The sequence below is a fragment of the Sphingobium nicotianae genome, from assembly GCF_018603885.1.
GTDB classification, from domain to species: Bacteria; Pseudomonadota; Alphaproteobacteria; order Sphingomonadales; family Sphingomonadaceae; genus Sphingobium; species Sphingobium nicotianae.
The window spans coordinates 1-55,078 of the sequence record NZ_JAHGAW010000018.1; the positions used below are offsets into that span (position 1 = coordinate 1).

A 55,078-nucleotide genomic window follows, 5' to 3' on the forward strand; every position below is an offset into this window, starting at 1 on the left:
TATGCGTGGTCTTGTCGCTAACATCCAATCCTGCATAGATCGACATCGGTCACCCTCCTGCATTGAAGCGTTCACACGACTTCGTACCATCCAGGAGGGTGGCTAGATCAATTACGCGGTGTCCGACATATCGAACACTCACTCTCGGTAGCGACCCCGCAACCGAAGAGCCCTGAGACTCGGATCTCAGGCGGAGAGCACGGCTCAAAAATTGAGCGCGTCCGTTCGGCACAGTCCTATTTAATCGAGCTTTCCTCAGTGGCTCGCTACTTCCATCCTGTCGGCCTCGAAATAAGCACAATATATTTTATATGAAATAGAAATAATATGCATTTGCCTATCGTATCATGATGCGCAAATGTGGGTGCTCAGTGAAATTAGCTTCGCGGCGTCGGTGCTTTTGGAGAACCCCTCTCTCCGTGGTGTCAACGTGAAAGGAAGGAGCTGCCGTAGAGGTCAACGCTCAAATGAGGATCATGGACCCGCCGGAGACAGCCCTGACTCTGGAACAGCGGCAGCTTTTGGAGGACCTGTCGCGGTCACTTCATCCTCGGCAAGCGCGCTGGTTGAGTGGCTATTTCGCTGGATTCGACGCTGGTCTGCGAACGACCTCCGCGCAGACTGCGTCGTTTCAAACCCTCAAAGCACGTAGTCTGACCATTCTCTATGGGACCGAGACGGGCAATGCAGCCGAGCTCGCACGTGCGCTGGATAAGGCGGCAAAGGCGAAAGGCTTGGAGCCGCGGCTCGTCGACATGGCGGATTACAAGCAGCGCGAACTGAGCCAGGAACAGGATTTGCTGATCATTGTGAGTACGGGCGGCGACGGAGACCCTCCCCAGCCAGCCATGGGCTTTTTCGAGCATATTGAAGGACGCAAGGTTCCGCAGCTGGAGCACGCGCGCTTTGCCGTATTGGCGCTGGGCGACACAACTTATGAACATTTCTGCGAGGCGGGAAAGCGCCTTGACCGCCGCTTCGAGGAGCTCGGTGCGAGCCGCCTGACATCGCGTGTCGACTGTGACGTCGACTATGAAGAACTGGCGGAACCCTGGATCGAGCAGGTGGTGGCGCTTTTGGCGCAGGAGGCGCGGCCCGTCGTGGTGTCGCCACCGGAGCCGGTCGCAGGAGATTTGCCGGTCCGAGCCTATGACAAACGTCATCCATTTCCCGCACCGATCATGGAAAACATGATCATTGTCGGGCGCGGTTCGAGCAAAGAAACGCACCATGTCGAACTCTCGCTGGCGGGATCAGGCCTGACTTATCAGCCCGGCGATGCCCTCGGCATCGCCGTTTCCAACGATCCGACTGTCGTTGCGGCACTGCTCGATGCACTGGTGCTTTCGCCGGAAGTTGAATTCGAGGTGAAGGGCCATGCGCTGACTCTGGGCGAAGCTCTCACGCATCGTTATGAGATCACCACCGCGACGCCGCGCTTTCTGGACTATTGGGCGCTCCTCAGTAATGCAGCCAAGCTTAGGCAGCTACAGCAGGAAGATCGTGGGGGCGAGCGGGCGGCGTTCCTGAGCACGCACCATATTATCGACATTGTCCGCCGTTTTCCCGTGACCGACGTGATGCCGAATGACTTGGTCTCAGCGTTGCGGCCCTTGCAGCCGCGCCTCTATTCCCTGGCATCGAGCCAGTTAGCGATTGGCGATGAAGCCCATCTCACCGTCGCACCAGTTCGGTACGAACTTCACGGCGAGCCCCGCAACGGCGTTGCCTCGAGCCTGATCGCGGACCGAGCCGGACCCGACACAGCGCTACCCGTTTACATTCAGAGCAATCCCCATTTTCGGCTGCCGGACGGCGGCGCGCCGATCATCATGATCGGCGCGGGCACCGGCGTCGCGCCCTATCGCGCTTTCATGCAGGAGCGCGAGGTGCTCGGCGCCGGAGGCCAAAGCTGGCTTTTCTTCGGAGACCGCAACTTCCGCACCGACTTTCTCTATCAGACGGAGTGGCAGGACTGGCTCAAGGACGGCACCCTGAACCGCATGGACGTCGCCTTCTCCCGCGATGGTCGGGAGAAGATCTACGTCCAGCATCGCATGAAAGAGCGCTCGCGTGATCTCTACGACTGGCTTGAGAATGGCGCCCACATTTACGTCTGCGGCGACGCCGCGCACCTGGCGCCAGATGTCAATGAAGCACTGACCGACATCATCGCGGCTGAAGCCCATATCGGACGGGACGCGGCGGAGGACTATGTTCGCACCCTGCAATCCGACCATCGTTACCAACGCGACGTTTATTGAGAAACTACCTATGACTGCTCCCACGAATATCGACCGCAGCCGCGATCTTTCACAGCCTCTCGACCGGCTGGGTTTGGATGAGCGGATGAAGGATGCCAGCGATTATCTACGCGGCACGATTGCACTCGGTTTGCTCGATCAGATCACGGGTTCCGTGCCGTCCCCCGACGATGTTAAGCTCATGAAGTTTCACGGCATCTATCAGCAGGACGATCGGGACCTGCGCGAAGAGCGGCGGCGACAAAAGCTGGAACCCGCCTTTCAGTTCATGATCCGCGTGCGCTTGCCCGGCGGCGTCTGCACGCCAGAGCAGTGGCTCAAGCTCGACGAACAGGCGCGTGCCCATGGCAGTGAGACACTTCGCATCACGACCCGCCAGACTTTTCAGTTCCACTGGGTTTTGAAGGACAGTCTGCGCCCCGTCATTCAGGGCCTGCACGAAACGCTGCTCGACACGATCGCGGCGTGCGGTGACGACAGCCGCGGGGTCATGTGCACAGTGGATCCGCAAAGCTCGGCCTTTCACGCCGAAGTTGCGGCGCTCGCCAAGCGGGTGAGCGATCATGTTATCCCGAAGACCCGCGCATATCATGAGATCTGGTACGGCGACGAACGCGTCGCGGTGTCGGAGGACAAGGAGGAGCCTTTCTACGGTTCCACCTATTTGCCTCGCAAGTTCAAGATTGGCTTCGCGCTCCCACCTTCCAACGACATCGATGTCTATGCGCAAGATTTGGGCTTCATCGCCATTGGCGGACCGGGCGGCCTGGAGGGTTTCAATGTCGTGATCGGCGGCGGCATGGGACGCACGGATCAGGCGCCGCAAACCTATCCTCGTCTTGCCAGTCTCATCGGATTCATCCCGGCTGATAGGGTGCTGGCCTGCTCGGACGCGGTCATGACCGTGCAGCGCGATTATGGCGATCGTAAGGACCGCCAGCATGCCCGTTTCAAATATACGATCGACGATAAGGGGCTGGAATGGATCAAGGCCGAGATCGAGCTCAACATGGGTGAGGCCTTCGAGGAATCGCGGCCCTTCAGCTTCACCTCCAATGGGGACAGCTATGGCTGGAGCGAGACAGCGGACGGGCGACATCACCGCACATTGTTCATCGAGAACGGCCGGCTGAATCTCCCAACGCTTGACGCCCTGCGTGATATTGCCCGCATCCATCGCGGAACGTTTCGGCTGACGCCAAATCAGAACGTCATCATAGCCGGCGTGGCCGCCGAGCATCGCGCCGACATAGATGCCGTGCTGATCAACCATGGGCTGGAAAGCATGCAGACTTCCATGCTGCGCCGCAATTCCATCGCTTGCGTGGCGTTCCCGACGTGCGGCCTCGCGATGGCGGAGAGCGAGCGTTACCTGCCGAGCCTTATTGGCAAGATCGAGTTGATCCTCGCCGAGAACGGTCTTTCGAGAGAGCCGATCACGCTGCGGATGAGTGGCTGCCCCAACGGTTGCTCACGGCCCTATATCGCCGAAATCGGTCTGACCGGCCGGGCGCCCGGCAAATATAATCTCTATCTGGGTGGTGGCTTTCATGGGGAGCGGCTCAACTGCATGATGCGCGAGAATGTTGGTGAATCCGTAATCCTCGAGACTTTGAGGGATGCGCTGGGCCGCTACGCCCGCGAGCGCAAGCAGGGCGAGCGTTTCGGTGACTTCGCCGTTCGCGCGGGGATTGTGCGCGAAGTGACGGAAGGACGTTTCTTCAATGACCCGCAAACCTGACTTCGACTTCCTGGCAGAGACGATTGCGGCAGCGCACGGTGTCGCGTCCGACGTGCCTTTTGGTGCCGTGTCGCCGCCCATTTATATGTCCAGCACCTACGAGTTCCCAGGCTTCGATCAGCCTGGCCGCTACGACTATGGACGTTCGGGCAATCCCACGCGCGATTTGCTGGCGGACGTGCTCGCCAGGCTCGAGGGCGGGGCGGGCGCGATCATCACCTCAAGCGGCATGGCGGCGATAGATTTGCTGGTCGGTCAGCTGCGGCAGGGCGATCTCGTGATAGCCCCCCATGATTGCTATGGGGGAACGATGCGCCTGCTGAACGCGCGCGCCGAGCGGGGGCATATTCGGCTCCTGTTCGTCGACCAGAACGACCTGGCCGCCGTGAGTGAGGCATTGCAGGACGAGCCCACGCTGATGCTCATCGAAACACCCAGCAATCCACTGATGCGCGTGGTGGATATTTCAGCGCTGGCGGCTCTGGCCAAGGACGCCGGTGCGGAGGTGGCCGTCGACAACACCTTCCTCTCGCCGGCATTGCAGCGGCCGATCATATTGGGCGCGGACTATGTGATCCATTCCACCACCAAGTTCCTCAATGGCCATTCGGATGTCATTGCTGGCGCCGTCGTTGCGGAGCACCCCGATCAGGTCGAGCGACTTCGGCATTGGGCAAATGTTGTCGGCTGCATCGGGACGCCCTTTGATGCCTGGTTGACGCTCCGCGGCGTGCGGACCCTGTTCGCGCGAATGGAGCGCCAACAGCTAAACGCGATGGCAATCGCCAACTATCTAGATCAGCATCCGGCCGTTGTCCGTGTCTACTATCCCGGTCTGCCATCGGACCCGGGTCATGCAACGGCCCTTCGCCAGCAGAGTGGATTCGGAGCGATGCTGAGTTTCGAACTGGCTGGCAGCACAGAGGCCGTGAGACACTTCGTCAGGAACGTGCGAGCCTTCACTCTGGCGGAATCTCTTGGCGGCGTCGAAAGCCTCGTTGCTCACCCTGCGACCATGACCCATGCCGACATGGGTGTCACCGCACGTCAGGTCGCCGGGATCAGTGACGGCCTTTTGCGACTCTCGATCGGACTTGAGCATGAGCGGGATTTGTTGTCCGGCTTGGAATGCGGCTTCGCGGCCTGCTGACGGATTTGCTCAGGAAAGGAGCGGCGCATGTCCCATGAATATGACGATCCCATCCCCCCGAAGGCTATCGAGGAGGCTGCGCTCATTGTGGTCGAGCGCCAACTCCTTGCAGGGCGACCGGTCATCGACATCACGCATGAGGTGGTCGCCGAGCGGTTTTGCGCTTGCGTCTCGGCGGCCGACATGGCCGACAATGCCTCGATCCTGGCGGCGCTGGAGCGAAATGTCGCGGAACGTGCCGAAGGCATGCTCGCGGCGCGTCAACTGCTCAACCGCATTGACCGGGCCTCGCAGGATTCCTTTCCCGCAAGCGATCCGCCGGCCTGGATCAGTTCAGGACAGACCCGGACATGACCGAAACCGAGATTCGAACGAAGCGCATCTATGAACGGGCGAGCGCGAGCGACGGTACGCGCGTTCTCGTTGACCGGCTATGGCCGCGCGGCGTCAGTCGTGCATCTGCTGCGGTCGATGTCTGGCTTGCTGATATCGCACCTAGCGCGGCGTTGCGCACTTGGTTCCATCACGATCCGGCCCGGTTTTCGTCCTTCAGGACGTGCTATCAGCAAGAGCTCGACGACAATCCTGCGGCCGTCGATAGCATGCTTGCTCTTATGAAGCCGGGCCGGCTCACGCTGCTCTACGCGGCGCATGATCTGCAACATAACCACGCCATCGTGCTAGCGGATTATCTTCAGCGGCGTTTGCAGGCGGAGGGGGAGGGCGGCGTCGCGAAGAAACGCCCCGTGCCCGCCGAGACTGAAGTTGTGGGCCATGAGCGCTGAGCCTGAGCGTCATGGCTTGCTGATGGCGCTGCCGCCCATTCTGCGCGCGGGTTTCCGTCCATTCTTCCTTGGGGGCAGTGCGTGGGCCATCATCGCGCTCGCGCTGTGGATTTCAACGTTGAGGGGGCTCGTGAACCTACCCACCGGTTTCGAGCCGGTGGCCTGGCACAGGCATGAGATGCTGTTCGGCTACCTCGGCGCGGTCATCACCGGCTTCCTCCTGACGGCCGTGCCCAACTGGACTGGCCGTATTCCAATTTCAGGGACACGGCTTGCGCTGCTGGCGGCCCTCTGGCTTGCCGCGCGCCTCGCGCTGCTGGGCTCAGCGTATGTCGGCGCCGTCACGGCGGCGCTGCTGGACGTGGGGTTCTTCGCCGTCCTGACGGTCCTGATCGGTCGCGAAATTCTTGCCGCGCGAAATCGCAATGTGCCGGTTGTCGTCGCGCTGGCCGTGTTCACGCTGGCTTGTGCGCTGGATCACGGCGAGGCGCTTGGCGCGAACATTCTTGGCGGCCTAGGGTGGCGGCTCGGCTTCGGCATCGTCCTGGTCCTGATTGCGTTTATCGGCGGGCGCATCATTCCGTCCTTCACGCGCAACTGGCTGGCTGGTCGGCCGGGAGCCGACCGTCTGCCTCGACAGCCCGACAGGTTCGATCTGGCGGCGTTGGCGTTTCTCGTGCCCGCCCTGTTGAGCTGGGTGGCCCTGCCGGAGAGCCGGGTTGCCGGGGAGCTGCTTGTCGTCGCCGGGTTGCTTCAATTCGTCCGGTTGACGCGCTGGTCGGGCATCCGCTCGCTTGGCGAGCCGCTCGTCGCCATTCTGCATGTCTCGTTTCTATGGCTGCCGGCGGGGCTCGTGCTTCTCGGAACGGCCGCGTTCACCGACCGCATCGTCCCCTCCGCTGCCCTGCATCTGCTGAGCGCCGGGGCCATGGCGTCCATGACGCTGGCCGTCATGACCCGTGCAACGCTGGGACATACGGGACGCCCACTCCATGCTGACCGCCTCACGATCGCCATTTTCGCTCTCGTGACGACAGGCGCGCTGCTGCGCTTCGCCGCCCCGTTTCTTCCTGTCGGCTACATGGCCGCCATCGAAGTTGCCGCGCTCATCTGGGGCGGCGCCTTCCTCCTGTTCCTGGTCGGCTATGGCCCGAAACTGCTCGGGTCGCGGCCGGACGGACGCCCTTGATGGGCGCGTCAGGCCAGCCAGGCAGCGGGGGAAAACAGGTCGTGATCGAGTTCGAGCCGACGCCAAATCCAGATGCGATCAATGTGCGGCCAGGTCGGGTTCTGTCGGCAGGATCGCCTCAGGAATATAAAGGTGCCCCGGCGAACGCCGGCGATCCGCTCGCCGCTGCGCTCTTGAAGATTGACGGCGTAGCGCGCGTCATGATCGGCCGGGACTGGTTCTCGGTGATCAGGGAGAGCGCCGATTTTCCATGGGCCGACTTAAAAGCGGATATCGCCTTCGCGCTCGCCGATGTTTCGGAGCAAACGTCGCAGCTTGAAACAACCGATCAAGCCGGAAAGACGACGGACGACCGGCACGCGCATTTCAGCGATCTGGAACTGGAAATCGACCAAGTGCTTGAGCGGTGGGTGCGACCGCTGCTCGAAGCCGATGGTGGCCGCGCGGTGCTGGAGCGCTTTGATCCCGAAGAGGGAGCGGCATGGGTTCGCATGGAAGGTGCCTGTGGCGGATGTCCGTCCTCGAGCCTCACGCTTAATCGCCTTATCGAGCAGACTGTCCGCAAGTGGGTGCCCGAAGTGAGACGCGTTCGCGCCGTGACAGGTGAAGTACGTCCCGTCGGCGACGCAAAGGCACGGTTTCGCGATTGGATTGCCGGGAAGTGGGGCACAGTTTGAACCCAATTCAGGCGACATCGGCGGTTCGTCCGATCGCATAGCGACACGATGAGCGCGGCCTAAGGTTTTACCGTCTCCTGGCGGGAAGGACTGAGAGCCCGTGGATCGCCCTCAAATAGCTTTTTTGGGCGTTCGACGTGTGTTGGACGCAAAAGACGCTCGGCGCCTCGCGGGCAAGATTTTGTCGGTAGCGCGCTCGAAGAGTCTGCATGGCTACCGGCTCATGGGTCCTTCGCGGGGGTCGCCTTCCCTCCGCAGATATCGGCGACGGCGCGCGCAGTCAGCGCTGCGCAATATGCGCCAGCGAACGGGAACGCTCCAGCCAAACTGTCTTTGACATCTGCCTCGAGCGTCTGCTGCAGGCGCCGACGCGCGCGCAGCAAGCGGGTTTTTACCGTGGCTGGGAGGATTTCCAAGGCCTGGGCCACCTCTTCGATGCTCAATCCCTCGACATGTCGCAAGATGAACACCAATCTGAATTCCACAGGCAGGCCGGCGATGGCGAATTCCAACAGTCTTCTTACCTGCTTGACGGCAAGTGCCGATTCCGGACCGCCACGGTCATTCGATCCCTGCATGAGCTTTTCCCGGTATTCATCAAGATCGGTGACGGAATGGGCATCGAGCCGCGCGCGTCGGCGCCGGGTGGCGCGAGTCCGGCCGAGCGCTTCATTGATCGCAATGCGAGTCAGCCAGGTGGAAAGCGATGAGTGCCCCCTGAAACTTTCGATTGCGGCAAATGCCCGGCTATAAGTTGTTTGCACCACATCCTCGGCATCGGCGTGATTGCGCAAAATCCCCCACGCGACCTGGAACAATCGCTGGTTGTGGCGCTCGGTGAGGACGTGAACGGCCATCGGATCTCGGGCACCGAAGCGGGCAGCCAATTCCATATCGCTAAATGCCGCATAGTCGGATTTGAGAAGAGCCGTCATGTCAGTGACACCGGACTGAAGTCGGCAGCGAAGCCACGAATTCGTGGCTTGGACCAGGTTCGTCCGCGAAGGTGCCTTGGGCAGCGCTGCATAATCATCGACACTCCGTCTTGCACGACGTCTCGACCCTACATGGCTGCATTCGACGCATCAATTTACCGCCACCGCACGGCTTTAGGCCATTTATTGGCGCATCGGCCAGTCGATTGGACGGCGGCGCAACATCCGCTGCTTGGGATGTGACTCCCGATCGAAAGTCTTCATGGAAATTCACCGCCGCCTCCCGCTCGTTCGCGCATTGGATGCCTGAAACATCGAAAGGTGCCCGCGAATAGTCGGGAACCTCTCAACTCATCCGGCATCAAAGGGGCATGCGTCGATGCTGGATCGGTGCGGACAGGAGTAAAACGACATGTCGAGAATCTTGATCGCGGCATTGGCCCTGGGAGCGTTCACTGCAAGTGCAGCAGTCTCGCAAAACGGCGCGACGCTCAACGACGCCAAGATCGCGCATATTGCTTATACCGCCGGCGCGATTGATATTGCCGCTGGCAAGCAGGCGTTGGCGAAATCCAACAATAAGACCGTGCGGGACTTTGCTTCCGAGATGGTTCGCGACCATGCTGCGGTCAATGATCAGGCGGTCGCATTACTCAAGAAGCTTGGCGTTACGCCGGAATCCAATCCGACCAGTGATGCGCTATCGAAACAGGCTTCGGCGGAGACGGCAAAGCTGTCCAAGCTGAAGGGTGCAGAATTCGATCGCGCCTATCTCGCCAACGAGATTGCCTACCATCGCACCGTCAACAGTGCGCTTCACGACACGCTGATTCCCGGTGCAAGCAACGGCGAACTCAAGTCGTTGCTTTCCACTGGACTTACCCTTTTTACCGAACATCAGGTCCATGCCGAGCATTTGGCGAAGGCCCTTCGTTGATGGCATGGAGCCGCGCGATTGCTCACGTCAGCGTGGCGGCGGTGCTTTTCGCGGTGACGGGCGAGGCAGCAGGTGAGTCAGTTTCGGGCCGACAATCCAGGACGTTTACAATCGTCATCGACAAGATGGCGTTCGGCTCGGCGTCGCCTGATCTCCGTGTCGGAGATGCAGTTGTGTGGATTAATCGCGACCTTTTCCGGCATACGGCAACGGCATTGGACAAGAGTTTCGACGTCGATCTGGAGCCCGGGAAAAGCGCCCGGATCACTTTAACGCGGCCCGGCGTCATAGCGTTCGTTTGTCGATATCATCCCGGGATGAAAGGCAAACTCCAAGTGCATGAAAGGCGATAGGGCGGCAGGACGTCGCTGCGGTCATCCGAATGATCTGGCCGATGTCGGGTCATTCGGATCCACCGCCTGATTCAGCGGCAACTGCGTCGCAAGATGCTGCGCTGCCGGGAACCATTGGCCGCCGATCCAGCAAACTGGTACAGTCGACAAAGAAGATGGCGCTGCTCGCGAAGTCGCCTCCGACGGCAACACGCGGCAGGGGAAGCCCTGGGCCCGCTTTCACATGCCCCAATAGGGCTCGCAGGCAATGCCGTCGCTGTCGCCGTCGAGCGTGTCGCGATAGCCGGGCGAGCCGGCATAGATTGGCGCGACCCCTGCGGCCCGTGCCGCATCGCAATTGCGGTAATAGACAGACCGCTCGACCGCTGCGATTTCCTCGGGAGATCGCGACATGTTGTCCACGATCCCTTTCACCCTGGGCACGGCGTTCCAGCCAACCACTGCGCCAAAGACGGCCAAGGCTGCGACTTGTCCGGTGAAGGACTTCCACCCCGACCGCGATTGGCGTGCGCCGCGCCATGCGTGGCGACGCTTCTCAGTTCGGAGAAAGTTCCGGTAATTCTGCCGCATGATCGCAGCTTCGCATGATGAAGTTGTCCTGAGGTTAACTTGCCGCGAGGTGGCAACCTGATGCAGATGGATGTTCGTTCCTAGCAAAATGCCGGCGCGCCGGCCGCGTCATGGAGCAGCCGTCGACCGTAATACGCTCAACTGTTGGGCCCGGTCCGCCCATCTCTATTTCGCGATAGTAACTCTCGCGCGTGTCCGTCCAAAAGTGCCGCTCGTGCTTTGCAAGGCCGAGCCCGTCCGAAGTGAGCGACGAGGGGGAGGCGAACAAAATCCGGGTTCAGCGCCTCTTTTTATCTGCGACCCGTCATCCGGGCGCGGGATGAGCTTAACGAAAATCATGGCTTCGGATCGGAACAATCTCCTCCGACCCGTCAATCGTGCGGAACAGCGGCGGCGCCAGGGTTCGCGCCTTGGGAAAAGCCGGATCGCGCGGGTCCGGGCCGCCGCCGCTTGTCGCTCCGTCGCCTCGGCCGGGGGCGACTGCAAAATCGGTCCGGCCGATCGAGCGGAGCATCTCGTCATGATTGGTGATCCGGTCGCAGATGACGTGGATGACCTCGCCTTCCTTCTGCAAGCGTCCGCGCATGGCGATCATCGAGCTCGACATGATCTGGCGGCGGTAGATCTCGAACCGGTCCGGCCACAAGATGCCATTGGCGATGCCAGTCTCATCCTCGATCGTGACGAACAGGACGCCCTTGGCCGACCCTGGTCGCTGGCGCACCAGAATAACCCCGGCGACCTCGATGTTCCGGCCGTTCGGGATGTGAGCCAGATCCGCACAGCGCACGATGCGCATTTGTTCGAGCTCCGGGCGCAGGAAGCTGACCGGGTGGCCGCGCAGCGAGAGCTGCAGGGATCGATAGTCCTCGACCACTTCGCGCCCCGCTGTCAGCGATCGCAGCGCGACCGCCGGCTCTGTGCCTTCCGCGCTGAACCTCCCCTCGCGCTCGTCGGCTGTTGCGAACAGGGGGAGGGGCGCCTCACCCAGGCCCTTGACCTTCCAGAGGCCTTGGCGGCGATCGTCTGCGATCACATGGAACGCGTCGGCCTCCGCGAGGCGCTCGATGGCCGCGCGCGGCACACCGGCGCGACGCCAGACTTCCTCGATGCTGTCATAAGGCGAGGGTCCGCGCGCTGCGACGATGGCGGCGCCATGGATGTTGGCGAGCCCCTTGATCTCCTTGAAGCCGAGCCGGACCGCGAGATAGGGACCCTTGCCCGGCTCGAGCGTACAATCCCAATGGCTGTCATTGACCGAGACGGGGCGGACCTCGACGCCATGATCGCGCGCATTCTGGACGATCTGCGCGGGCGCATAAAAGCCCATCGGTTGGGCGTTGAGCAAGGCGGCGCAAAATACGTCGGGGTGATGATGCTTCATCCAGCATGAGGCATAAGCGATCTTCGCGAACGAGGCCGCGTGGCTCTCAGGAAAGCCATAGGAGCCGAACCCCTCGATCTGCTTGAATGTCCGCTCGGCGAAGTCCCTCGGATAGCCGCGCTCGACCATGCCGCCGACGAGCTTGTCGTAGAAATGGCTGACCCCGCCTGTGAGCTTGAAGGTCGCCATGGCGCGGCGCAGCTGATCGGCCTCGACCGGCGTGAAACCGGCGCCCACGATCGCCACCTTCATCGCCTGCTCCTGGAACAGCGGCACGCCCAGCGTCTTCTCGAGCACGGCGCGCAGCTCGGGCCTTGGATATTCCGGCTTCTCCTTGCCTTCGCGGCGCCGCAGATAGGGGTGGACCATGTCGCCCTGGATCGGGCCGGGACGCACGATCGCGACCTCGATCACAAGGTCATAGAATTTGGTCGGCTTCATGCGCGGCAGCATCGACATCTGAGCGCGGCTCTCGATCTGGAAGACGCCCAGCGTGTCGGCCTTCTGGATCATCGCATAGACGTCGGGATCATCATCCTGCAGATCGGCCATGCCGACGCGGATCCCCTTGTCCTGCTCCAACATGTTGAAAGCACGATTCATGCAGCCGAGCATGCCGAGACCCAGCACATCGACCTTCATGAATTTGAGCGCGTCGATATCGTCCTTGTCCCATTCGATGATCTGCCGATCCTCCATGCGCGCCGGCTCGATGGGCACGAGATCGTCGAGCCGGTCCTGGGTCAGCACGAAGCCGCCCGGATGCTGGGAGAGATGGCGCGGTGTGCCGATAAGCTGACGCGCGAGATCGATCGCCAGGCGAAGGCGATGATCACGGGCATTGAGGTTGAGGCTCTCGATCTGCTCGTCGGAGATGCCGTCCATCGACCAGCCCCAGACGAGGCCGGTCAGCATCTTAGTCAGATCGCGGGGGAGGCCGAGCGCCTTGCCGACCTCGGAGACGGCGCCGCGCGTGCGATAGCGTGTGACGACCGCGGTCAGCGCCGAGCGGTGCCGTCCATAGGTCTCATAGATCCATTGGATGATCTCTTCGCGCCGCTCGTGCTCGAAGTCGACATCGATATCGGGCGGCTCCTTGCGCTCGCCGCTGACGAACCGCTCGAACAGCAGCTCGTGCTGGATCGGATCGATCGAGGTGATGCCCAGCATATAACAAACGCAGCTATTGGCGGCGCTTCCGCGGCCCTGGCAAAGGATGCCGCGTCGCCGGCTCTCGGCGACGATCGAATTGACCGTGAGGAAATAGGGCGCATAGCCGAGTTGCTCGATGAGCCGCAGCTCATGATCGATCTGGTCGCGATAGGCCCGCGGCAACCCATCGGGAAACATGCGCATCGCCGCTTCCTGTGTCATGGCCGCCAGTGCTTCCTGCGCCGTTCGACCCTCCATCACCTGCTCATAGGGATATTGATACTGGATCTCGCCGAGATCGAAGGTGCATTGCGCCGCGATATCGGCGCTGGCCTGGATCGCATCCGGGAAGGCCTCGAACCTTCGCTCCATCTCCTGGGGAGACTTGAGGTTGCGGTCCATGAACTGCTCGCGCTTGAAGCCGAGCGCATCGACCACGGTCTTCTCGCGGATCGCGGTCATGACGTCCTGCAACGGCCGCCGTTCCGGTGCATGATAGAGAATGTCGCCCGTCGCGACGCTGCGCACGCCAACGGTGCGGGCAAGGCGATTGAGCGCATGGAGCCGTGTCGCATCCTGCGGGCGGCGGCGCAGCGTCAGCGCGAGATAGCCCCGCTTGCCGAAGGCCGATCGAAGGTCCGTGAGATGAGATCGCAGAATCTCGTCCGCTTCGTCCGGAACGAGCACGGCAATCAGGCCCTCGCCGAACGCGACGACATCGCTCCAGTCGAGAAGGCAATGACCCTTGCCGCCTCGGGCCTTTCCCAGGGAGAGCAATCGGGTCAGCTGCGACCATGCCTGCCGATCTGTGGGATAGAGAAGCAGCGCGCGGCCGCAACTCAGGTTCACCCGCGTGCCGGCAAGCATGCGCACCCCGGTGGTCTTCTGCCCGTCCCATCCGCGCACGACGCCGGCGACGCTTCCCCAGTCGGTCAGGCCTAGCGCCCGATGACCAAGTCGCGCGGCGGTCGCGAACAGTTCTTCCGGTGAGGAGACGCCGCGCAGGAACGAGAAATGGCTCGTGACCTGCAGCTCGACATAGGTTGCCATCAACCGAACAGGCCGTGGATATACCAGCTCAGGTCCCCGGTCGGCACATCGACGCCATCGCCGCGGCGGAACAGCCAGAAGCGTGCGCCGCCTTCGACCTCGACCTGGAAATAGTCGCGCACCGCCCAGAGCTCGCGGTTGTTGCGCCACCATTCGCCATGGATCCGCTCGGGCCCGTCGCCCGCGACGACACGGTAGAACTGCCGACGCCACATGAAGCGGCGCGGTGGTTGGTCGGGCAGCAGCGCCATCACCTGCCCGAGCGCTTCGGGGCGCTCGAGCAGCCGGACGGGACGGCGCCATTTCGGCCAGCCTTGCGGTTCGTCAAGAGGCGGCGCGCGATGAACCGCGCGTTCGGGCACGTCGCTTTCGCGCGACCCGATCCGGAACAGGGCGCCTTCGCCGACGCGCCCGCTCAGCCGGTCCACCAGCGGCGCGATGTCGGGCGGGCGCTGCTCATCACCAAGGCCGGCGCTCAATGCGACGGGGTTCAGCATTTCGACCCGCGGTGCGCGCAGGACCAGCGCCTCGATCCCTAAGCCTGGCTCGATGCGTTCGATCCGCATGGTCAACATGCGCTTGAGATGCCTGGCGTCGCGCGTCGCCCGGGCTGTTCCAAGACCAATGCGCTGCTCCTCGCCGTCGACACGCGCACAGCTCAGCGCCAGCGCGCGGGCGCCAAGGCCGCGCGCCTGCAGCGTCGCGACGAGATCATCGACCAGATCGCCGATGACCTGGCCAAGCGCTTCGGCTGTTCCAATCGGTTCCATGAGACGGCGCTCCGCGCGCGGTTCGTCGAACGGGACGACCGGGACAATCGGCTCGGCAGCGATGCCCCTGGCCTGGTCGAGCCGCGCGACCGTCGCGAGGCCAAGCCGGCGCGCCAGGGGGCCGCGCGGCATCTTGTAGAGATCGACGATCCGCTCGAGCCCGAAACGACTGGCGGCGGTGAGCGCGCCGGGCGCCAGGCGCAAGGCGCGCAAGGGCAACGGCGCGATCGCTTCGCTTTCCTTGCCCGGCGGCAGGACGATAATGGCCTCACGTGAATAGCGCGCCAGCGCATGGGCCGCGCCGGGCGACCCGGCGATGGCGATTGTCGCCGTGAAGCCGAGCCGATGCATGTAGCGAAGCAGGCGCCGGCAGAAGCGCTCTTCGCCGCCGAACAAATGGGTCGCGCCAGTCAGGTCGAGCCACAGGCCGTCCACGCCCGAGGGGCAAGCGGTCGGCGTCCAGTGTCCGACCGCATGGAGCGTCAGGCGATCAAGGAAGGCGCGGTCTGCCTCGGGCTCCGCATCGCGCACATCGAGATCGGCAATGAGCGCGCGCGCCTGCGCCGCCGGCATGCCCGGGGCGAGGCCCAGATCGAGCGCGATCGGGCAGGCGCACGTGACCATCTCCTTCTGGCCGACACGCTCTATGAGGATGAGCGGTTTGCCCCAGGGGTTGTGGCGAAGCGAGAACGCGGACGATCCGGACGCGGGCGCGCCATCGTCACCGCTCATGGCCTTGAAGGGATGCTCGGCCTGCTCGCTCCGCCGACCCAATTCGTGCGCTGCCGGGCGCTGATGGGCAGGCAGTGTGTCGATCGACGCCGGCGCCGGCGCCGGCGTCGCGCCGAGCGCGCCGTCACGCGCCCATCGTGCGCCGGGCCGCCAGCCTCCGCCGCGCGGCACCGAGCATGCGCCCGGATCGTCGTCGATCGGCGCGAGCGGGAGAGCGTGACGAGGCCGGTGCGGCTCAGGCGGCGTGGCTGGCCGCTCCGCCTGACGCAGTCGCTCGATCGGCAATTGCGGCAGGTAGAGCGAGGCGACCCTGGTCATCGCAGGCCTCCACGTCGAGAGAGAAGGGATTGCCGCCGCGCTGGCGAACGAGTTCGATCGACCAGCATGCCCGGCCGATACCCGCATGGGGCAGGGGCGTCGAGGCCACCGATCCGACCAGCCAGCGCGTCATTGCCGACGATGGCTGGTCGAGCGGCGAGCGGTCGCGCGATTTGTGCCGACGGTAAAGCAGGATCGGCGTCGATCCGTCCGCCGCTGCAAGCTGGAGCCGCCGTGTCGCGGTCTGATCCGCGACCTTCACCTCGGCGATCACGCAGGCGAGCGATCCATCGCGCAGGCCATCCTCCGCAAGTGCGAGCACGTCGCTATCATTGCGCCCTTGAGCATAAAGAAGCTTGCGCGGGCCAAGGCCGACCTGCTCGATACCCGGCGCATAGAGATCGAACTTCGTAAGAGCCCACAGCACGGTCAGTCCGGGGGCTGCCGCGAAGCGCGCCGCGATGCCGGCCGCGAACAGGGCAGCGGCGGCGTCGTCGCTGAGCTCGGCGGAGCGACCCGCTATTTCGTGCAGAGCCGCGCCTGAAAGACCATGATCAACCAGACGATCGTCGATCGCGTCCACGCCGAACGGCAGCGCGGGGCCCCGCGTCAGACGAGCGTGCACCACTGCGGCACGAAGCGCCGACAGTTGTTCGGCCCGAGAAGGATCGGGGAGGGGGGCGGCCATTTTCATGTTGGGACTATCGACTCATGTGTTCCCTTTATGTTCCTCTTGATCCGACGTCTCGTCAAGGCGAAGCGGTGGCGCTTCACACCTGCTCGTCGCTAAAAGGCGCAAGGTCAGGAGAAACCATGATTCGTAAGATCTTGAAGATGGGCGATCCAGGGCTGCTTCGCGTCGCCAAGCCGGTCGCGGATGCCCTGGCCGCTGAGTTGAAGCCGATCATCGCCGACATGTATGAGACGATGGAGGCGTCGAAAGGCGTCGGCCTTGCAGCCCCGCAGATCGGGATCGATCTGCGCATCATGATCTTCGGCTTCAACGAAAATCCACGCTATCCGGACGAAAAGCCGGTCCTGGTGACCACGCTCATCAATCCCTGGCTCGAAACCCTGACGGACGAGACCGAGGATGGCTGGGAGGGGTGCCTCTCAGTGCCCGGCATGCGCGGCCTCGTCCCGCGCGCCACCCACATCCGCTATGGCGGCACGCTGGAAAATGGCGAGACGATCACGCGCGAGGCGCGCGGATTTCATGCGCGGGTGTTCCAGCATGAATATGATCATCTGGACGGCATTCTCTATCCGCAGCGCATTATGGACATGACGAAATTCGGGTACATCGAAGCTTTGTTTCCGGACGGTCCGCTCGCCGCCCTGGAAGCGGACTGAGCGAAGGGCGAACGCATCAGCCGGGCGAGAGAGACGGAGCGAGAAGCCAGTGCCGAGACCCATTCCGCTAATCTGCCAAAACCATGCAGGAACAGGGTTCCTCCTGACCGACGGCACGTCCCTGTGGCTGACGACCTGCGTACATCTGATCACGGGTCTCGCCGACACGCCCAACGACGCGGCAGGATTTGTGAACGCTGTCGTGAAAGTGGTGGGACCCGGCATGACCCTCCCACTGTTCTCGGCTGGCCAAAAGCGATTCAGAGTCATCGTGAACAACGTCGATGGCCTGTTAGTCGACGCGATTGCGATAAAGCTGACGCCGGTCGAAGCCGCCGGACTGATTGACTTCGGTATATACGAGCTTGGGTCGATCGTGGTTCCGCAGGTGGGCGACAAGGTGACGGCACGCGGATTTCCGGGGCTCGGCGCCACCCTCGTGGAGGAGCAGACCTTTGAGGCGGATGTCGAAGAGATTCACGGCGTCAGCATCAGATTGTCGAAGCCGAGTGCCCCGGGTTTCTCGGGAAGCGCCGTTGTGAACGAGGCGGGACTCATCGGCATTCTGTATGGCGATGTCGGGGCGCTCTCAAACATGAGCAATGCGCTCGTCGTTTCTCTCGACGTGATTAGAGACAGCCTCTTTCAAAGCGGGAGCTGACATGGGTGAAGGCTGGAACGACGATCAACCATCAAAAGATGAACAGCCTGTGCTGGCCCTAGCGCTGAGGACTGCAACAGTTGATGACATGGCAGTGATGCGGGACGTGATGGCGCCATTTCGGAACCGTCATTTTCCTCCCAATTTTCAGACAGACCAAGTCCGGATCGCGCAGCTGGGTGATGATGTGGTCGGCTTCGTTGGCTGGAAAGGCGACGAGGTGCTTGCGCTCTACGTGGCGGACGCCTGGAGAGGCCAACGTATCGTAGGTTCCGGGCTGCTCGCCGCGGCGGAAGCGGCCATAAGGGAGCGCGGCCATGCAAGAATTCGCATCATGATCGACGCCGACGAAGACCGCGCACGCCGCTTCTATGTCGAACACGGTTATGAGTCGCGCTGGCAACACAGCGAAGACGACATCATATGGATGTACAAAGCCACGTAGTTCCGTTCGATCTTGGCGCCGCCACTTTCAAAGCAGCGCCATTTGCTCGCTGCGGGGCGGGTACACCTGCGTGACGGGAAGGCTTCCCATGGGCAGATATTTGAGCACATCGATCGCCGGCACTTCGAGGTCGAGCCAGGCCGCCCATTGGTCGCGTGTGAGCGGTATGATCTGGCGGCTATGATAGGGCGCGATCTCTTCGCCCGCGTCCAGGGTAAGCATCGAGAAACATTCACCGACCGGGCTCTCCCGCCAGATACCAGCGATGCAGAACCAGTCATGGTCCTTCATCGTGAAGAGCCACTTGTCGAGCCGCTTGTCCCTCGGGCGCGGTACGACCGGATCGGTGAACTCGTAGAAGCCGTCGGCAAGGATGAGGCAGCGATGCGAGCTCAGGTCAGGGGCTTTGCCGCCAAAACCATCTGCGCGGAAATTATAGACCGGTCCCTTCGTCCCGGGCCAGCCCCATCGTCGACTGACCAGCTCTCCGGCCCGTCGTCGCCCATCGGCCGGGCTGCGCACGATCGGGGCTACGTCGGTCATTTTGATATCGGCGCGCGCCTCAACGTTCGGAATGCCTTCGGGCATGTCGATATTGATTTCGAGGTCGTCAAAATCCTCCAGGATGGATGCGATCTCAAGTTCGAGGCGATAGTCATTGCACATCCGGCCACCCTAACGCCTCGCCCTTGCGACTCAAAATCGTTCCTGATATGTTCCACCTCATGAGCGCGACCGCAACTCCATTCGATGCAGATGCGCCGGAGGGCAGCCTCCGTCCGATCATCCGCTACAAGTCAGACGAGCCGAGCAAGAAGGAAGTAGTCAATGCGCATTGGGGTTCCAATCCGCGCTTTTCCGACGGGATCGAGTATCGGTTCGTGCGCTCGGAGGGCAAGACCTTCCCGAGCCACCGGTGCCTGATCCCGGCGTCTGAATTTCAAATGAAGGTCGGTAAGAAGCGCTATCGGGTCACGCGCGATGATGGGAATTTCTTCTATCTTGCCGGCGTTTGGGAGCCGCCGATGGGCGACTGGCCGCTCTCGTTCAAGATCGTCACCGTCGCCGCCAATCCCGAGGTGTCACGCTATCAGGAGCGCCATGGCGCTATCATCCAGCGCAGCCAGGTGATGCAGTGGCTCGACCGGACCGTTCGCGAAGCCGACCTTCTGGTCACGCCACCTGCGCACAGTTTCGTCATCGAGGAAATTGGCGGCAAAACTGGGAAGCCAAAGCCCTTGCAAGGTGCGCTTTCGGCATAGGGAGATCGGGCGGTGAATTCAGAAGCCATCAGTGCAGGCGGAGCGATCGAGGAAGGCTCGGCCGTGCTCGACAGCCTGAATCTTGCCAAGTTTAGCGCTCCGCAGATCGACACCGCGCTACGCCTTGTCGAGCAACTGTCCGCCCCTGAGCGGGGTGATCCGGTTTCGTGTCGTTCGGCGCTGCAAGCCTATGCGCGCGGTGCCGGATTCGACGATGCCATTCTCGCGGCCGAGGCACTCCGCGTGCGTGTCGCGGCGCTTGCCAAATGGAGAGCGGGCCACGATCCGCTGCGGCAGAGCAATGCCCAGTCCGTGGTCGAGGCCGCTGCGGTCTCGCGGCTAAGCGAGCTCGCGGACGGAATTGGGTTCGAGCCGGCGGCGTTTCAGGAGTTCATCCTCTTCATCGAGGAAATCCCTTGGTAGCGCGAGCTGTGGTGACCTTGGTCCCGATCCTGATTGCCGCGATATGGTCAGCACCCGCACTGGCAGATCCCTGCGAAGGCGCTTTGCCAGCCAAAGACATGATCTTCTCTGGTATCGTTCGCTACGTCGGCGACGGCGACGGCCTGTGTGTCGGCCCAGCAGGTCGGCCAGATCAATGGATCGAAGTGCGGCTCGGGGATTTCTACGCGCCTGAACTCCATGAGGCGGGCGGCACGGACGCCAAGGTCCGGCTCGAGCGTCTGGTTATGGGCAAGCCGCTCGTCTGTCGGGCCGGCAAGCACAGCTATGATCGTGTCGTCGCGAATTGCACGCTGAACGGGCGCCCGGTCGGGCAATTGTTGCGAGCGCGAGGCGGTGTCGAAGGCGGTCGGGGCTGGAAGCGATGAATGCCATGCTCGACCTTTTTGAGACGCCGGTCGTGTCGGGCCTTTCGAGCTGTTCGGATATCATCAGCCCGGCCGAGGAAGCGGAGCTGATCGAACGGATCGATGCTGACAGCCTCAGTCCGTTTCGCTTCCAGCAGTGGACTGGCAAGCGGCTGACCTGCTCGTACGGCTGGAGCTATGACTTCGAGACGGGCCGTTTCTCCCCGACCAAGCCGATCCCGGACTGGCTGATATCAACCCAGGAGAAGGCCGCGCGCTTTGCCGGCCTCGATCCGACTCAACTCGTCCAGGCGCTGCTCATCCGCTACGATCCCGGCGCCGGCATTGGCTGGCACAAGGACCGGCCAGTCTTTGAGCATGTCGTGGGCATCTCGCTCGGCGCAGCGGCGACGATGCGGTTCCGGCGCAGGGCTGGCGCAAAGTTTGCGAGGGCAAACGTGTCGCTCCAGCCGCGGTCGATCTATCATCTGAGCGGCGAAGTTCGGCATAGCTGGGAGCATAGCATCGCCGAGATGGATGAAGCGCGCTGGTCGATCACATTTCGAACCCTGGCAAGGTCAACGCAAAGCCATCAGTAGGATGGCTCCCGCCCGCGCTATTTGCCGCGAGCCCATACCGGAGAGCCAAGTGCGCGAGCCGTGCCGCCGACCGACGGTGCGAGCGACGCGAGATGCGCGCATTAGGGGGACAACGCCATCATAACCCCCCGCCTGGGCGCGAAAAGACCGGACATTGATCTTCGCTTCGAAGTGGCCTGCGCTCGGTGTAGGATGCGGCCACTATGACGACGCAAAACACCCCCATGCCGGCGCTCTTCATCGGGCATGGAAGCCCGATGAACACGCTGGAAGTCAACGGCTTCACACAGGCGTGGCGCAAGCTTGGCAAGATGTTGCCGCGGCCCCGCGCCATTCTGGTGGTGTCGGCGCATTGGTTCATCGGGTCGACCGCCGTCACGGCAATGTCGAAGCCGCGCACGATCCATGATTTCTATGGCTTTCCGCAAGAGCTGTGGGATTTCCAGTATCCTGCGCACGGCGCGCCCGACGTCGCACAAGAAATCGTCGAAGCGGTGAAGCCGGACTGGGTGGGGCTCGATCGCGAGCAATGGGGCCTCGACCATGGGACATGGAGCGTCCTGGCGCATCTCTTTCCTGAGGCCGACGTCCCCGTTGTCCAGCTGTCCATCAATGCACTGCAGCCCCTGTCTTATCATGTGGCCTTGGGTGCCCGGCTCGCATCGCTTCGCGAGAGCGGCATCCTTGTGCTGTCGAGCGGCAACGTCGTTCATAATCTCCGCCTGGTTGATTGGGGTCGACCGACTGGCGGCGAAAATTGGGCGCAAAGGTTCGACGAGGCTGCGATGAGGCAGATGGTCAACGATCCCTCGAGCCGTCCGTTGATCGCCGCCTGACGAAAGAACCCGACACCAAGAGCGAAGAGCGCCGTGATTGGAATGAAGATGATATTCGTGACGACAGCATAGCCGCTATCGGCAAAGGCGTTGAGAAATTCCGGTCGCGTCGGCTCGCCCATCACCAGCCAATAGACCGGGATCGCCGCCCACCAGAGCTTCGCATACCAAGGACACCACAGCCAATAGGACAGGCCCAACCCATCGGTCGGACCCGACTGATCGTCGTCCTGCATTGGCTCAGTTTCAGTCTCAGTCATGCGAAAAACCTCGACCGAAAATATAGCATGCCTTGGCGTTCAGTGAAAGCGAGAGATCCGGCCAATTCAGCGTCGAAATCTAAAGAAATCAACGATATTTTCCCACCATCGAGAGGTTCGGCGAAGTCGGATATGGATATTCGGTTGACCGGCATCTTCCGGAAGCGGAGACAATGGAACGGGCTTGATGGCCGGTTCACCCGCCCTCTTGCGAACATGCTCTTCCAGCTCGAACAGGAAGCCTTGGTCTTGATATTGGTTGCCGCTCAACTCGATCCCCACAACACTCGAATGGCCTCCTGGCTCATAGGCGAAGGCCAGCAAGAAATCGATATGGAACGCCGGCTGCTGGTGGTATATTGGTATAGCAACCTATTGTAAGGTAGAATGCCGTGAGCACTGGACTCAACATCAAAGATCCCGAAGCGCACCGCCTCGCCCGCGCGATCGCGCAGCGCACCGGCGAGCCAATGACCCGCATCATTGTCGATGCCCTTCGTGACCGCCTAGCCGTGCTCGAGCGGCAAGGTGACAAAGCGAGCGTCAATGAACTTCTGACCATTGCGCGTCGCACCAGCCAACTGGTCAAGGGGCCGCAGGTCCCGCACGGAGACCTTCTCTACGATGAGGGCGGCGTGCCCAAATGATCGTCGATACATCAGCGCTCGTCGCCATATTGTATGGCGAAGATGAAGCGGCCCAATTCACGCGGATCATTCGGGACGCGACCATCTGCCGGCTCAGCGTCGCCAGTTTTCTGGAACTGACGATGGTCGTCGAAAGCCAGCTTGGCCCTGAGGCAACCCGCAATGCAGAAACCTTCATCCGGCGGGCCGGGATTCTGATCGAACCCGTCACGACCGAGCAAGGGCTGATCGCCCGGCAGGCCTTCTTCGATTTTGGAAAGGGCCGTCATAAGGCACAGCTTAATTTTGGGGATTGCTTCTCTTATGCTCTCGCAAAAGCCGTGGAAGAGCCCCTCCTTTTCAAGGGAAATGACTTCATCCACACCGATGTCGAGCCGGCCACGGCAGACTCCTTTCAGTAGGCCCTGACATTCGAATGAAGACAGATCTCAGTCACCTTCCAGCGAACAAGCGGCGCGAGCTAGACCGTGTGGTCCAGAAGGACGCCTACGTCAAGGCGCGCTATTCCAAGCATTATCGTATTTCGAAAGACGAACTCGAGTGGCTTGGACAGCATGTCGAGGAACTGGGGCAGGCTGTACACGACGTTTGTAAGAAGAGGATCGCGGAGCTGCGATCGCAGGCGCTCCAAGTCTAGCAGCGTCTGCATCCGGTTGGGCGACCCGAACTGTCCGCCAACAACAAATTGAAGGGATCGTCGGTGCCAATCATGCTCTTGCCCGTCTCAGCTGGAAAGCGACTTGTGTCCCGTCCGGCGATAGCGCGAACAGATGTCGGCCCGCTATTTCATTGTTGGCTGGTCCAATGTCTCGAAGGCGAACAAGGTCTTCGGCCGTTACTGACTTATTGGCCCAGCTCGGGTCCGCCGCTCGCGGTGGCATGAGGTCGCGGCATTCCGACCCCTGCGCGAAGGCAGGGGTCGTCACCGTGGCGAGGGACCACGGCAATGCGATCGCCGCAATAAGGCACTGGGCCAAACGTGCTTCTGTCACAGCGATTTCGAGATGCTGAAACTGACGAACCGTCCGATGGTCGGATAATTGGTTGAGTCGAAGGCCGGGTCGGTCGGACTGGACGTCCGGATCGCCGAAGGCTTTCTGTTGAAGAGGTTTGCCACGCTCAGCGTGAAGCCGACGTCCTTGAAAAGTCCGCTCGGTGCCGAACTCTTAATCTGGGCAACGGCATCCACCGAGAAGAAGGACCCGACATTCACGAACGGTGTCAAACGATTGTCGGTGGTTCCGCCGACATAGGTCGCGAACGTGCTGAACGACGCGTTGCCGCGCGTCCATGTGCCGCCCCCCTGGCCGCGCCAGTTGGGAGGATTGAAGATGATGCCCGCGTTCTGCACCGTCGGCATGCCGTCGATCAGCTGCCGCTTGCTCTTGAGATAGCTCGCCGCCGCCGAGAGATCGAAATGGTCGTCCCCGGCATCAAAGCTGTAGCTCGCGGCCAGATCGACGCCGTGAATTTCCTGCCGCGCGCTGTTCTGAATGTTGGCACTGAGGATCGCGAAGACTTTGGCCGGATCGAAGGGCCCTTCATTTGCGCTGCGGCAGACGCTGACTGGGACTATTGTGCGCCCGTAGCCACTGTGTAAACTTGGCTCAAATCAAGGGGGGTATGAGCATGAAGGCGTCGTCATGGGGATTGCTCGGTCTCGGACTCATTCTAGGCTATTCGGCGCCGCATTGGCTTGGAGATGCCGCCCACGCGGCTGCACCGGGTGCGAAAGTAGCTTGTCCGTGGGGGCCCGAGCTGGACGCGGTCCGCGCTGCGCCAGACAATCACAAAGTGCTATTGGAGAATGATCGGGTACGGGTGCTGGATGTCACCGTTTTGCCCGGCCAGCGTGAGCCGCTGCATGCGCACTGCAACGCAAGCGTTCTGTATGTGATGCAGCGAGGTGCTCTTCGCGAGCGTAATGGTGAGGGCCGCATTGTCCGCGACGAGGCTGCAGCGCCCGCTACGCTTCCGATAACACAATGGCACGCAACGGAGCCGCCCCATTCGGTCGAAAACCCCGGCACTGTCCCCATCCGCATCCTTCGAGTTGAGTTGAAAGAATGAACTTCAAACGGGCCTATTTCGCCTGACCTGACCGCGAACGAGCGTCTGCATGTCGTCGGGTCGGGTCAGGCGGTTGCGGCGGCTGCAGCCCTGAAAGCGGCCCTTGGACCACTCCAAACGGCACCCTGAAATTTGCCTTTCGTTCATCAGTCCACCGCGGCATTGCGATCGACCGGCTTTGGGTCTTATCCGCCGTTCCCAATCGACATGTCGAGCGGCAGCTCTTGTCAGCGGTCGACACCAGCGGTTGGCATCAGCGCCACCAGTTTGTGATCCGGGCGTTCCACTGCACTGAAAGTATGCTGGATAAAGCTGAGCGGTCCGTCCAATGGATGAACGAACGTCCTGATCCCGCCCTCCCGCGCCGACACGCTTTGCGAGTCCCATTCGTGGGCGAACAGTTCGGACCTCTCACGCAAATCTCTGGCGAGGCCGTCAAGAAAGGGGTCATTCATCAGCCGCACGCAATCGGCCCGAAACTCGGCCAGCACCCGGCGCGCGCGCTGCTCCCAGTCCGGCAGGAGCATCCGGGCCGACGGGGAAAGAAAAGTATAGCGCAGCAGATTTCGCTCTCCGTTGGTGCCGAGCCAGCCCGCGAATAAGTGCTCGGCTGCCGGATTCCAGCAACTCGCGTTCCAAAGACGATCCAGTCCATAGGCCGGAACCGGCAGGGTCATGACGAGCGCGGCCACGGAGGCAGGAGCCACGGCGATTGTCGAGACGAGCGGTTGGGCGGGATCGCGGCGGCCACCCAGTTCGAACAGATAGGCGCGCTCCGCCGGCGTGAGCGCCAGCGCCTCTGCAATGCGAGCGAGCGTCTCGGCGGAGACACTGACATCGCGACCTTGCTCGATCCAAGCGCACCAGGTCACGCCGATCCCAGCACGCGCCGCCAGTTCCTCGCGGCGCAGCCCCGGCGTCCGCCGGCGGCGGACCACCACATCCGGCGTCATCCGCTCGCGATGCGACCGGATGAAGCTCCCAAGCAGTTTGCGTCGTTCCTCGCTGTTCATGGGATCTTCTATAACAGGATAAACGCTTATCTTGTACCAGTCTAAAAGTATGGCACGAGGGGGATCGAGGAGGACACGATATGACCCGTTCCCATGATGCCATCGTAGAAGCCCAGTTCGGCAGCCAGGCCGCAGCCTATGTCTCCAGCAGCGTCCATTCCACCGGCGAGGATCTCGACGCATTGGCTCAGATCTGCACTCAAGTGCGCCCCGCACGGGCGCTGGATATCGGCACAGGCGGCGGGCATGTCGCCTATCGACTGGCGCAGCACGCGCAATCCGTCGTCGCCGTCGACCTGTCCCCAGCAATGCTCGAAGCCGTCGCCGAGACCGCACGCGAACGTGGCCTTTCGAACATCGAGACGACGAGCGCACCCGCCGAACGCTTGCCCTTCGAAGATGCATCGTTCGATCTGGCGGCCTGCCGCTATTCGGCACATCATTGGCGCGATTGGGATGCAGGCCTGCGGGAAGTTCGGCGCGTACTCAAGCCGGGTAGCCCGGCCATCTTCGTTGACGTCATCTCGCCGGCAGTTCCAGCGTTCGATACGCATCTGCAGGCGGTCGAACTGCTGCGCGACCCGTCTCATGTGCGAAACTATAGCGAGTCCGAGTGGGCTGCTGCGCTGGCCCGCGCAGGCTTTCGCGTGCGTCGTGCCGAGAAGCGCCGCATCCGGATGGACTATGCCTCCTGGGTCGGCCGCATGCGGACCTCCGAAGCCCATCAAACGGCCATTCGGTCGCTCCAGCAGTTGGCCCCGGCGCAAACTGCCACCTATTTCGCAATCGAAGTCGATGGCTCGTTCTCGATCGACGCATTGCAGATCGAAGCATCGGCTTGCCGAGCGCGCGAGCTTTGAAAGCGGTGGCTTGCGGCACGCTCCGTGGGTCTATCGTCCTAAGGAGCGAAGTGTGCGGCATCGACGCGTGGACGGCCGCTTTCGTCAGAAGGTGACATTCGCTCCAGCGGGCAAGAAGGTCTTGGTCTGGTCGAAAGGTGATGCACCAACGCGGCCGCACGGGGTGATTGCTGAGCCCTTTGCGTTCGCTCCGTTGACAGGATAGAGTTCGACCGGTCGACCGCCATGGATCGACCTGGAGGCGCCGCTCATGTTCAGGCGGATTGTCATTGGACTGGCGCTCGCGCTGGTTTTGGGATTGGGTGGCTTTGCCGCTTTCGCGTGGCGACCGTCCATCGCGCCGATTGCGCGACCGGCCGCGTCCGATTTCTCGGCCGATCTGGTTGCGCGCGGTGCAGTGCTCGCCTCTGGCGGATACTGCGCGACATGCCATACGACCAGGGGAGGCAAGCCGCTCGCCGGCGGGCGCGCCATGGTAACGGCCTTCGGCACGCTCTATTCGACCAACATCACGCCCGACCCCGAGACCGGCATCGGCAACTGGTCGGAGGAAGCCTTCCGCCGCGCGATGCATGACGGCGTCGCCCGTGACGGATCGCATCTGTTTCCCGCCTTTCCCTACGATCATTTCACCAAATTGTCCGACGCGGACGTGCATGCGCTTTATGCCTGGCTGATGACTCGCCCGGCCGTCGCGGCACCCGCGCGGTCGAACGCGCTCCCCTTTCCGCTGGGCATCCGCGCGTTGCAGGCGGGCTGGAAGCTACTGTTCTTCAAGCCCGGCCGATTCGCGCCCGATCCGGCGCACGATGCCGCATGGAACCGGGGCGCCTATCTTGCCGAAGCGCTGGGCCATTGCGGCGCCTGCCATACGCCGCGCAATGGGTTGGGCGCCGAGAAGCGCGACGCGGCTTATGCCGGCGCGTCGATCGACAACTGGGTGGCGCCGCCGCTGACCGGGGCCAATCCGGCTCCCGTGCCCTGGACGAGCGACGAGCTTGCCGCCTATCTCGGCACCGGGATCAGCCGCTTCCATGGAACCGCCGCCGGCCCGATGGCGCCGGTCGTCCATGAGGGTCTTGCGAAGCTTTCGCCGGAGGATCTGAAGGCCGTGGTCCGCTATGTCGCCAGCCTCGGCGGTGGCGATGCGCGCGCGGCCGAAGCGGCACCGGTGATCGCGAAGGCACTGGTCGCCGATAGGTCGAGTCTCGGCCCTTTGGCGGATGCGGACGCGCGCCTCTACACCGCAGCCTGTGCCTCCTGTCACTATAATGCCGGGACGCAGCCCAACCCTCTGCGGCCGGACCTCGCGCTCAACAGCGCTGTCAGCCTGTCCGATCCAACCAACCTGATCCGGGTCATCCTTTATGGAATCAGCGCGAAGGACGGCGCGCCCGCCATCGTGATGCCCGGCTTCTCCGGCTTCAGCGATGCCGATGTCGCGCGCATCTGCGCCCATCTCCGGCGCACGCGGACCAGCCTGCCGCCATGGTCCGACCTCGAAAAGAGCGTCGCGCGGATCAGGGCTGAGGGCAGAGGGGATTATTGAGACGATGACCAGCTTTCGCATCAACGGCCGCCCCGTCACCCCGTCCTTTCCGGACGATACCCCGCTGCTTTGGGTGATCCGCGACGGGATCGGCCTCACCGGCACGAAGTTCGGCTGCGGCATCGGCATGTGCGGGGCGTGCACCGTCCATGTCGGCGGTCGCGCGACCCGATCCTGCATTACGCCGCTGAGCGCGGTCGATGGCGCGGACGTGACGACCATCGAGGGCCTCGATCCGGCCGGCCAGCATCCGCTGCAAAAGGCCTGGATCGCGCTGCAGGTGCCGCAATGCGGCTACTGCCAGTCGGGCCAGATCATGCAGGCCGCGGCAATGTTGGCGGACTTCCCCGAGCCCAGCGACCGGGACATCGACGCCGTGATGGCGGGCAATCTCTGCCGCTGCATGACCTATATCCGCATCCGCGCCGCGATCCGGCAAGCAGCCGGCGAACTGAAAGGCGCCGACAGTCATGGCTAAGCTCGGACACGTCTCGGGCAGCGCCGCTCATCCCCTCGCTCGCCGCGATTTCCTGGCCGCCGCGATCGGAACGGGCGTCGCCTTCGGCTTCGTCGGCCTTGGCGACGCGGCGATCGATCCGGGTAATTTCGCGAGAGCCGTCGGAACCGAAGGGCCGGTGTTCGCGCCGACGCTGTGGTTCGGAATTGACCGCGAGGGGATCGTCACGATCAACATCATCCGCGCCGAAATGGGCCAGCATGTCGGGACGGCGCTCGCCCGCATTCTTGCGGACGAGCTGGAAGCGGACTGGGACAAGGTCCGCATCCTCCACGTCGATACCGATCCCAAATGGGGCACGATGGTTACGGGCGGAAGCTGGTCGGTCTGGCAGACCTTTCCCGTGTTCAGCCGCGCCGGGGCGGCGGGGCGGATGGCGCTGATCGAGGCGGGGGCGAAGCTGATGGGCGTGGCCCCCACCGCTTGCTTGGCGCGCGATGGCAAGGTCGTCGCGGGCGGCCGGTCGATCTCCTATGGCGAGATCGCGACGCGCGGCGATCTCAGCCGCCGCTATACGCCCGAGGAACTTGGCAAGCTACCGATCAAGCCGATCGCCGAACGCCGGCTGATCGGCAAGCCCGTCGTGGCGATCGATATCCCGCCCAAGACCAATGGCAGCGCTATCTACGGCATCGATGCCAAAGTGCCCGGCATGGTCCACGCCCGGCCGCTGCTGCCGCCGACGCGCTACGGATCGAAAGTCGTCTCGATCGACGATAGCGCAGCTAAGGATGTGAAGGGTTATCTGCGCGCTCTGGCGCTGGAGGACCCCTCCGAGACCGCGACCGGCTGGGTGATGGTGATCGCCGAAACTTGGCCGGCGGCGCTCAAGGCAGCCCAGCTGGTGAAAGTCCAGTGGACGGCCGGCGATGCCGCGTCCGTCTCCGAAAAGGAGGTGCAGGATCGCGGCGCCGCACTGATCGCCGATCCCAAGGCAGGATCGGTCCTCGACACGGGCGGCGGCGATGTCGACGCGATGCTCCGGACTGCGCGGCAAAAGGTCGAGGCAACCTACACCACCGCCAGCGTGCTACATTTCCAGCTCGAGCCGGTCAACGCTCTGGCGTTCGAGAAGGACGGGCTGTTCGAGATCCATACCGGCAACCAGTGGCAGAGCCTGATCCTGCCGACGCTCGCCAAGGCGCTCGGCCGGCCCGAGGCCAGCATCGTCATGCGCACCTATTTGCTCGGCGGCGGCTTCGGGCGGCGGCTCAACGGCGATTATGCCGTGCCGGCCGCTCTCGCCGCCAAGGCCCTCGGACGCCCGGTCAAGATGATCCTGCCGCGCGCGGAGGACGTACGTTACGACAGCTTCCGCTCGCCTTCCGTTCAGACCCTGCGCATGGCGCTCGGCGAAGGCGGCAAGGTGCTGGCGATGGATCACGCCGCCACTGCGGGCTGGCCGACCCAGATCCTCGTACCCGGCTTCATGCCGAAAGGCACGAACGGCGTTCCCTATGACCCCTTCGCGATTGCCGGGGCGGATCATTGGTACGATGTGGGCGCCCAGCGCGTCAAAGCGATTCCGAACGATCTTGCCAACACCAGCTTTCGACCGGGCTGGCTGCGCTCGGTCGGGCCCGGCTGGACGAACTGGGCGGTCGAGAGCTTCATGGACGAAGCGGCGCACGCCGTGAAGACCGATCCCGTCGCATTCCGGCTGGCCCATCTGACAGGCGCGGGACGCAATGCAGGCGGCCCGCCGAGCGCGGTCGGTGGCGCATTGCGTCAGGCTACCGTGGTCAAGCGCGCGGCCGAGCTTGCCGGCTGGGGACGGGCCCTGCCGGCCGACACGGGCCTCGGCATCGCAACTTCCTTCGGACAGGAACGCGACATGCCGACCTGGACCGCCTGCGTGGCGCGCGTGCGCGTCGATCGCAAGACGGGGATGATGATCGTCGAGAAGCTGACACTTGCGGTCGATGCCGGCACCGTCGTCGATCCCGATGGCGCGCGGGCGCAGGTGGAAGGTGCCGCGCTCTGGGGGCTGAGCCTGGCAATCCACGAGGGCACCGAGTTTGTGAACGGGCAGGTCCGCGACACCAATCTCGACACCTACACGCCGCTTCGGATCGGCGACGTACCGACCATCGAGATCGTGTTCGCCGAAAGCGCCGAACCGCCGGTCGGCCTTGGAGAGCCGGCGACGACGGTCGTCGCGCCAGCTATCGCCAATGCTATCTTCGCTGCCGTCGGCGTCCGGTTGCGGCATATTCCGATGACCAGCGAGGCGATTATGCAGGCGCTTTCGCATCCCCGTTAAGGGACTGACGGGCAAATGTTGCCGGGCGTGGACAAGGTCGGCATTTGCTGCAGTTGCTCATCTTTTACGGCGTAGATAAGAGAAATGGCCGATCTTAGCCCTTCTTGCAGGGCAAAATCCGCCCCATTCTCGGTCGGTCTCTCGCCGCATCCGAGCCCTTAAAACCGGCCATTCGTTCAGGCAAAGGTCCGGGCGGGGATAGGCGGAAAAAGAACGCACTGTTTTCGGGTCACACGGGCAAGTTTCGGGCCTCACTACCTATAGATGCTAGGCTATAACGCTCTGGAGCAATTTTGCTCCTGCGATCGATAGTGAGAGCCTAAGAAATGACATGCGGGGCCGCTCCCGATAATGACGCTCTCGTCGGGCTGACTGAAGCGGAAGCTGCCATTCGCCTGCGACGGCTTGGCCTAAATTTGTTGGAAGCATCGCCAAAACAGCATGCGCTAATGGCATTCCTGGGAAAATTCCGCAATCCGTTGGTCCTCATCCTGCTCGTGGCTGCAGCCATTTCCGGTGGCACCGGTGACTTTTCCAGCTTCGTGATCATTGTGGCGATGGTCCTGGTCGGCGTAGTGCTCGATTTCGTTCAGGAATACCGAGCCGGCATTGCCGCCGACGCGCTCAAGTCGACTGTCGCCTTGCAGGTCCTTGTCATCAGGGAAGGCAAGGAGCGCACTATTCCGGCCGCAGCGTTGGTCCCCGGCGATCTGGTGAGGTTATCAGCGGGAGACCTGATTCCCGCAGACGGCCAAGTCGTCGAAGCTCGGGATTTCTTCGTGAATCAGGCGCTCCTCACGGGCGAATCATTCCCGGTTGAAAAGCATGCCGGGTGTGTCACCGAAGATGCCGCCGCCGATGGCGACCTGCCCGTTTCCGCCGCCTTCATGGGCAGCTCCGTGATCAGTGGCTCGGCAATCCTGAAGATAGATCAAACTGGCAAGCTGACCAGATTGGGCAAGATCTCGCATAGCCTGATTGCGGAAGCGCCACCGACGGCCTTTGAAACCGGCATTAAGCAGTTTGGCTACCTCATCGCCCGCGTCACAATCGCGCTCGCTGGCTTTGTCCTGCTGGTCAATCTGGCGCTGCACCGACCTCCGCTGGAATCGTTCCTCTTTGCCCTTGCCCTGGCTGTCGGTCTGACCCCCGAGCTGCTGCCGATGGTCGTCTCGGTGACGCTGTCGCGCGGGGCGATGCGCATGGCCAAGCAAAAGGTCATCGTGAAGCGCCTTTCGGCGATCCATGACCTGGGCTCAATGGATGTATTGTGTACTGATAAGACCGGCACGCTGACCGAGGCGCGTATCGAATTGGTCCAGCACGTCGGCATCGACGGGGAGGAAAGCGAGGACGTTCTTCTGCTCGGAGCGCTCAACAGCTACTTTGAGAGCGGCCTGAAGAGCCCTCTCGATGACGCAATCCTAGCTCACGCCTTGTCCGACAAGTGCGGCGATCTTTCGGGTTGGTCCAAGATCGATGAAGTGCCCTTCGACTTTGAACGCCGACGCGTCTCTGTGCTTGTCGAGCATCAAGGCAAGCGCATCCTGGTCATCAAGGGCGCGCCGGAAGACATATTGGCGCGCTCGACCCAGGTTGGCACGCCGACCGGCCGCGCGCCGACGCCTTATGACGATACGGCCAAGAAGCTGGCCCTGGATCTGTTCGATGCCAAGAGCCGGGATGGCTTCCGTCTGCTGGCCGTGGGCTGGAAAGCCGTCGCAGCGGATTTCTCGGATATTGAAGTCGGGGACGAGGCAGGGCTGGTCTTTGCGGGTTTCTGCGCCTTTGTCGATCCGCCGAAGGCTTCCGCAATGCCGGCGCTGCAAGCCATGCAAACGGCAGGGATCGAGGTCAAGATACTGAGCGGCGATAATGAGCTGGTTACGCGGCATCTCTGCGCGTCACTTGGCTTCGCGGTAACCGGCCTGCTGACCGGCACTGAGATCGGGCAAATGTCAGAGGAGGCGCTGCGTGGTCGGCTTGCGCAGACCAATTTATTCTGCCGGGTGACACCTCCCCAGAAGCACCGAATCCTGCTGGCCCTCAAGCAACGGGGCCACACTGTCGGATTTCTTGGCGATGGCATCAACGACGCCCCCTCGCTGCATGCAGCCGATGTCGGCATTTCGGTGGATAGCGGCGCGGATGTCGCCAAACAGTCCGCCGCGATGATCCTGCTCGACAAGGATCTGTCCGTCCTGGCGAACGGCGTGATCGAAGGGCGCCGTACGTTCGTCAACATTCTCAAATATGTGATGATGGGCACCAGCTCCAATTTCGGGAACATGCTCTCGATGGCCGGCGCATCACTGCTGGTCCCGTTCCTGCCGATGTCGCCGATCCAGATCCTGCTGAACAACCTGATGTATGATTTCTCCGAAGTGCCCATTCCCCTGGACGAGGTGGATCAGGACCAGGTTCTGACACCGCGGCACTGGGATATGGGGTTCATCCAGAGGTTCATGGTCATATTCGGGCCAATCAGTTCCGCTTTCGATTTCCTGACCTTTGGCCTGCTACTCTACGTCTTCAAGGCCAATGCCGCGCTGTTCCAGACTGGCTGGTTTGTCGAAAGCCTCGCGACCCAGACGCTGGTGATATTTGTGATCCGCACGCGCGGCCGGCCGTGGGCGAGCCGCGTCCATCCAATCCTTGCCGCCACGACCATCAGCATTGTCCTGCTGGGCATCTTGATACCCGCGACACCTGCGGCGCGCTGGTTCGGCTTGGTGCCGCTTCCATGGCATTTCCTGGCGGCTCTCGCGGCGATGGCGCTGGTCTATTTGACAATCGTGGAACTTGTGAAAGGTCGATTCTTCCGGTGGTCTGAGCGCAAGGCGGTTCGCCCGGCATAACGGTAGCATGGGCCGCTTCAGCGGAAAGCTTGCGTTCGCGCAGTCCCCAGCACCGAGATATCGACTTCACTCGAGCATCTTGCTGCTAACGCAGCTTTGCCGAAAAGTGGCTGCTTGCGCCCTAATCCCGCACATTCGACTGCGAAAGGTGGCCTCCCGATAGCGGACTTTCGTTCAAGGCCCTCAGATCGATGCGGGGCTGAAAACCTGGTATCTCCGATTGCGAGAGAGTGGAGGGTAGGTCGTGATAACTCAGCGTTCGCGGGCTCCTCGTTTCGAAGCCCTTGCTAAGATCATCAGGAACACGCCGACGATCAGACCCAGGACCGTGCCCATAACGCCTAGTCTGACGACGCCGCGCAATAACTCGTAATTTGAATAGCCGAGCCATACCCCCAGCCCAATTCCAAGCGCCGCGCCGAGTGCAACCGAGCGCGATAGTGCGTTGCTTCTCCAGCTCCCGCTCGTAAGCTTGCGCGCCGGTCGGACAAGGTATTTGTAAGCCGCGACCGCGATGACGATGGCCAACAGCGCCACGCATCCAATCAGGACGATATGGCCGACCGTCTTGAAAGAGTTCATAGATCCCCAGATGCTGAGCGCGAAAATCCCTCCCCATGCGGCGAGGGGGCCCGCCCGGCCTGCGATGGGCGGCGGCCCGAACAACTTCAATTTGGCTGTTGGAGTAGAACTGAATCGGGCCATTAAACGAATTTGATGCGCACCCACTGAAGATTCCGGTGATCGCAAAAACAGGTAGATTCAAAATCTTGCGATGAAGCTGAAGCAATATTGCCTCGCACTGGGCATGGCTGCGATGCTTTGGAGCACTCGGCATGGCCACGCTAACGTTTCGAGATCCGATCCCGAGATGATCTGCACGTTATCAGAAGGAACGGCGGCTAACTGGCGACCGCTTTCCAATGTACATTACAATTCCCCAACCTTTCCACTGAGAAACAAAACTGTCACCGGCCGGTCATAGCCGCGGCCTGACACCATAAAGGTGCGGGGAAACACACATTATGACTCAGAAATCCGGGGCGCGTGCGCGCCTTTTCGGGGCAAGCCTGCTTGCCGTTATGAGCCCGATGGTCGCGGGCGCAGCTCATGCCGAGGATGCTCCAGCCGCCAAGGACGCCAAGAGCGATCTTGCCGAAGGCTCGGAGATCGTAGTCACCGGCACGCGCGCCAACGAGATCGCTCCCGTGACTGCGTCGCTGCAGGCAACCCAGCCCCAGGCCGTTATTTCGCGCTCCTTCATCGAGGACTCGTTGCCGGCGACTGCCGACTTCAACCAGATCGCGCTGATATCGCCGAGCGTCTCCAACTTCGGTGGCGTCAACGGCGCGGGCCTCAGCGAGTCCAAGGCCCAGATTCGCGGCTTCCAGGACGGCGAATATAATATCACCTATGATGGCGTGCCGTTCGGCGACACAAATGACCCGACACATCATTCGAACACCTTCTTCCCGTCGAACACGGTCGAGACGCTGGTGATCGACCGTGGCCCCGGCAATGCGAGCCAACTCGGTCAGGCGACCTTTGGCGGTAACATCAACATGTTCTCCCGCACGACACGCGAAGACATGAGTTTCGAGGGCAAGGCGAGTTACGGAACCTGGAACACCTGGATGCTGCGCGGATTGGTCCAGACGGGTGCCATCAAAGCGCTTGGCGGCACCGAAATCGTCGTCAGCGGCCAGCACATCGAGTCCGATGGCGCGCGCACGTTCAGCCCGTTCCATTCAAACAACATTTTCGGGAAGGCGGTCATTCCCATCGGGTCAGACGTCAAGCTGACGATCCTGGGTACTTATAATGAAAATGCCTTCAACCAGCCCGACAAGGACGGCGCGACGCTCGTGCAGGTCGCGCTCTATGGCAAGCAGTTCAGCCTGAACAACGATCCGAACAGCCAGACATATTTCGGTTATAATCACACCAACAAGACGACTGATTTCGAGATCGTCCGGCTGGATGCGACCCTGTCCGGGGCCGTGAGCTTCGACAACAAAGGCTATACCTACAGCTACGACAACGAAACGCTGAGCGGCAGCGACGTCACCCTCTATGCGACCGCCACGCCCACCGCGATCGCGGCCGCCAACACGGTCAAGCTGACCTCGGGCGGGGCATCGGTCTTTGGTGTTCCCGGCTATACGAAGACCAATAAATACCGCATGTGGGGCGACATCGCCCAGGTCCACGTCAATGTCGGGATCGGGACGCTGACCCTCGGCGCTCTGGTCGAGCATTCGGATACGTATCGCCAGCAGCGCGACGTGAATCTCATTACACTGGCGCCCAACTTCGCTGAAAAGGCGGTGAAGGATCCGGTGTCAGGAGCTGCGACGCCTGCCGACATCAAGTTCGATCAGAATTCGAACACCAACAACACCCAGTTCTTCGGTGAGTTCGAATTCCGTCCGACCGAGAAGCTGAAGATCACCCCCGGCATCAAATATGTCCGCTTCAACCGCAAGATCAACGCGTCCTATAATCAGGGCACGCGCTATGCCCAGACGCTGAGTGCGACCTATACGGCGACCCTGCCGTTCCTGACGGTCAACTATGCCGCTACCGAGCAGCTGTCTTTCTATGGTCAGTTTGCCAAGGGCTTCCTGGCCCCGCCGCTGAGTGTGCTCTATGTCGACAAGCCCGGCCTCTCGACGGTCGAGCCCGAACGCTCGACCAACTACCAGTTCGGCGGCGTCTATCATGGCGGCAACCTCAGCATCGACGCCGACGTCTATCTCATCAAGTTCAGCAACAAGTTCGCTTCCGCACCCGCGCCGAATGCGGCCGACGGGACGATCTGGTACAATCAGGGCTCTGTCACCTACAAAGGTATCGAAGGCCAGCTGACCTACGCGTTCGACAACGGCCTGGCCATATTCGCCAACGCCTCGCGCAACTATGCGCGGACCAACAACGCGGGCGCCCCCCAAACACAGGTCTCCAATGCGCCCGAATATACGGTCGCGACGGGCATTCTCTACAAGCATGGCCCGATCCGCTTCTCGCTGACCAACAAATATACCGGCCAGCAATGGGCCACCGAAGGCGAGGATCCGAACTACCGCATCCCCGGCTATGACAGCGCCAATGCGTCGATCCGCTACGAGTTCGGGAAATTGCGGCTGGGCGTCGAGGTCGAGAACATCTTCGGCACGACGAGCATCACGAATATCAACGCCGGCAAAACCCGGCCGTTCGATCAGTATTTCTTCCAGCCGGGCCGTTCGATCACGGCGGATGTCACGGTCAAATTCTGATCGCGATTCCCACTCGCGAGTAGGGAGCGGGCGCGCACCGGCTTGGCCGTGCGCGCCCGCTCTATTTTTGGAGCAGGGGAAGCGAGATCGTCACGCGAAGGCCCTGTGAACCGTCCACGGCGATCGTGCCGCCATGCGCATGAGCGACGGCGGCGACAAGGCTCAGGCCCAGTCCGTTGCCCGGTGTCGTCCGGCTCGCCTCGCCCCGGAAAAATCGCCGGGTGAGGCGCGCGCTGTCCCGCGGCGAAACGCCGGGCCCATTGTCCGCCACGAAGAGGCACGCCATTCCGTCGACCGCATTCAAGCCGAGCACGATCGAGGTGCCGGGGGGCGTATGGACGATGGCGTTGTCGAGCAGGTTGGCCATGGCCTGCGCCAGCAGCTCGCGGTCGCCCGACACGCTGATGCTGGGCACAATGCTCCAGCTGAGAGTGCGGTCACTGTCGTAGACGGCAGGCAGGAAGCCGTCACAAACGGTCTCGGCCAAGCTCGATAGATCGACGGACGCAAAATCTTGCTCAAGGCCACCGCCTTCCACTTCGGCGATCCGAAGAATGGCGGCGAACAACTTCAGCAGATCGTCGCCAAGCTCAATCGCGCGCTCGGCACTCCCTTCTGCCTTGCCAACCTGTTCGAGTTCATTGCGAAGGCGAAGGAGCGGAGTGCGCAGGTCGTGGGCGACGTCGCTCGAAACCTGCCGCAGATTTTCCATGAGTCCGTCGATGCGATCCAGCATGGTATTGATGCCGGTCGCGACGACGTCGAATTCATCGCCGCGAGGCCCGACCGGCACTCTCTGATTGGCGTCCCCGGCGATGATTGCGTTCGTCGTGGCGCTGATCGCCGATAGCCTCGCACGCAAATAGCGGCCGAGAATGAGAGCGCCTGCAGCGCCGATGACCAGCACAACGCCGAAGGCAATGCCGAACAGGGTGAGGATGGTTTCGTCGATCTCCTCAATGGCTTCGGAATCGACAGCGACGACAAGGCGCCGGCCACCAGCAAGATCGACGGCCTTTGCGCGTGCGGCATCCGGTCCTTCCACGGGATCCTGGAAGACGATCATGCTGAAGCCGAGAGCGGGGCGAGGCGTGTCGAGCGCCCCGGCAATCCGACGGCCCTGCAGATCGAACAGAGCGTAGCCAAACGAGTCTGTTGGCCGGGTTGCTTCGCGTCCGGCGATCTCCTGCTCCAGTTCGCGCGGATCACGCTCGCGCGCGAGATCGGCGACTTCCTCCGAGATCGCTTGATCGCGCTGACGTCGAAATTCGAGATCTGCCGCGAGGTAGACCGCTATTCCCAGCAACAGTACGGCGGCGGCAAACGCGGCGGCGTACGTAAAAGCAATCCGATAGGCCGCGCTTGTGCGAAGGCTAGTCATCGGTGCGCATCCGGTAGCCCGCGCCCCTGATGGTTTCGATCGGATCGTCGGGAAAATTGGCACGCAGCTTAGCGCGCAGGCGGCTCAGATGGCTCTCGACGATGTTGGTCTGCGGGTCGAAGTGAAAGCCCCAGACCTGCTCGAGAAACATGGTGCGCGTTACGACCCGACCCGAGTTGCGCATAAGCACTTCGAGCAGCGAGAATTCGCGCGGCTGGAGATGCAGGACCCGACCGGCGCGGGTGACGGAACGCCGCAGCACGTCGAGCACAATATCGCCGACTTCCATGCGGGTGACGACTTCGCTGATGGGCGGGCGCCGCGCCAGAGCATTGAGCCTCGCGACCAGTTCCGCCAACGCGAACGGCTTGACCAGATAATCGTCGGCGCCTGCATCGAGACCCGAAACGCGATCCGAGATCCCGCCTTTTGCTGTGAGCACGATGACCGGCACTTGCACTGCGGCCGCGCGCAAACGCCGCAGAACGTCGAGGCCTTCCATGCCGGGCATCATCCGATCGAGGATCAATGCCTCGAAGGTCTCCGTGACGGCCAGGTGAAGCGCATCCTCCCCGTTCTCGACGCGGGTCACGACGTGTCCCAGCTCCGAAAGACCGCGCTGAACATAGGTCGCGGTTTCGGCGTCGTCTTCCGCGAGGAGGATGCGCATTCCCTTTAGTCCTTCGCGCCAGGTGCTTCGAACGCGTCCTCGACGACCTTGCCCGTCATCGCGTCGACGCCGATTTCATGGATACGCTTGCTTTGCTCGATGTCGAAGGAATAGCGCCAGATACCGTCTTCCTTCTCATATTCCGACTTCTTGATCTTGCCGGGGGCGAGCTTGAGGGCGATTGCCTTGGCCTGGTCCATTGAAAGCTTGGGCTTGGGGGCCTTCTCAGCAGCGCCGGCCGGCATTGTCGTGCCAACTGCGATCATTGCCATCACGGCCCAAAAACGAGTTTTCATAGCATTCTCCTGAGTTGCGACGGGGGCTGTCGCAACTCACGCTGTACGCCTTCGTAGATTGTTCAGCGGTGGGGCGGCATTTCGCATTTCCCAATGTTCGTTAACGGCCGGGATTACAGGCAATCGTGGGCCCGATTGTATTTTCTCAATGTTGGTTGCAGCGGTAGCGAAAGCCACAAGTTCGGCGCAACGCAGGGTGCAGCAACCTGGAGGCCGACCCGTGCGAACCAAGATGATTTCCTTGCTATCCGCCGCCCTGCTGGCCACGGCGGCTGCACCGGCCGCACCCGGCTACAGTGTCGCGGGTTCACTCGCTGGACCGGATGGGTCCTGGGATTACGCACGCGTGGATTCCGCCGCGCATCGCCTTTACGTCGCGCGCGGCAACGCTGTGACGGCCATCGACCTGATTTCGGGTGCGGCCACGTCTCTGGGCCAGGTCCAGCGCGGCCACGCCGTGGTTCCACTGCCGGACGGCCATCTGCTGGTCACGAGTGGAACTGACGGCACGGTTCGCTTTCTGAACGCGGACGGCAGCCAGATCGCCAGCGTTGCGGTCGGCAAAAAGCCGGACGCGGCGATCCTCGACGCGAGCGGCAAGCGGGCCTTCGTCATGAACTCGGACAGTGGCTCGATTTCGGTGATCGACACGGCCGCCATGCGCGTGACGCAGACGATCGCCGCCAAGCCGGCGCTTGAATATGCTGCGCTGGCTGGCAATACGCTGTTCGTGAACGACGAGGACTTGGGCGAACTCGAGACCATCGACCTCAAGACCGGCCAGTTGGGCGCAGCGATAAAACTCACGGGCTGCGAAGGCCCGACGGGTCTGGGTTACGATTCGAAGCGCGACCGCCTCATCAGCGCGTGCGATAACGGGAAGGCCGCAATCGTCGACGCCAAGACGCACAAGCTTGTTTCACTCGTCGAGATCGGTCACGGGCCCGACGCGGTCATCATGGATGAGGCGCGCGGTCTCGCGTTCATTCCGTGCGGCGCCGACGGTGTTCTCGATGTGCTTTCCCTTGCCTCGCCCGGCAATGTGACCAGGCTCGCTCGGATCACCACAGAGCCGGGCGCGCGGACCGGCGCTCTCGACCCGGCCACCGGCATCATCTATCTGCCGACAGCGAAGTTCGGTCCTCCAGCCCAGGCGGGCGGACGACCTGCTGCGGTTCCTGGCTCCTTTCATGTCCTGGTGGTGAAGCCCTCCTGATTGTGCCGATGAAAAATAGTCCTGTTCCGCTGATCGCGCTCGCATTGCTGGCGGGGTGCGTGCGGTATCAGCCGACCCCGGTCTCCGTATCGGACCGCGCGACGCAGCGCATGAATGCGACCCTGGACGGTGCGGCGATTGGCACCGCGGTGCGACGCATCGCCCCCGACGCGCCGCCGGCTTCGACGGGTATGGACAGGCTCGCATTGTTCGCGGCCCTGCTGGAGCACGACCCCAAAGTCGCTGCGGCGCGCGCGGCAATCGCGACTGCCGAGGCCGACGCGCGAAAAAACCGCCAGGGACCTGGGCCGACGTTCACGCTGACAAGCGAGTACGCCAATGACCCGTCGACCAGTTCGCCCTGGCTATTTGGCGGTGCGATCGATCTGCCTCTCGATATTGGCGGACAGCGCAAGGCGCGGCTCGATCGCGCCGATCTCGCCGTGGCTATGGCGCGGTCCGATTACGCCGAAATGCTGTGGAGCGAACGCATGGCCTTGCGGCGTGCGCTCATCGATGCCGAGATCGCCCGGCGACAGGTCGCCTTGGGTGAAGAGATTGTCGCGCTACGGGATCGCCAGATTGCGGCGCTCGAACGGCAGGTCGCTTCAGGGGAACTGGCCGGCGCTGCTGTAGCGCCCAATCGGGCCCTGCGCGCGCAGGAATTGAGAGCGCTCGAGGATGCCAGAGCACGCGTCGTGGCCGCGCGAACAGCGATTACCGGCATTCTCGGCGTTCCGGCGTCAGCCATTGCGGACATCGGCTTGGTCTGGCCCGAGTTCGATGCGCCGGGCGCCGAACCGGTCGCGATTACTCCAGCCATGCGGGTTCAGGCGGTGTCGGCCCGTGCCGACATCCTTAAGTCGCTCGCCGCATATGATCAGACCGAAGCGGATGTCCGGCTCGAGATTGCCAAGCAATATCCGTCTATCAGTCTGGCACCTGGCTACACCTGGGAGCGCGGCCTGGTGAAGCTGCCTCTCTCGGTCAATCTGGCGCTGCCGAGTTTCGATCTCAATCGGGCTGCCATCCGCTCGGCGCTCGCCAAGCGCGATGAAGCCGGAGCGGTCATCGAGCAGGCCATTGCAGCGGCTCAGGCCGAAATCGATGCGGCGTTGGTAGAGCGTGCAGCCGCATTGGCAGCGCTCAAGCGCCTGCGCGAAAGCGAGCTGCCTCAGACCAAGGCCAGTGCGGATCGCGCTCAGGCGCAGCTGGCGAGGGGCCAGATTGCGCGCGCCGAATGGGCGGATGCGCAACTCGCCGAACTTGCCGCACGGCTGGGTGCTCTCGACACTTTGGCGCGCATCCAAGCCGCCGAGGCGGCCCTCGAGAACGGCATGCGGCGGCCATTGGAAGGACCGGAACTCATGATCAAGCCGGACCGGTTGGAGGCAAGACGATGAAGGGCTGGATCGTAGGCGGCAGCGCGCTGGGCGGCGCGGCATTGGGTGCCTTGCTGATGTGGATGCTGGCGCCGGGATCGGCACCCGAAGCCGAGGGTGCGGAAAGGGCCAGCGTATCAGCGGAGACTTCGGAAAAGGCTGAGGGGCTGCAAATCGACGAGAAGCAGCAATCCGCCGCCGGGATCAAGATCGCACCCGTCGGGGCAGCGCACGCCGGATCGAGCCGTACGGGCTATGCACGTGCGCTGGACCTGAGCCCGCTGGCTTCGCTTGCCGCCGATGCCGAGGCCGCGCGTGTCGCCGTCGCGACATCGCAGAAGGAAGTCGCGCGCCTCGCTGCACTCGCCGGGCAAGACCAGAGTGCGTCGCCCAAGGATCTTGAGGCTGCCCAATCGCAGCTCGCTGCCGACAAATCGAAGCTGACGCTCGCCTGTCGCAAGATCGGGCTCGATTTCGGCGCCGGGCTGACCCGCCTCGGTTGCGAGAGTATTTCAGGGCTCGTGCGCGATGCAGCGTTGGGCCGGGCGGCGCTGGTCCGCACCGACATGACGCAGGGTTTGCCGCCAGCGAGCGGCACGATCGTCATCGGCGAAGGCTCGGACGCGATGTCCGTTCAAATACTGGGTCCGGCGGTCGGCGCCGACACGCAGCTTCAGACCGCAGGCGTCCTTGCTTTGGCGAGAGGAGCGGGTGCCGCCCGATTGGCCGTCGGTCGCGTGCTGCCGGTCCATCTCACTGTGAATGGCGCGGAAGCCGGCGTGCTGGTGCCGCGTACGGCGCTCATGCGCGCAGACGGCGGGCAGTTTGTCTATCGTGCGCAAGGTGGTGGGCGTTTTGCGCGCGTGGCGCTGACCGGTGGCGCGCCGATGGCGGGCGGCTGGTTCTTTGCTGGCGGCCCGCTCAAACCGGGCGACGCGATCGTCGTATCCGGTGCGACCACACTCCTCGGGATCGAACGCGGTTCTCAGGAAGCGGGCGGCGACTGATCCATGCTGACTTTCATCGTCCGACATTCGCTTCGTTTTCCCTGGCTCGTCATGCTGCTGGCGGCCCTGTTGCTGGTCTTCGGCGTCCAGGTCGTGCGTTCAGCGGCGTACGACGTGTTTCCCGAATTCGTGCCGCCGCAAGCCACGGTTCAGACCGAAGCGCGCGGTTATGTCGCCGAACAGGTCGAGGCGCTCGTCACCCGGCCGCTCGAATCCATCATCAACGGCGCCAATGGCGTTGAGTCCGTACGCTCGGAATCGATCCAGGGTCTCTCGGTCATCAGCATAACCTTCAAGGAAGGCAGCGACCCTTATCGCGCCCGCCAGCAGGTGTCGGAGGCCCTGGCTGATGCTTCGTCTCAGCTCCCCTCAGGGGTTGGGCCGCCAGTCATCACCCCACTGACCTCTTCGACCATGGACCTCCTCAAGATCGGCTTCGTCAGTGACAAGATGAGCCCGATGGAATTGCGCGACCTCGTCCAATGGACCGTGCGGCCGCGGCTGCTCGCGGCGCGAGGTGTGGCGCGGGCCAATGTCTATGGCGGCCAGCAGCGACGGATCGAAGTGCGTGTCCGTCCCGCCGACCTCCTGGCGCATGACCTATCGCTCGCCGATGTCGCGACCGCGACGCAGCACATCCTGCAGATCAACGGCGGCGGCTTCGCGGACACGCCCAACCAGCGCATCCTGATCGAGCCGGACAGCGGCAGCCTCTCGACGCAGGCAATCGCGCGCACCGTGCTGGCTTCGGGGTCCGGTGGCGGCGGCCTGCACATTGGCGACGTTGCCGATGTCGTCGAGGCGCCGATGCCGGCCTTTGGTGACGCGCTTGTCATGGGCAAGCCCGGCGTCCTGCTGACGCTGTCGAGCCAATATGGCGCCAACACGCTGGATGCCACCAAGGCGGTCGAGGCGGGGCTGACCGAAATCGTGCCGGCCCTCAAAGCGAAGGGTGTCACCGTCTATCCGGCGATGCATCGTCCGGCCAATTTCATCGAGACAGCGCTATCCGGAATCCAGCGCGATCTCTTGATCGGCGCGGCGATGATCGCTGTCGTCTTGTTGCTCTTCATGCGCGACCTGCGGGTGGCGGCGATCACGTTCCTGTCCATCCCGCTCTCGCTTCTGGCCGCGCTGACCGTACTCCATCTGGCTGGGCAGACCATCAACACCATGACGCTGGGTGGCCTTGCCGTGGCGCTTGGCGTCGTGATCGACGATGCTATCGTCGACATCGAGAATATCGTCCGGCGCTTGCGCGGCGTGGAAGAGACCGACGATCGCCGGGCGATCATCGAGCATGCGTCGATCGAGGTGCGCGGTCCCGTCGTCTACGCGACATTCGTCCTCGCGCTCACCATCATGCCCATCCTGTTCCTGACCGGCCTGCAGGGCGCCTTCTTCGCCCCGCTGGCTCTGTCGTTCCTGCTCGCCGTGTTGGCCTCGCTGATCGTCGCCATGACGGTGACGCCTGCGTTGGCCTTGTTGCTGCTCGGTCGATCCAAACCGCACGACGAGCCCGCGCTGCTCGGTCGGTTCAAGGATCGCCATCAGGCGATTGCCGAGATGCTTTTCGGCCGGCCTGGCGCCATCGCAATTGGCGTGGGGACGATTGGTCTCGTTGCCGTGCTGGGTGCGGCGACGTTCGGTAGCGAGTTGCTGCCATCGTTCCGCGAGCGGCACTATGTCGTCGGTGTTCACGGCCCAGTCGGCGCTTCCTTCGATTGGATGCGGCGCACGGGGCAGCGAATCTCCAAACAGCTACTCGCGATTCCCGAGGTGCTCAGCATCGAGGAGCAGATGGGTCGTGCCGAGGCCGGTGAGGACACATGGGAGCCCAATGTCGGCGAATTCCATGTGCGCCTGAGGGCGGTGGGCGGCGCGGGCGAAGATGCAGCGCAGGAGAAAATTCGCGCTGTGCTCGAGGGCACGCCGGCGCTGCAGAGCGAGGTCACGACATTCCTTGGCGATCGTATCGGCGAGTCGTTGTCTGGCGAGACATCGGCGGTTGTCGTCAGTGTGCAGGGTGGCGATCTCGATACCCTCGACCGCGTCGCCAATCAGGTCGCGGCCCAGCTCAAAGCCACACCGAACGCGGCGGACGTGCAGGTTCAGATGCAGCCGGGGACGCCCATATTGCGCATCGCGCTCGATCCCGAGCGTATGGCGCTTCACGGCGTTGATCCCGCCAATGCCGGTGAAGCAATCGACGCCGTGTTCGAAGGTGTCCCGGCCGGGCAGCTCAGCCTCGCTGACCGCACTGTTGGCGCCGCTGTCGTCGTGCCCCCTGAGTTTCGTCAGGATCCTGAGGCCGTCGGCGAAATGCTCGTACGCGGCACCAATGGACAGGCCGTTCGCCTTGCGGACATTTCGACAATCGCGCTTGAAGAAGGCCGTGCGGCCATCGCCCATGACGCCGGGCAACGCCGGCAGGTCGTCACCGCCAACGTGACCGGCAGCGATGTTTCGGGCTTTGTGACTCAGGCCAAGCAGCGTATCGCCGCCAATATACATCTGCCAGGCGGCGTTTATCTCTCATGGGGTGGCCAGGCTGAGGGACAGGGTGCGGCTGCGCGTCAGCTCGCAGGCAATGTGGCGCTTGCAGCGATCGCCATCATTGCCCTGCTGATCCTGGCATTTGGCGGCGTGCGGCCTGCGTTGCTCATCATTGCCGGTATGCCCTTGGCCTTGGCAGGCGGCGTGATTGCGGTTTGGTTTGGTGGTGGGATCCTGTCGCTCGGCGCGTTGGTCGGATTCGTGACGCTGTTTGGCATCTCCGCGCGCAATTCGATCCTGCTCATTTCTCATGCGGACCATCTCGTTCGCGAGGAGGGTGCGAACTGGTCGCGGGATACGGTGCTGCGCGCGACGCGCGAGCGCGTGGCACCCATCATGATGACGGCTTTGGTGACGGCCTTTGGCCTCGCGCCGCTGGCATTAGAATCGGGACAAGCCGGACGGGAAGTCCAAGGTCCCATGGCCATGGTCATTCTAGGCGGTCTCGTCAGCTCGCTCGTTCTGACACTGCTCTTGCTTCCCGCGCTGACTTTGCGCTGGCGGTTTCGCAATTCCCACGACTAAAGTTGGTGCGGCAGGCCGAGTCTGACGGGACATCTAATACTGCCGCCGGGATACCAAAGCGCCGGGCGCCCCTGAGTTTGATATTGACCACTTGTCGCGATGCGTCGAAGGCATTGAGACGCCGACGGACACGGTCCCGTAGCTGCCGATATATTTGATAATCTTAGGCTACAGCCTGTCACCGCTACGTCGCGATGAGTTCGTCGACAGCCAGCCCAGACGTTTCGGGGAAGTCCTACTCCGCCAACATTGCAGACAATCGACCGTTCGAAACGGCTCTCTAAAACCTGCCCTTCGTTCATCGAGTTGCCGTACGGTAGCGAGCGACCGGACCATGGGACTTAAGGGAGCGCCTCGAACTCGCGCTGATGGCCATTGATCATCTCTCGCAGCGCTGCTGGCTGCAGCACCTCAACTGATTTGCCCCACGTGTAGAGGTGCCAGCACATCTCGAGATACCCGGACGCCCTGAACCTTACGAGCAGCGATCCGTTCTTTTCCTCTTCAACTGTTTGAGTCGGATGGAACACAAACCGGCGGGCGTGGTCGGCAGCGTCAGGGGAAAAGCGCCACACCACCTCTCCGTGCTGCGCCTCACTCTCGTACGAGCCAAAGCCCTTCTCGGCATGGGCGCTGAGGCTGAAGCCCGGATCGATGTCGAAGCTTTCGTCGAGCACTTCGGCTGAATAAATCTCCTCCACGCGGTAGTGCTGGAGACGTCCAGCCTTTTTCGCCGTGTCGCGTGCGACGAGATAGCGCCGGACGCCGAGCAGCAGGCCGTGCGGTGCGACCACGCGTTCGCTCGGCTTGTCCTGCGTGCGCCGGCGGTAGGCGATCCGTAGCAGGAACGGCCCCTTCAGTGCCTCCGAGATCGCGGCGTTGACCTCGCTGTTCATGACGGGCTGCGGACCGGGTCGGGCGGCGTGGCCGAGCGCCTCGAGGAGCGCTTCCTCGTCGACCGCGAGCCGCGTCCCGGCACCGGGCGGGAGGAGCGCCCGCACCTTGGACTGGAGCTGGCGTAGCGTCGCCGCCTCCGCCGTCATCTGGTCGGCCTCGAGTTCGGTGATCGCGGTCGCGAGTGCGGCCAGCTCCTCCGCCGAGGGCGTCAGGAGCGGCGCGATAACCTTTGCGTGAATACGCCAGCGACGCTTGCGGTCGTCGCCGTCCTCGGTATCGGTTTGCGGGAACGCTGCCTGCAGCGCGTCGGTCATCCGTTGCGCTGTGCGGTGCGAGCAGCCCCACTCATCGACGATTTCCTCGAGCGACACGCCGCTCCGGCTCGTCGCCATCATTGCGAGCTTGAGCAGTTCCTGACCCTTCGCGAACGACATAGAATCACCCTGACAGCTTTTGTCACCCTTATGTGCTATATCGCAGGAAAGGGGAATGCGTATGCGCAGGATCGATGGAGCGTTGAGGCTTTCGGCCTCTGATTTAATGCGATTCAAGGGTTGTCGTCACGCGACCACGCTGGACCTGCGGCTAATCGAGATCGGCGACCTGTCGCCGAGCGAGGACGGTGCCGAAGCCGAACTGCTGCAGCGGCAGGGTGACGAGCATGAGCTTGGCTTCCTGGACCAGCTGAAGGCCGATGGCCGCAGGGTCATCGAGATCCCGAAGGACGGCCTGTCGCTGGAGGAGTCCGTCCGCCTTACGCTCGAGGCAATGCTGGACGGACCCGATGTGATCTTCCAGGGCGCGCTACTAGATGGCGCGTGGGGCGGCTACAGCGACTTCCTTGAGCGCGTCGAACGGCCGTCCGAGCTCGGCGCGTGGTCCTACGAGGTCGTTGACACCAAGCTGAAGCGCAAGCCCGATCCGAAGCACGTTCTGCAGCTCTGCCTCTACAGCGACCTGCTTGCGAAGGTGCAGGGCGTGTCGCCCGACGCTGCCCACCTGCAACTCGGCGACGGTAGCCGCTTTACCGTGCGGCTGTCGGATGTCTCGTCCTATGCGTGCCACGCGCGCCGGATGCTCGAGGCTTTCCTCGTCGAGCGGCCTGAGACCCGCCCCGAACCCGTATCCGCATGCGCGCTCTGCCGCTGGAGCGACCGGTGCGAAGAGCGCTGGGAGGCCGAGGACAGCCTCGCGCTTATCGCCGGCATCAGCCGGTCGCAGCTCCAGAAGCTGGAGGCTGCAGGAATCGACACGATGGCGAGTCTCGCTGCGCGTGCTGATCGCATTCCGAAGATGGCGGCCGAGACCCAGCGCAAGCTCGTCGCGCAAGCGCGGCTGCAGTCAGCTCGCCGCGCCGGAGGGCCACCCTCGTTCGAGTTGCGCGATGCCGAGCCCGGCAAGGGCTTCGGCCTGCTGCCAGCACCCGATGACGGCGATGTCTTCTACGACATCGAGGGCGACCCCTACTTCCCGGGCGGGTTGGAATATCTCCACGGCGTGTGGTTCCGCGAGAATGGCGAGTGGGAGTTCCGCGCGTTCTGGGCGCACACCCGGGAGGACGAAGGCCGCGCCGTAGCCGACCTGCTGGCGTTCTTCGTCGAGCGCATGCGTCGCTTCCCCAAAGCGCATATCTACCACTATGCAAACTACGAGATCGCCGCGCTCCGCCGGCTTACCTCGCAGCACCGGACCGGCGAAGCGGCAATGGATCAGCTCCAACGCGAGCGGCGCTTCATCGACCTGTTCAAGGTTGTGTCGGGCGCGATGGTCGCGTCGGAGAAAGGTTACTCGATCAAGGACCTTGAGGCCTTCTACATGGAGAAGCGCGCCGCAGACGTCGCGACCGCCGGCGCCAGCGTCGTATTCTACGAGGAGTGGCGGCAGACGCAGGAGCAGCGCCTGCTCGACGAGATCCAAGACTACAACCGCACCGACTGCGTATCGACCCAGCTGCTGCGCGACTGGCTCGTCCGCGACGTGCGCCCCGCGGCGATGCCGTGGCCGATGCTCGGCACAGTGCCCGAGGGTGGGGCCTTGTCCAACGTGGATGCGGAGCACGAGGAGGTGGCGGCGCTCCGCGCGCGGCTGCAGCCAGTCCGCGAGCGCATCGGCGAACGGGTCGCAGACCTGCTGCTCGACCTCAGCCAGTTCCATAAACGCGAGGACAAGCCGACGTGGTGGGCGATCTTCGATCGCCTCGCGCAGGAGAGCGAGGAACTGCTCGACGACCTCGAGTGCATCCAGGGTCTTGAGGCTGTCGGCGAGCCAGTGAAGGTCACCGCCAAGTCGTTCGAGCGGACCTACCGCTTCCCTGCGCAGGAGACGAAGCTGCGCGCAGGAAAGGCGCCGTGCGTGAAGCCGGCGGCGATGCCCGAGGACGTCAATCTCCGGTCGATCGACCATGATACAAACACACTCGTGCTGAGGCGTTCGACGGCGAAGGGGGAGCTGCCGGATCGGCTCGATCTTCTGCCGCCGCAGCCGCTGCGCAACAGCGTCCTCAAGGATGCGGTCGCCGCGGTCACCGAGGAGATCATCGCCAACACAGGCCGGCTCCCGGCGGTCGAACACCTGCTGGCACAGTCTCCGCCGATGTTCACCGACGGTCTGCGCCCCGCCGGTATCATCCCGGCCGACGGTGACCTGCCAGCGGAGACGAGTCGCGCGATCTCGGCGATGGCCGGCACAACGCTCGCCATCCAGGGACCGCCGGGAACAGGCAAAACATACGTCAGCGCCCTCTCGATCGTGAATCTCGTCCGCGACGGCAAGCGCGTCGCGGTCTCGTCGAACAGCCACAAGGCCATAGGCAACCTGCTAGAGGCGGTGGCCGATCGCGCCCGCGCCGAGGGTGTCCGGTGCAGCATCGTCCAGAAGGCGTCCGACGATGGTGACGACGAGGCGCATCCCGGCATCGTCTTCGTCAGCGACAACGACGCCCCTGAGATTGTGACGGCAGACGTCGTCGGCGCGACCGCGTGGCACTTCGCTCGATATACCGGCGCCGCCTACGACTATCTTTTCGTCGATGAGGCCGGGCAGGTTTCGATCGCCAACATCCTTGCCATGGCGCGCTGCGCCCGCAACATCGTGCTCGTCGGCGATCCCATGCAGCTGCCGCAACCGTCGCAGGGCAGCCACCCCGGCGACAGCGGCCGCTCCTGCCTGGAATACCTCATCGATGGTCATCGTGTCGTTCCGTCGGATCGTGGTGTGTTCATGCCCGTGAGCCGACGCATGCACCCGCGCGTCTGCGGTTTCATCTCGACGGCTGTCTACGAGGGCAGGCTCGGGAGCGACGAGGCAGCGGGCGGCCAAACGCTGGTCTCCCGTACCGGTGAAGATCTGGTCGGAACTGGCATGCGCGCCGTGGTTCACTTCGGTCGTTCTCAGGTCAGCCCCGAGGAAATCGACGCCGTCGCGGCGCGGATCGCCGAGGTAGAGGGATCGACCTACCGCGACCGCGATGGTCGGGAGCGCGTCGTTGGCCCTGCCGACATTCTGGTCGTTGCGCCCTACAATGCGCAGGTGAACGCATTGCGCGCGAGGCTGCCTGGTACCGTCCGCGTTGGCACCGTCGACCGCTTCCAGGGACAGGAGGCGCCAGTGTGCCTCGTCTCGATGACGACCTCGAGCGGGGAGGAGCTGCCGAGGGACATCGCGTTCCTGTTCTCCCTCAATCGCATCAACGTCGCTGTGTCGCGGGCGCAAGTCGCGGCGATGGTCTTCGCTAGCCCGGCGCTCCTCGAGACGCCGTGCCGGACGATCGAGGAGATGGCGCTGGTAAACGCGCTATGCCTGCTGCGTGAATATGGGGGTGACAGCTTCTGACGCCCCCCGCGTGCGAATGTGCTGCTATCGAAACACGCAGGAGACGCAGGAAAATGGCACTCTGGGACATTGGCTTTCGCCATATCATCGACGTGGACGGGCAGCTGCTCGCGATCGACACGGACCTCATCGACTCTGCAGCGCTGCTCGCCAAGGCGAACCGGTCGGCCGACCAGCCGCTTTGGCTGGTCCGAGCTGGCGAACGCTTCCTCCTCCAGGCGCGGCAGATGATCCGCCTGACGAAGGACGAGGTGCTGTTCTTCGAGACGAATGCATCGTCCCAGATGGGCATGATCGAGCGATTGGCGGCCTAGGCAGGAGGATACGATGAACTTCACCCACTACAATCTGGGGCACCTTGATCGGGGGAGCATGGTCGTGGTGACCTTGAGCGGGAGCGCCGCGAACGTCCGTCTGATGGATGGCTCGAACTTGAGCAGCTACAAGTCGGGGCGTCAGCACCGATATATCGGGGGTCTCGCCAGGAGTTCTCCAGTCCGACTGCAGGTTCCGCATTCAGGCAACTGGCATGTTACAGTGGACATGCAAGGCCTGCGCGGCACGGTCCGGTCGGGCGTCCAGGTCGTCAGGGGTGAGGCGCTCCGGCCGCTGCCGACGATCAATGAGGCGCCCCTTCGAAGTGTGCCTACCCTCGTGCGGGACATCGACCACGACCTTGCTCCCACGGCGGAAGCCCCTGACGGTCGGGTTTTCGATGTCTTCATTTCGCACGCCTCGGAGGACAAGGATGACGTGGTGCGGCCGTTGGCGAACGCGCTGCGCGAGGCTGGCCTGTCCGTTTGGTACGATGAGTTTGAACTCCGGATCGGCGACAGTCTCCGACGGAAGATCGATCGGGGTCTGGGCAGCAGCCGCTTTGGGGTGGTCGTGCTGTCTCAGGCTTTCTTCGGCAAGGGATGGCCCGAGTACGAATTGGACGGCCTTGTGACGCGGGCGGTTTCTGGTGATCAGATCCTGCTGCCCGTCTGGCACAACGTATCGAAGAGTGAGGTGATTGGGTATTCGCCCTCGCTCGCCGACCGGCTCGCGCGAAGCACCAGCACGCATACCGTCGAAGAGATCGCCCGCGAAATCGCCGAGGTGGTGTGCTTGCCGAAGGCCGCGTGAAGAGGATGTTTTCGGAAGGGCTCGAGATGAAAAAGCAGGTCGAGGACGAGTGGAACGGCTGTGCGCGGGAAGCTGAGCGGCTGATGGCTGAATAGATGATCATCAATCTGGTCGCGTTTTCGTAAGTGCAAAGGCCGCATAACCGGATCATTATTTGCCGGCAAGTTAGCCGACTCAAAGAAGCGCCGCGTCGAGGGAAACATGAAGCTCATAAGCCACTTCGCTGACTTTCTTCGTGACACAGTCAATCTGAATCAGACCCGCATCGACAATCTCGAGGCAAGCGTCGAGTCTATCAAGACCTTCATCAAGGACTCCAATTGGGAGCCGCGTGTCTGGAAACATGTCGAGCAGGGATCTTGGGCGCACAAGACGATCATCCGCCCCGTCGAGGGAAAAGAATTTGATGCCGATCTGCTCGTAATCGTTGAACCTGTCGAGGGATGGACTGCCGCTCAATACATCACCAGTCTGGGCGAGATTTTCAAAGAATCTGGGGTCTACAAGGACAAGGTCGAGCTCTGGGACTATTGCGTCACTATTACTTATGCGGGCGACCGCAAGATCGACGTGGCGCCTTGTGTCCGGGGGCGTAAAGTCGATGGACAGCTCGAAGTCTGTAACCAGACCAGCGATACGTTCGAGCGCACCGAGCCTGTCGCCTATACCAACTGGTTCAACGCGCAGAACGGCTTTTCAGGTTCCAATTCCTTCCGGAAAGTTACGCGTCTCATCAAATATCTGCGGGACATCCGTGAGGATTTCGAATGTCCTTCGGTACTCCTGACTACCCTGATCGGTGAGCGCATCGCCTGGTCTGACAAGGGCTCGGATGCCTTCAAGGATGTGCCGACGACCTTGAAGACGATCATCGGCCGGCTCGATGACTGGATGCAGGCGCGAGAGACCAAACCCAAGGTGGCTAATCCCGAACTGACCAGCGAGGATTTGGCGTCGTCGCTAAGCCAAGAGGGCTATGCCAGTCTGCGAGATACCATCCATGAGGCACGGGGCAAGATCGACGCAGCCTACGCCCAGTCCGGGCGCTACGACAGTATAACCGCCTGGCGGGAGGTGTTTGGCGACAAGTTTGCGAAGAGCGTGACAGTCCTCTCCAAGGTGCTGATGGCCGAAGAGCAGGAGTTTGACGAAGACGAAAATCTGCTTCTTGCCGGCATTGTGAAGAGCGATGCAGCCCATGATGACCGCATCGTTGACTTAGTCGGGCGCGTTGGTCGCTGGCTCTGGAAGCCCAGCTTCGACCGACCGAATCATATGACGAAACCTATATGGCCGAGCGCGGACATCGTCTCGGACCAAGTTCGGGTGCACGCCATCTGGCGGGCAACCCGCAACGCCCCGGTTGGACGCGAGATTGAGGACTTCGAGGAACTAGCGCCGACCGGCGGCCTCTGGTTCGACGTCACCGTCAATGAAGGCATGCCTCTGCCGGAGGGCTTCTATGTGCGATACAGGATCACCAACACCGGCGCCGTCGCCATCGCGCTTCGCAAGGGGCGGGGCGGCTTCGAAACGCCGCAGGAAGGAACAAAGCGATGGGAGGAGCTCGAATATCGCGGCGTACATCTGACCGAGGCGTTCATTGTACGTCGCGCCGATGGACGCCTGGTGGGGCAAAGCGCGCCCTTCCACGTCGTAATCCGGTGACTTGGTCATGACGGCAGACGGCTCAGAACTGTCCGACATCGCCGTTCGGCAGAATGGGGACGCCTGTCAGCGACTGCTCAAGGCGAGGCAGTGGCGGTGGGCCGTCGCTGTCCGTTGGCAGCTGGCGCAGATCGCGCTTGTCCTGGCGGCGCCCATCCTGGCGGTCACGCTCGGCCTAGCGGTGCCAGAAGCGAAGCCCTTCATCGCCTTTCTTGCAGTCTGCCTCACCCTTCTCGATGTAACGCTCGTTGACCGCGCTTATAAGACTACGCTCAAAACGGCTGCCCGCTCGAGCGAATTGTTCGATATCCAGCTATTGAAGCTCGCATGGCATGGCCTTGTCGCCGGCATGCGCCCGACGCCTGAGGAGACTGACCGTGCAGTCCGGGGTTGGGAGGGACTTCGCACCAAGCATTCGATCGAGAATTGGTATGCGCTCGATGTCGACAAGGTGCCCATGGGCCTTGCGCGGGCAATCTGCCAGCGGACCAATGTCACCTATGACAGCGACTTAAGACGCCTTTACCGGATTTGGCTCGACAGTCTCATGGTTGGCGTGACGGTCATCATTGTCTCTTTGGGTATGGCGAGCCAGGCGACCTTTGCCGACTTCGTGCTCTCCGCCGTGGTGCCGATGGCACCGTTCCTGATCTGGGGCTTGCGCGAACGTTTCCGTCAGGCCGATGCGGTGAAGGCCAATGAGCCTGTCGTCCAGGAGGCCGAGAAGCTTATCGAGGCCGTGATTGCAGGCAATTGCCCCGACCACGATTGTCTGGTCCGTTCCCGCTCGCTTCAGGACGCTATATTTCAACGACGGGCCACAACAGTGCTGCTTTTTCCCGGAATCTATAGATACCGGCGCCCGGATGCGGAGCGCGATATGCTGGCGGGCGCTGCTTATTGGGTCGAGAAAGCTATCGAGAGAGCCTAGCGGTCCGGTTCGGATCGTCCGAGTTTGCTTCCCCTCGGCCGCGTTGCAAACAAGCGGCAGCTTGAGGCTGTGGCTAAACAAGAGCGGACTGTCAGGATCGTTGTCTAATTGATTTCGACATTGGTATCTCCTCCACCGCTGGCCAATGGTTGTCTGCGAGGTCACCGGACTGCCGGGGAGGCACCTTGTCCGAGCCTTCATGATCGCGGCCGGGCGTTATGGGGTGGACGTCTCTGTGTCCGACACGAGGTTTGATCCTCCACGATCCGGGCGAGATCGTCCTGGCATGGCTGAGCGGGCGAA

Annotated in this window: 50 protein-coding genes; 37 read left to right on the forward strand and 13 right to left on the reverse strand. The window is 62.6% G+C overall.

Features of this window, described 5'->3' with window-relative positions:
- Positions 1-476 precede the first annotated feature (476 nt).
- From KK488_RS20785 to KK488_RS20815, 7 genes are read left to right on the forward strand one after another with little or no spacing between them, the layout of a single operon-like run.
- Entirely contained in the window at positions 477-2,264 is a 1,788-nt protein-coding gene (locus KK488_RS20785) for an assimilatory sulfite reductase (NADPH) flavoprotein subunit (protein ID WP_214625644.1), read from the forward strand.
- Positions 2,215-4,005 carry an NADPH-dependent assimilatory sulfite reductase hemoprotein subunit gene (locus KK488_RS20790; protein WP_250890874.1) on the forward strand — a complete coding sequence of 597 codons (1,791 nt, stop codon included), beginning with the start codon at positions 2,215-2,217 and terminating at the stop codon, positions 4,003-4,005. Before KK488_RS20785 ends, KK488_RS20790 begins: the two co-directional genes overlap by 50 nt.
- Positions 3,989-5,155, forward strand: a complete 1,167-nt coding sequence (metB, locus tag KK488_RS20795) for a cystathionine gamma-synthase (RefSeq protein WP_214625645.1) — start codon at positions 3,989-3,991, stop codon at positions 5,153-5,155. Before KK488_RS20790 ends, metB begins: the two co-directional genes overlap by 17 nt.
- A 27-nt stretch (positions 5,156-5,182) precedes the next feature.
- Entirely contained in the window at positions 5,183-5,509 is a 327-nt protein-coding gene (locus KK488_RS20800) for a hypothetical protein (protein ID WP_214625646.1), read from the forward strand.
- Entirely contained in the window at positions 5,506-5,940 is a 435-nt protein-coding gene (locus KK488_RS20805; protein ID WP_214625647.1) for a DUF488 domain-containing protein, read from the forward strand. The genes KK488_RS20800 and KK488_RS20805 overlap by 4 nt, the downstream gene beginning before the upstream one ends.
- A 22-nt stretch (positions 5,941-5,962) precedes the next feature.
- The gene (locus tag KK488_RS20810; RefSeq protein WP_214625648.1) at positions 5,963-7,129 is read left to right on the forward strand and encodes an NnrS family protein; all 1,167 of its coding nucleotides are present in this window, start codon (positions 5,963-5,965) and stop codon (positions 7,127-7,129) included.
- Positions 7,130-7,170: 41 nt separating this feature from the next.
- Positions 7,171-7,806, forward strand: a complete 636-nt coding sequence (locus KK488_RS20815; protein WP_214625649.1) for a NifU family protein — start codon at positions 7,171-7,173, stop codon at positions 7,804-7,806.
- 221 nt (positions 7,807-8,027) lie between these two features.
- On the opposite strand, the gene KK488_RS20820 is transcribed toward KK488_RS20815, so the two are convergent.
- Positions 8,028-8,741 (reverse strand): RNA polymerase sigma factor, encoded by a 714-nt coding sequence (locus KK488_RS20820; RefSeq protein ID WP_214625650.1) that lies wholly within the window; start codon positions 8,739-8,741, stop codon positions 8,028-8,030.
- 412 nt (positions 8,742-9,153) lie between these two features.
- Between KK488_RS20820 and KK488_RS20825 the strand changes: the two genes are divergently transcribed.
- Both KK488_RS20825 and KK488_RS20830 read left to right on the forward strand, forming a co-directional pair.
- A complete protein-coding gene (locus KK488_RS20825; protein ID WP_214625651.1) occupies positions 9,154-9,678 on the forward strand; it encodes a DUF4142 domain-containing protein in 525 nt (174 codons plus the stop codon).
- A complete protein-coding gene (locus KK488_RS20830) occupies positions 9,678-10,031 on the forward strand; it encodes a cupredoxin domain-containing protein (RefSeq protein ID WP_214625652.1) in 354 nt (117 codons plus the stop codon). The genes KK488_RS20825 and KK488_RS20830 overlap by 1 nt, the downstream gene beginning before the upstream one ends.
- A gap of 219 nt (positions 10,032-10,250) precedes the next feature.
- Here KK488_RS20830 and KK488_RS21510 read toward each other — a convergent pair whose 3' ends face one another.
- The 4 genes from KK488_RS21510 to KK488_RS20850 all read right to left on the reverse strand — a co-directional run bounded on the left by KK488_RS21510 (position 10,251) and on the right by KK488_RS20850 (position 16,701).
- Positions 10,251-10,424 (reverse strand): excalibur calcium-binding domain-containing protein, encoded by a 174-nt coding sequence (locus KK488_RS21510; protein WP_250890879.1) that lies wholly within the window; start codon positions 10,422-10,424, stop codon positions 10,251-10,253.
- Positions 10,425-10,926: 502 nt separating this feature from the next.
- Entirely contained in the window at positions 10,927-14,187 is a 3,261-nt protein-coding gene (locus KK488_RS20840; protein ID WP_214625654.1) for an error-prone DNA polymerase, read from the reverse strand.
- Positions 14,187-16,007 (reverse strand): Y-family DNA polymerase, encoded by a 1,821-nt coding sequence (locus tag KK488_RS20845; protein WP_214625655.1) that lies wholly within the window; start codon positions 16,005-16,007, stop codon positions 14,187-14,189. The genes KK488_RS20840 and KK488_RS20845 overlap by 1 nt, the downstream gene beginning before the upstream one ends.
- Positions 15,925-16,701, reverse strand: a complete 777-nt coding sequence (locus tag KK488_RS20850) for an ImuA family protein (RefSeq protein ID WP_214625656.1) — start codon at positions 16,699-16,701, stop codon at positions 15,925-15,927. The genes KK488_RS20845 and KK488_RS20850 overlap by 83 nt, the downstream gene beginning before the upstream one ends.
- Before the next feature lie 119 nt (positions 16,702-16,820).
- Here KK488_RS20850 and def point away from each other — a divergent pair, with 119 nt between their 5' ends.
- From def to KK488_RS20865, 3 genes are read left to right on the forward strand one after another with little or no spacing between them, the layout of a single operon-like run.
- The gene (gene def / locus KK488_RS20855; RefSeq protein ID WP_214625657.1) at positions 16,821-17,360 is read left to right on the forward strand and encodes a peptide deformylase; all 540 of its coding nucleotides are present in this window, start codon (positions 16,821-16,823) and stop codon (positions 17,358-17,360) included.
- A gap of 49 nt (positions 17,361-17,409) precedes the next feature.
- A complete protein-coding gene (locus tag KK488_RS20860; RefSeq protein ID WP_214625658.1) occupies positions 17,410-18,021 on the forward strand; it encodes a hypothetical protein in 612 nt (203 codons plus the stop codon).
- A gap of 1 nt (position 18,022) precedes the next feature.
- Positions 18,023-18,466 carry a GNAT family N-acetyltransferase gene (locus KK488_RS20865; RefSeq protein WP_214625659.1) on the forward strand — a complete coding sequence of 148 codons (444 nt, stop codon included), beginning with the start codon at positions 18,023-18,025 and terminating at the stop codon, positions 18,464-18,466.
- Positions 18,467-18,493: 27 nt separating this feature from the next.
- Here the strand turns inward: KK488_RS20865 and KK488_RS20870 are convergent, their stop codons facing one another.
- Entirely contained in the window at positions 18,494-19,132 is a 639-nt protein-coding gene (locus tag KK488_RS20870) for an SOS response-associated peptidase family protein (RefSeq protein WP_214625660.1), read from the reverse strand.
- A gap of 59 nt (positions 19,133-19,191) precedes the next feature.
- Here KK488_RS20870 and KK488_RS20875 point away from each other — a divergent pair, with 59 nt between their 5' ends.
- The 9 genes from KK488_RS20875 to KK488_RS20915 all read left to right on the forward strand — a co-directional run bounded on the left by KK488_RS20875 (position 19,192) and on the right by KK488_RS20915 (position 23,516).
- On the forward strand, positions 19,192-19,728 hold the full coding sequence (locus KK488_RS20875) for an SOS response-associated peptidase family protein (protein WP_250890881.1): 537 nt from the start codon (positions 19,192-19,194) through the stop codon (positions 19,726-19,728).
- Between the two features lie 12 nt (positions 19,729-19,740).
- Positions 19,741-20,151, forward strand: coding sequence for a hypothetical protein (locus tag KK488_RS20880; RefSeq protein WP_214625662.1), 411 nt, complete (start codon positions 19,741-19,743; stop codon positions 20,149-20,151).
- A 98-nt stretch (positions 20,152-20,249) separates the two neighbouring features.
- Complete coding sequence (locus tag KK488_RS20885) at positions 20,250-20,558, forward strand: hypothetical protein (protein WP_214625663.1); 309 nt, start codon at positions 20,250-20,252, stop codon at positions 20,556-20,558.
- 5 nt (positions 20,559-20,563) lie between these two features.
- Positions 20,564-21,136, forward strand: a complete 573-nt coding sequence (locus KK488_RS20890) for an alpha-ketoglutarate-dependent dioxygenase AlkB (protein WP_250890883.1) — start codon at positions 20,564-20,566, stop codon at positions 21,134-21,136.
- Between the two features lie 203 nt (positions 21,137-21,339).
- Positions 21,340-21,972, forward strand: coding sequence for a 4,5-DOPA-extradiol-dioxygenase (ygiD, locus tag KK488_RS20895; RefSeq protein WP_250890886.1), 633 nt, complete (start codon positions 21,340-21,342; stop codon positions 21,970-21,972).
- Entirely contained in the window at positions 21,894-22,613 is a 720-nt protein-coding gene (locus tag KK488_RS20900) for a hypothetical protein (protein WP_214625665.1), read from the forward strand. The genes ygiD and KK488_RS20900 overlap by 79 nt, the downstream gene beginning before the upstream one ends.
- Before the next feature lie 11 nt (positions 22,614-22,624).
- Complete coding sequence (locus KK488_RS20905; RefSeq protein ID WP_214625666.1) at positions 22,625-22,879, forward strand: type II toxin-antitoxin system VapB family antitoxin; 255 nt, start codon at positions 22,625-22,627, stop codon at positions 22,877-22,879.
- Positions 22,876-23,280 (forward strand): type II toxin-antitoxin system VapC family toxin, encoded by a 405-nt coding sequence (locus tag KK488_RS20910; RefSeq protein WP_214625667.1) that lies wholly within the window; start codon positions 22,876-22,878, stop codon positions 23,278-23,280. The genes KK488_RS20905 and KK488_RS20910 overlap by 4 nt, the downstream gene beginning before the upstream one ends.
- Before the next feature lie 14 nt (positions 23,281-23,294).
- Positions 23,295-23,516 carry a hypothetical protein gene (locus KK488_RS20915; protein WP_214625668.1) on the forward strand — a complete coding sequence of 74 codons (222 nt, stop codon included), beginning with the start codon at positions 23,295-23,297 and terminating at the stop codon, positions 23,514-23,516.
- 351 nt (positions 23,517-23,867) lie between these two features.
- Here the strand turns inward: KK488_RS20915 and KK488_RS20920 are convergent, their stop codons facing one another.
- Positions 23,868-24,239 carry a hypothetical protein gene (locus KK488_RS20920; protein ID WP_349356951.1) on the reverse strand — a complete coding sequence of 124 codons (372 nt, stop codon included), beginning with the start codon at positions 24,237-24,239 and terminating at the stop codon, positions 23,868-23,870.
- Between the two features lie 263 nt (positions 24,240-24,502).
- Between KK488_RS20920 and KK488_RS20925 the strand changes: the two genes are divergently transcribed.
- A complete protein-coding gene (locus KK488_RS20925) occupies positions 24,503-24,949 on the forward strand; it encodes a cupin domain-containing protein (RefSeq protein ID WP_214625669.1) in 447 nt (148 codons plus the stop codon).
- Between the two features lie 227 nt (positions 24,950-25,176).
- On the opposite strand, the gene KK488_RS20930 is transcribed toward KK488_RS20925, so the two are convergent.
- Positions 25,177-25,962, reverse strand: coding sequence for a helix-turn-helix transcriptional regulator (locus KK488_RS20930; protein ID WP_214625670.1), 786 nt, complete (start codon positions 25,960-25,962; stop codon positions 25,177-25,179).
- Positions 25,963-26,042: 80 nt separating this feature from the next.
- Between KK488_RS20930 and KK488_RS20935 the strand changes: the two genes are divergently transcribed.
- The 5 genes from KK488_RS20935 (at position 26,043) to mgtA (ending at position 34,009) form a co-directional block, all read left to right on the forward strand.
- Positions 26,043-26,822 (forward strand): class I SAM-dependent methyltransferase, encoded by a 780-nt coding sequence (locus KK488_RS20935; RefSeq protein ID WP_214625671.1) that lies wholly within the window; start codon positions 26,043-26,045, stop codon positions 26,820-26,822.
- Positions 26,823-27,072: 250 nt separating this feature from the next.
- Positions 27,073-28,371, forward strand: coding sequence for a c-type cytochrome (locus KK488_RS20940; RefSeq protein WP_214625672.1), 1,299 nt, complete (start codon positions 27,073-27,075; stop codon positions 28,369-28,371).
- A gap of 4 nt (positions 28,372-28,375) precedes the next feature.
- A complete protein-coding gene (locus KK488_RS20945; protein ID WP_214625673.1) occupies positions 28,376-28,849 on the forward strand; it encodes a (2Fe-2S)-binding protein in 474 nt (157 codons plus the stop codon).
- A complete protein-coding gene (locus KK488_RS20950) occupies positions 28,842-31,151 on the forward strand; it encodes a xanthine dehydrogenase family protein molybdopterin-binding subunit (protein ID WP_214625674.1) in 2,310 nt (769 codons plus the stop codon). Before KK488_RS20945 ends, KK488_RS20950 begins: the two co-directional genes overlap by 8 nt.
- Positions 31,152-31,477: 326 nt before the next feature.
- Positions 31,478-34,009 (forward strand): magnesium-translocating P-type ATPase, encoded by a 2,532-nt coding sequence (mgtA, locus tag KK488_RS20955; protein WP_214625675.1) that lies wholly within the window; start codon positions 31,478-31,480, stop codon positions 34,007-34,009.
- 252 nt (positions 34,010-34,261) lie between these two features.
- On the opposite strand, the gene KK488_RS20960 is transcribed toward mgtA, so the two are convergent.
- Positions 34,262-34,591 carry a hypothetical protein gene (locus tag KK488_RS20960; RefSeq protein ID WP_214625676.1) on the reverse strand — a complete coding sequence of 110 codons (330 nt, stop codon included), beginning with the start codon at positions 34,589-34,591 and terminating at the stop codon, positions 34,262-34,264.
- Positions 34,592-35,100: 509 nt separating this feature from the next.
- On the opposite strand from KK488_RS20960, the gene KK488_RS20965 reads away from it, so the two are divergent.
- Entirely contained in the window at positions 35,101-37,287 is a 2,187-nt protein-coding gene (locus KK488_RS20965; protein ID WP_250890888.1) for a TonB-dependent receptor, read from the forward strand.
- Positions 37,288-37,348: 61 nt separating this feature from the next.
- On the opposite strand, the gene KK488_RS20970 is transcribed toward KK488_RS20965, so the two are convergent.
- Genes KK488_RS20970 through KK488_RS20980 form a run of 3 tightly spaced genes read right to left on the reverse strand, consistent with a single transcriptional unit; the run spans position 37,349 to position 39,583 of the window.
- A complete protein-coding gene (locus KK488_RS20970; RefSeq protein ID WP_214625678.1) occupies positions 37,349-38,668 on the reverse strand; it encodes a sensor histidine kinase in 1,320 nt (439 codons plus the stop codon).
- The gene (locus KK488_RS20975) at positions 38,661-39,338 is read right to left on the reverse strand and encodes a response regulator transcription factor (RefSeq protein ID WP_214625679.1); all 678 of its coding nucleotides are present in this window, start codon (positions 39,336-39,338) and stop codon (positions 38,661-38,663) included. Before KK488_RS20975 ends, KK488_RS20970 begins: the two co-directional genes overlap by 8 nt.
- 5 nt (positions 39,339-39,343) lie before the next feature.
- Entirely contained in the window at positions 39,344-39,583 is a 240-nt protein-coding gene (locus KK488_RS20980) for a PepSY domain-containing protein (RefSeq protein ID WP_250890890.1), read from the reverse strand.
- Between the two features lie 271 nt (positions 39,584-39,854).
- Here KK488_RS20980 and KK488_RS20985 point away from each other — a divergent pair, with 271 nt between their 5' ends.
- The 4 genes from KK488_RS20985 to KK488_RS21000 are packed head-to-tail and all read left to right on the forward strand — an operon-like array spanning position 39,855 to position 46,320.
- Positions 39,855-40,850: a YncE family protein gene (locus KK488_RS20985; protein WP_349356952.1), complete on the forward strand. Its 996-nt coding sequence runs from the start codon at positions 39,855-39,857 to the stop codon at positions 40,848-40,850.
- A gap of 8 nt (positions 40,851-40,858) precedes the next feature.
- On the forward strand, positions 40,859-42,253 hold the full coding sequence (locus KK488_RS20990) for a TolC family protein (protein WP_214625692.1): 1,395 nt from the start codon (positions 40,859-40,861) through the stop codon (positions 42,251-42,253).
- Entirely contained in the window at positions 42,250-43,239 is a 990-nt protein-coding gene (locus KK488_RS20995; protein ID WP_214625681.1) for an efflux RND transporter periplasmic adaptor subunit, read from the forward strand. Before KK488_RS20990 ends, KK488_RS20995 begins: the two co-directional genes overlap by 4 nt.
- A gap of 3 nt (positions 43,240-43,242) precedes the next feature.
- A complete protein-coding gene (locus KK488_RS21000) occupies positions 43,243-46,320 on the forward strand; it encodes an efflux RND transporter permease subunit (protein WP_214625682.1) in 3,078 nt (1,025 codons plus the stop codon).
- 341 nt (positions 46,321-46,661) lie between these two features.
- Here KK488_RS21000 and KK488_RS21005 read toward each other — a convergent pair whose 3' ends face one another.
- Positions 46,662-47,651, reverse strand: coding sequence for a helix-turn-helix transcriptional regulator (locus tag KK488_RS21005; RefSeq protein ID WP_250890892.1), 990 nt, complete (start codon positions 47,649-47,651; stop codon positions 46,662-46,664).
- A 61-nt stretch (positions 47,652-47,712) separates the two neighbouring features.
- Here KK488_RS21005 and KK488_RS21010 point away from each other — a divergent pair, with 61 nt between their 5' ends.
- From KK488_RS21010 to KK488_RS21030, 5 genes are all read left to right on the forward strand, one after another.
- Positions 47,713-51,048, forward strand: coding sequence for a TM0106 family RecB-like putative nuclease (locus KK488_RS21010; protein WP_214625683.1), 3,336 nt, complete (start codon positions 47,713-47,715; stop codon positions 51,046-51,048).
- A gap of 53 nt (positions 51,049-51,101) precedes the next feature.
- Positions 51,102-51,362 (forward strand): hypothetical protein, encoded by a 261-nt coding sequence (locus KK488_RS21015; RefSeq protein WP_214625684.1) that lies wholly within the window; start codon positions 51,102-51,104, stop codon positions 51,360-51,362.
- Positions 51,363-51,375: 13 nt separating this feature from the next.
- Positions 51,376-52,176 carry a DUF1883 domain-containing protein gene (locus KK488_RS21020; protein ID WP_214625685.1) on the forward strand — a complete coding sequence of 267 codons (801 nt, stop codon included), beginning with the start codon at positions 51,376-51,378 and terminating at the stop codon, positions 52,174-52,176.
- Positions 52,177-52,377: 201 nt separating this feature from the next.
- The gene (locus KK488_RS21025) at positions 52,378-53,844 is read left to right on the forward strand and encodes an SMODS domain-containing nucleotidyltransferase (protein WP_214625686.1); all 1,467 of its coding nucleotides are present in this window, start codon (positions 52,378-52,380) and stop codon (positions 53,842-53,844) included.
- Positions 53,845-53,851: 7 nt separating this feature from the next.
- Positions 53,852-54,775, forward strand: a complete 924-nt coding sequence (locus KK488_RS21030) for an S-4TM family putative pore-forming effector (RefSeq protein ID WP_214625687.1) — start codon at positions 53,852-53,854, stop codon at positions 54,773-54,775.
- Positions 54,776-55,078: the final 303 nt, after the last annotated feature.

Excerpts from the sequence above, each read along its gene's own strand:
- KK488_RS20865 (WP_214625659.1), top strand. The coding sequence starts at position 18,023 with ATGGGTGAAGGCTGGAACGACGATCAACCATCAAAAGATGAACAGCCT.
- KK488_RS20810 (WP_214625648.1), top strand. The coding sequence starts at position 5,963 with ATGGCGCTGCCGCCCATTCTGCGCGCGGGTTTCCGTCCATTCTTCCTT.
- KK488_RS20945 (WP_214625673.1), top strand. The coding sequence starts at position 28,376 with ATGACCAGCTTTCGCATCAACGGCCGCCCCGTCACCCCGTCCTTTCCG.
- KK488_RS20885 (WP_214625663.1), top strand. The coding sequence starts at position 20,250 with ATGATCTTCTCTGGTATCGTTCGCTACGTCGGCGACGGCGACGGCCTG.
- KK488_RS20800 (WP_214625646.1), top strand. The coding sequence starts at position 5,183 with ATGTCCCATGAATATGACGATCCCATCCCCCCGAAGGCTATCGAGGAG.
- KK488_RS20875 (WP_250890881.1), top strand. The coding sequence starts at position 19,192 with ATGAGCGCGACCGCAACTCCATTCGATGCAGATGCGCCGGAGGGCAGC.
- KK488_RS21510 (WP_250890879.1), bottom strand. The coding sequence starts at position 10,424 with ATGTCGCGATCTCCCGAGGAAATCGCAGCGGTCGAGCGGTCTGTCTAT.
- KK488_RS21025 (WP_214625686.1), top strand. The coding sequence starts at position 52,378 with ATGAAGCTCATAAGCCACTTCGCTGACTTTCTTCGTGACACAGTCAAT.
- KK488_RS21030 (WP_214625687.1), top strand. The coding sequence starts at position 53,852 with ATGACGGCAGACGGCTCAGAACTGTCCGACATCGCCGTTCGGCAGAAT.
- KK488_RS20850 (WP_214625656.1), bottom strand. The coding sequence starts at position 16,701 with ATGAAAATGGCCGCCCCCCTCCCCGATCCTTCTCGGGCCGAACAACTG.
- KK488_RS21015 (WP_214625684.1), top strand. The coding sequence starts at position 51,102 with ATGGCACTCTGGGACATTGGCTTTCGCCATATCATCGACGTGGACGGG.
- KK488_RS20990 (WP_214625692.1), top strand. The coding sequence starts at position 40,859 with ATGAAAAATAGTCCTGTTCCGCTGATCGCGCTCGCATTGCTGGCGGGG.
- def (WP_214625657.1), top strand. The coding sequence starts at position 16,821 with ATGATTCGTAAGATCTTGAAGATGGGCGATCCAGGGCTGCTTCGCGTC.
- ygiD (WP_250890886.1), top strand. The coding sequence starts at position 21,340 with ATGACGACGCAAAACACCCCCATGCCGGCGCTCTTCATCGGGCATGGA.
- KK488_RS20970 (WP_214625678.1), bottom strand. The coding sequence starts at position 38,668 with ATGACTAGCCTTCGCACAAGCGCGGCCTATCGGATTGCTTTTACGTAC.
- KK488_RS20915 (WP_214625668.1), top strand. The coding sequence starts at position 23,295 with ATGAAGACAGATCTCAGTCACCTTCCAGCGAACAAGCGGCGCGAGCTA.
- KK488_RS20845 (WP_214625655.1), bottom strand. The coding sequence starts at position 16,007 with ATGACCAGGGTCGCCTCGCTCTACCTGCCGCAATTGCCGATCGAGCGA.
- KK488_RS20935 (WP_214625671.1), top strand. The coding sequence starts at position 26,043 with ATGACCCGTTCCCATGATGCCATCGTAGAAGCCCAGTTCGGCAGCCAG.
- KK488_RS20890 (WP_250890883.1), top strand. The coding sequence starts at position 20,564 with ATGCTCGACCTTTTTGAGACGCCGGTCGTGTCGGGCCTTTCGAGCTGT.
- KK488_RS20960 (WP_214625676.1), bottom strand. The coding sequence starts at position 34,591 with ATGAACTCTTTCAAGACGGTCGGCCATATCGTCCTGATTGGATGCGTG.
- metB (WP_214625645.1), top strand. The coding sequence starts at position 3,989 with ATGACCCGCAAACCTGACTTCGACTTCCTGGCAGAGACGATTGCGGCA.
- KK488_RS20920 (WP_349356951.1), bottom strand. The coding sequence starts at position 24,239 with ATGCCGACGGTGCAGAACGCGGGCATCATCTTCAATCCTCCCAACTGG.
- KK488_RS20995 (WP_214625681.1), top strand. The coding sequence starts at position 42,250 with ATGAAGGGCTGGATCGTAGGCGGCAGCGCGCTGGGCGGCGCGGCATTG.
- KK488_RS20980 (WP_250890890.1), bottom strand. The coding sequence starts at position 39,583 with ATGCCGGCCGGCGCTGCTGAGAAGGCCCCCAAGCCCAAGCTTTCAATG.
- KK488_RS20940 (WP_214625672.1), top strand. The coding sequence starts at position 27,073 with ATGTTCAGGCGGATTGTCATTGGACTGGCGCTCGCGCTGGTTTTGGGA.
- KK488_RS20925 (WP_214625669.1), top strand. The coding sequence starts at position 24,503 with ATGAGCATGAAGGCGTCGTCATGGGGATTGCTCGGTCTCGGACTCATT.
- KK488_RS20805 (WP_214625647.1), top strand. The coding sequence starts at position 5,506 with ATGACCGAAACCGAGATTCGAACGAAGCGCATCTATGAACGGGCGAGC.
- KK488_RS20820 (WP_214625650.1), bottom strand. The coding sequence starts at position 8,741 with ATGACGGCTCTTCTCAAATCCGACTATGCGGCATTTAGCGATATGGAA.
- KK488_RS20910 (WP_214625667.1), top strand. The coding sequence starts at position 22,876 with ATGATCGTCGATACATCAGCGCTCGTCGCCATATTGTATGGCGAAGAT.
- KK488_RS20785 (WP_214625644.1), top strand. The coding sequence starts at position 477 with ATGGACCCGCCGGAGACAGCCCTGACTCTGGAACAGCGGCAGCTTTTG.
- KK488_RS20950 (WP_214625674.1), top strand. The coding sequence starts at position 28,842 with ATGGCTAAGCTCGGACACGTCTCGGGCAGCGCCGCTCATCCCCTCGCT.
- KK488_RS20830 (WP_214625652.1), top strand. The coding sequence starts at position 9,678 with ATGGCATGGAGCCGCGCGATTGCTCACGTCAGCGTGGCGGCGGTGCTT.
- KK488_RS20825 (WP_214625651.1), top strand. The coding sequence starts at position 9,154 with ATGTCGAGAATCTTGATCGCGGCATTGGCCCTGGGAGCGTTCACTGCA.
- KK488_RS21010 (WP_214625683.1), top strand. The coding sequence starts at position 47,713 with ATGCGCAGGATCGATGGAGCGTTGAGGCTTTCGGCCTCTGATTTAATG.
- KK488_RS21005 (WP_250890892.1), bottom strand. The coding sequence starts at position 47,651 with ATGTCGTTCGCGAAGGGTCAGGAACTGCTCAAGCTCGCAATGATGGCG.
- KK488_RS20840 (WP_214625654.1), bottom strand. The coding sequence starts at position 14,187 with ATGGCAACCTATGTCGAGCTGCAGGTCACGAGCCATTTCTCGTTCCTG.
- KK488_RS21000 (WP_214625682.1), top strand. The coding sequence starts at position 43,243 with ATGCTGACTTTCATCGTCCGACATTCGCTTCGTTTTCCCTGGCTCGTC.
- KK488_RS20975 (WP_214625679.1), bottom strand. The coding sequence starts at position 39,338 with ATGCGCATCCTCCTCGCGGAAGACGACGCCGAAACCGCGACCTATGTT.
- KK488_RS20790 (WP_250890874.1), top strand. The coding sequence starts at position 2,215 with ATGTTCGCACCCTGCAATCCGACCATCGTTACCAACGCGACGTTTATT.
- KK488_RS20870 (WP_214625660.1), bottom strand. The coding sequence starts at position 19,132 with ATGTGCAATGACTATCGCCTCGAACTTGAGATCGCATCCATCCTGGAG.
- KK488_RS21020 (WP_214625685.1), top strand. The coding sequence starts at position 51,376 with ATGAACTTCACCCACTACAATCTGGGGCACCTTGATCGGGGGAGCATG.
- mgtA (WP_214625675.1), top strand. The coding sequence starts at position 31,478 with ATGACATGCGGGGCCGCTCCCGATAATGACGCTCTCGTCGGGCTGACT.
- KK488_RS20965 (WP_250890888.1), top strand. The coding sequence starts at position 35,101 with ATGGTCGCGGGCGCAGCTCATGCCGAGGATGCTCCAGCCGCCAAGGAC.
- KK488_RS20930 (WP_214625670.1), bottom strand. The coding sequence starts at position 25,962 with ATGAACAGCGAGGAACGACGCAAACTGCTTGGGAGCTTCATCCGGTCG.